The 55984-nt window shown below is 72.8% G+C and carries 54 protein-coding genes, 1 tRNA gene and 1 pseudogene (1 of these 56 cut by a window edge); 36 read left to right on the top strand and 20 right to left on the bottom strand.

Annotated features, from left to right (window positions below):
• The first annotated feature begins 48 nt into the window (after window positions 1-48).
• Entirely contained in the window at window positions 49-690 is a 642-nt protein-coding gene (locus tag ACIPYQ_RS15865) for a vitamin K epoxide reductase family protein (RefSeq protein WP_401251105.1), read from the top strand.
• A 116-nt stretch (window positions 691-806) separates the two neighbouring features.
• Here ACIPYQ_RS15865 and ACIPYQ_RS15860 read toward each other — a convergent pair whose 3' ends face one another.
• Window positions 807-1217, bottom strand: coding sequence for a rodlin (locus ACIPYQ_RS15860; RefSeq protein WP_401251102.1), 411 nt, complete (start codon window positions 1215-1217; stop codon window positions 807-809).
• Between the two features lie 271 nt (window positions 1218-1488).
• On the opposite strand from ACIPYQ_RS15860, the gene ACIPYQ_RS15855 reads away from it, so the two are divergent.
• Together ACIPYQ_RS15855 and ACIPYQ_RS15850 are read left to right on the top strand one after the other, a co-directional pair.
• The gene (locus ACIPYQ_RS15855) at window positions 1489-2037 is read left to right on the top strand and encodes a hypothetical protein (protein ID WP_401251100.1); all 549 of its coding nucleotides are present in this window, start codon (window positions 1489-1491) and stop codon (window positions 2035-2037) included.
• A gap of 155 nt (window positions 2038-2192) precedes the next feature.
• Window positions 2193-2432, top strand: coding sequence for a chaplin (locus ACIPYQ_RS15850; RefSeq protein ID WP_401251098.1), 240 nt, complete (start codon window positions 2193-2195; stop codon window positions 2430-2432).
• Between the two features lie 85 nt (window positions 2433-2517).
• Here the strand turns inward: ACIPYQ_RS15850 and ACIPYQ_RS15845 are convergent, their stop codons facing one another.
• From ACIPYQ_RS15845 to ACIPYQ_RS15825, 5 genes are all read right to left on the bottom strand, one after another.
• Complete coding sequence (locus ACIPYQ_RS15845) at window positions 2518-2865, bottom strand: hypothetical protein (protein WP_401251095.1); 348 nt, start codon at window positions 2863-2865, stop codon at window positions 2518-2520.
• Window positions 2866-3060: 195 nt separating this feature from the next.
• Complete coding sequence (locus tag ACIPYQ_RS15840) at window positions 3061-4221, bottom strand: chaplin (protein WP_401251093.1); 1161 nt, start codon at window positions 4219-4221, stop codon at window positions 3061-3063.
• 131 nt (window positions 4222-4352) lie between these two features.
• The gene (locus tag ACIPYQ_RS15835; RefSeq protein ID WP_401251090.1) at window positions 4353-4586 is read right to left on the bottom strand and encodes a chaplin; all 234 of its coding nucleotides are present in this window, start codon (window positions 4584-4586) and stop codon (window positions 4353-4355) included.
• Window positions 4587-4821: 235 nt separating this feature from the next.
• Window positions 4822-5232: a rodlin gene (locus ACIPYQ_RS15830; protein WP_401251087.1), complete on the bottom strand. Its 411-nt coding sequence runs from the start codon at window positions 5230-5232 to the stop codon at window positions 4822-4824.
• Between the two features lie 118 nt (window positions 5233-5350).
• Window positions 5351-5605, bottom strand: a complete 255-nt coding sequence (locus tag ACIPYQ_RS15825; RefSeq protein WP_401251084.1) for a chaplin — start codon at window positions 5603-5605, stop codon at window positions 5351-5353.
• A 174-nt stretch (window positions 5606-5779) separates the two neighbouring features.
• On the opposite strand from ACIPYQ_RS15825, the gene ACIPYQ_RS15820 reads away from it, so the two are divergent.
• The 9 genes from ACIPYQ_RS15820 (at window position 5780) to ACIPYQ_RS15780 (ending at window position 17460) form a co-directional block, all read left to right on the top strand.
• Window positions 5780-6868 carry a DUF3344 domain-containing protein gene (locus ACIPYQ_RS15820; RefSeq protein WP_401251081.1) on the top strand — a complete coding sequence of 363 codons (1089 nt, stop codon included), beginning with the start codon at window positions 5780-5782 and terminating at the stop codon, window positions 6866-6868.
• A 19-nt stretch (window positions 6869-6887) separates the two neighbouring features.
• Window positions 6888-8096 (top strand): glycosyltransferase, encoded by a 1209-nt coding sequence (locus ACIPYQ_RS15815; protein WP_401251078.1) that lies wholly within the window; start codon window positions 6888-6890, stop codon window positions 8094-8096.
• On the top strand, window positions 8093-9631 hold the full coding sequence (locus ACIPYQ_RS15810; RefSeq protein ID WP_401251075.1) for an exopolysaccharide biosynthesis polyprenyl glycosylphosphotransferase: 1539 nt from the start codon (window positions 8093-8095) through the stop codon (window positions 9629-9631). Before ACIPYQ_RS15815 ends, ACIPYQ_RS15810 begins: the two co-directional genes overlap by 4 nt.
• Window positions 9631-11058 carry an O-antigen ligase family protein gene (locus ACIPYQ_RS15805; protein ID WP_401251072.1) on the top strand — a complete coding sequence of 476 codons (1428 nt, stop codon included), beginning with the start codon at window positions 9631-9633 and terminating at the stop codon, window positions 11056-11058. Before ACIPYQ_RS15810 ends, ACIPYQ_RS15805 begins: the two co-directional genes overlap by 1 nt.
• Window positions 11059-11531: 473 nt before the next feature.
• Window positions 11532-13301 (top strand): lipid II flippase MurJ, encoded by a 1770-nt coding sequence (locus ACIPYQ_RS15800; protein ID WP_401251843.1) that lies wholly within the window; start codon window positions 11532-11534, stop codon window positions 13299-13301.
• Window positions 13291-14070, top strand: a complete 780-nt coding sequence (locus tag ACIPYQ_RS15795; protein ID WP_361759860.1) for a polysaccharide deacetylase family protein — start codon at window positions 13291-13293, stop codon at window positions 14068-14070. The genes ACIPYQ_RS15800 and ACIPYQ_RS15795 overlap by 11 nt, the downstream gene beginning before the upstream one ends.
• Window positions 14067-15410 (top strand): glycosyltransferase, encoded by a 1344-nt coding sequence (locus tag ACIPYQ_RS15790; protein WP_401251069.1) that lies wholly within the window; start codon window positions 14067-14069, stop codon window positions 15408-15410. Before ACIPYQ_RS15795 ends, ACIPYQ_RS15790 begins: the two co-directional genes overlap by 4 nt.
• Before the next feature lie 47 nt (window positions 15411-15457).
• Entirely contained in the window at window positions 15458-16321 is an 864-nt protein-coding gene (locus ACIPYQ_RS15785) for a lipopolysaccharide biosynthesis protein (RefSeq protein WP_401251066.1), read from the top strand.
• Entirely contained in the window at window positions 16318-17460 is a 1143-nt protein-coding gene (locus tag ACIPYQ_RS15780; protein ID WP_401251063.1) for a GNAT family N-acetyltransferase, read from the top strand. The genes ACIPYQ_RS15785 and ACIPYQ_RS15780 overlap by 4 nt, the downstream gene beginning before the upstream one ends.
• Before the next feature lie 5 nt (window positions 17461-17465).
• Here ACIPYQ_RS15780 and ACIPYQ_RS15775 read toward each other — a convergent pair whose 3' ends face one another.
• Window positions 17466-19190: a glycosyl hydrolase gene (locus tag ACIPYQ_RS15775; RefSeq protein WP_401251060.1), complete on the bottom strand. Its 1725-nt coding sequence runs from the start codon at window positions 19188-19190 to the stop codon at window positions 17466-17468.
• Between the two features lie 294 nt (window positions 19191-19484).
• Here ACIPYQ_RS15775 and ACIPYQ_RS15770 point away from each other — a divergent pair, with 294 nt between their 5' ends.
• From ACIPYQ_RS15770 to ACIPYQ_RS15750, 5 genes are all read left to right on the top strand, one after another.
• Window positions 19485-20927 carry an ATP-grasp domain-containing protein gene (locus ACIPYQ_RS15770; RefSeq protein WP_401251057.1) on the top strand — a complete coding sequence of 481 codons (1443 nt, stop codon included), beginning with the start codon at window positions 19485-19487 and terminating at the stop codon, window positions 20925-20927.
• 67 nt (window positions 20928-20994) lie between these two features.
• Entirely contained in the window at window positions 20995-22296 is a 1302-nt protein-coding gene (locus ACIPYQ_RS15765) for an NAD(P)-binding domain-containing protein (protein WP_401251840.1), read from the top strand.
• Between the two features lie 24 nt (window positions 22297-22320).
• On the top strand, window positions 22321-22605 hold the full coding sequence (locus ACIPYQ_RS15760) for a hypothetical protein (RefSeq protein WP_401251054.1): 285 nt from the start codon (window positions 22321-22323) through the stop codon (window positions 22603-22605).
• Between the two features lie 12 nt (window positions 22606-22617).
• On the top strand, window positions 22618-24705 hold the full coding sequence (locus ACIPYQ_RS15755; protein ID WP_401251051.1) for a SpoIIE family protein phosphatase: 2088 nt from the start codon (window positions 22618-22620) through the stop codon (window positions 24703-24705).
• Between the two features lie 71 nt (window positions 24706-24776).
• Entirely contained in the window at window positions 24777-24944 is a 168-nt protein-coding gene (locus ACIPYQ_RS15750) for a hypothetical protein (RefSeq protein ID WP_361759877.1), read from the top strand.
• Window positions 24945-25084: 140 nt separating this feature from the next.
• Here ACIPYQ_RS15750 and ACIPYQ_RS15745 read toward each other — a convergent pair whose 3' ends face one another.
• The gene (locus ACIPYQ_RS15745; protein WP_401251048.1) at window positions 25085-25552 is read right to left on the bottom strand and encodes a DUF6299 family protein; all 468 of its coding nucleotides are present in this window, start codon (window positions 25550-25552) and stop codon (window positions 25085-25087) included.
• 171 nt (window positions 25553-25723) lie between these two features.
• Between ACIPYQ_RS15745 and ACIPYQ_RS15740 the strand changes: the two genes are divergently transcribed.
• Both ACIPYQ_RS15740 and ACIPYQ_RS15735 read left to right on the top strand, forming a co-directional pair.
• On the top strand, window positions 25724-26323 hold the full coding sequence (locus ACIPYQ_RS15740; protein WP_361759883.1) for a hypothetical protein: 600 nt from the start codon (window positions 25724-25726) through the stop codon (window positions 26321-26323).
• Window positions 26324-26380: 57 nt separating this feature from the next.
• The gene (locus ACIPYQ_RS15735) at window positions 26381-26875 is read left to right on the top strand and encodes a DUF5949 family protein (RefSeq protein WP_033223804.1); all 495 of its coding nucleotides are present in this window, start codon (window positions 26381-26383) and stop codon (window positions 26873-26875) included.
• 84 nt (window positions 26876-26959) lie between these two features.
• On the opposite strand, the gene ACIPYQ_RS15730 is transcribed toward ACIPYQ_RS15735, so the two are convergent.
• Both ACIPYQ_RS15730 and ACIPYQ_RS15725 read right to left on the bottom strand, forming a co-directional pair.
• Window positions 26960-28207: a cytochrome P450 gene (locus ACIPYQ_RS15730; RefSeq protein ID WP_401251044.1), complete on the bottom strand. Its 1248-nt coding sequence runs from the start codon at window positions 28205-28207 to the stop codon at window positions 26960-26962.
• A gap of 171 nt (window positions 28208-28378) precedes the next feature.
• The gene (locus tag ACIPYQ_RS15725; RefSeq protein WP_401251041.1) at window positions 28379-29527 is read right to left on the bottom strand and encodes a low temperature requirement protein A; all 1149 of its coding nucleotides are present in this window, start codon (window positions 29525-29527) and stop codon (window positions 28379-28381) included.
• Window positions 29528-29649: 122 nt separating this feature from the next.
• Between ACIPYQ_RS15725 and ACIPYQ_RS15720 the strand changes: the two are divergent.
• The 8 genes and pseudogenes from ACIPYQ_RS15720 to ACIPYQ_RS15685 all read left to right on the top strand — a co-directional run.
• Window positions 29650-29778 (top strand): annotated as a pseudogene (locus tag ACIPYQ_RS15720) (glycine radical domain-containing protein); the annotation flags it as partial.
• A 151-nt stretch (window positions 29779-29929) separates the two neighbouring features.
• Window positions 29930-30178, top strand: a complete 249-nt coding sequence (locus tag ACIPYQ_RS15715) for a hypothetical protein (protein ID WP_401251038.1) — start codon at window positions 29930-29932, stop codon at window positions 30176-30178.
• A 78-nt stretch (window positions 30179-30256) separates the two neighbouring features.
• A complete protein-coding gene (locus ACIPYQ_RS15710) occupies window positions 30257-31399 on the top strand; it encodes an MFS transporter (RefSeq protein WP_401251035.1) in 1143 nt (380 codons plus the stop codon).
• On the top strand, window positions 31396-33726 hold the full coding sequence (locus ACIPYQ_RS15705; RefSeq protein ID WP_401251032.1) for a molybdopterin oxidoreductase family protein: 2331 nt from the start codon (window positions 31396-31398) through the stop codon (window positions 33724-33726). The genes ACIPYQ_RS15710 and ACIPYQ_RS15705 overlap by 4 nt, the downstream gene beginning before the upstream one ends.
• A gap of 6 nt (window positions 33727-33732) precedes the next feature.
• Window positions 33733-34332 carry a 4Fe-4S dicluster domain-containing protein gene (locus ACIPYQ_RS15700; protein WP_361759899.1) on the top strand — a complete coding sequence of 200 codons (600 nt, stop codon included), beginning with the start codon at window positions 33733-33735 and terminating at the stop codon, window positions 34330-34332.
• Complete coding sequence (locus ACIPYQ_RS15695; RefSeq protein ID WP_401251029.1) at window positions 34329-35003, top strand: ubiquinol-cytochrome c reductase iron-sulfur subunit; 675 nt, start codon at window positions 34329-34331, stop codon at window positions 35001-35003. Before ACIPYQ_RS15700 ends, ACIPYQ_RS15695 begins: the two co-directional genes overlap by 4 nt.
• The gene (locus ACIPYQ_RS15690; protein WP_401251026.1) at window positions 35000-35368 is read left to right on the top strand and encodes a hypothetical protein; all 369 of its coding nucleotides are present in this window, start codon (window positions 35000-35002) and stop codon (window positions 35366-35368) included. Before ACIPYQ_RS15695 ends, ACIPYQ_RS15690 begins: the two co-directional genes overlap by 4 nt.
• 270 nt (window positions 35369-35638) lie before the next feature.
• Window positions 35639-35851: a hypothetical protein gene (locus ACIPYQ_RS15685; RefSeq protein ID WP_361759907.1), complete on the top strand. Its 213-nt coding sequence runs from the start codon at window positions 35639-35641 to the stop codon at window positions 35849-35851.
• A 49-nt stretch (window positions 35852-35900) separates the two neighbouring features.
• On the opposite strand, the gene mscL is transcribed toward ACIPYQ_RS15685, so the two are convergent.
• From mscL to ACIPYQ_RS15640, 9 genes are all read right to left on the bottom strand, one after another.
• Window positions 35901-36398, bottom strand: a complete 498-nt coding sequence (gene mscL, locus ACIPYQ_RS15680; RefSeq protein ID WP_401251023.1) for a large conductance mechanosensitive channel protein MscL — start codon at window positions 36396-36398, stop codon at window positions 35901-35903.
• Window positions 36399-36521: 123 nt separating this feature from the next.
• Window positions 36522-37076: a hypothetical protein gene (locus ACIPYQ_RS15675; protein ID WP_401251020.1), complete on the bottom strand. Its 555-nt coding sequence runs from the start codon at window positions 37074-37076 to the stop codon at window positions 36522-36524.
• Window positions 37077-37215: 139 nt separating this feature from the next.
• The gene (gene pyrF / locus ACIPYQ_RS15670) at window positions 37216-37989 is read right to left on the bottom strand and encodes an orotidine-5'-phosphate decarboxylase (protein ID WP_401251017.1); all 774 of its coding nucleotides are present in this window, start codon (window positions 37987-37989) and stop codon (window positions 37216-37218) included.
• 16 nt (window positions 37990-38005) lie between these two features.
• Window positions 38006-38563, bottom strand: a complete 558-nt coding sequence (locus ACIPYQ_RS15665) for a carboxymuconolactone decarboxylase family protein (protein ID WP_401251014.1) — start codon at window positions 38561-38563, stop codon at window positions 38006-38008.
• 82 nt (window positions 38564-38645) lie between these two features.
• A complete protein-coding gene (locus ACIPYQ_RS15660; RefSeq protein WP_401251012.1) occupies window positions 38646-39140 on the bottom strand; it encodes a hypothetical protein in 495 nt (164 codons plus the stop codon).
• A 57-nt stretch (window positions 39141-39197) separates the two neighbouring features.
• Window positions 39198-40031, bottom strand: coding sequence for an S-methyl-5'-thioadenosine phosphorylase (locus tag ACIPYQ_RS15655; RefSeq protein ID WP_401251009.1), 834 nt, complete (start codon window positions 40029-40031; stop codon window positions 39198-39200).
• 74 nt (window positions 40032-40105) lie between these two features.
• Window positions 40106-40417 (bottom strand): FmdB family zinc ribbon protein, encoded by a 312-nt coding sequence (locus tag ACIPYQ_RS15650; RefSeq protein ID WP_319727952.1) that lies wholly within the window; start codon window positions 40415-40417, stop codon window positions 40106-40108.
• A gap of 67 nt (window positions 40418-40484) precedes the next feature.
• Window positions 40485-41831, bottom strand: a complete 1347-nt coding sequence (locus tag ACIPYQ_RS15645) for an MFS transporter (RefSeq protein ID WP_401251838.1) — start codon at window positions 41829-41831, stop codon at window positions 40485-40487.
• Between the two features lie 417 nt (window positions 41832-42248).
• On the bottom strand, window positions 42249-43757 hold the full coding sequence (locus ACIPYQ_RS15640; protein ID WP_401251006.1) for a potassium/proton antiporter: 1509 nt from the start codon (window positions 43755-43757) through the stop codon (window positions 42249-42251).
• A 257-nt stretch (window positions 43758-44014) separates the two neighbouring features.
• Between ACIPYQ_RS15640 and ACIPYQ_RS15635 the strand changes: the two genes are divergently transcribed.
• Window positions 44015-46876 carry a penicillin acylase family protein gene (locus ACIPYQ_RS15635; protein ID WP_401251003.1) on the top strand — a complete coding sequence of 954 codons (2862 nt, stop codon included), beginning with the start codon at window positions 44015-44017 and terminating at the stop codon, window positions 46874-46876.
• Here the strand turns inward: ACIPYQ_RS15635 and ACIPYQ_RS15630 are convergent.
• Complete coding sequence (locus ACIPYQ_RS15630) at window positions 46871-47485, bottom strand: 5-formyltetrahydrofolate cyclo-ligase (RefSeq protein WP_401251000.1); 615 nt, start codon at window positions 47483-47485, stop codon at window positions 46871-46873. The genes ACIPYQ_RS15635 and ACIPYQ_RS15630 overlap by 6 nt on opposite strands.
• Window positions 47486-47579: 94 nt before the next feature.
• Here ACIPYQ_RS15630 and galU point away from each other — a divergent pair, with 94 nt between their 5' ends.
• From galU to ACIPYQ_RS15590, 8 genes are all read left to right on the top strand, one after another.
• The gene (galU, locus tag ACIPYQ_RS15625; protein ID WP_361759933.1) at window positions 47580-48482 is read left to right on the top strand and encodes a UTP--glucose-1-phosphate uridylyltransferase GalU; all 903 of its coding nucleotides are present in this window, start codon (window positions 47580-47582) and stop codon (window positions 48480-48482) included.
• Window positions 48483-48486: 4 nt separating this feature from the next.
• On the top strand, window positions 48487-49824 hold the full coding sequence (glp, locus tag ACIPYQ_RS15620) for a gephyrin-like molybdotransferase Glp (protein WP_361759936.1): 1338 nt from the start codon (window positions 48487-48489) through the stop codon (window positions 49822-49824).
• Window positions 49825-49898: 74 nt separating this feature from the next.
• Window positions 49899-50378 (top strand): cyclic pyranopterin monophosphate synthase MoaC, encoded by a 480-nt coding sequence (moaC, locus tag ACIPYQ_RS15615; protein WP_215015680.1) that lies wholly within the window; start codon window positions 49899-49901, stop codon window positions 50376-50378.
• 32 nt (window positions 50379-50410) lie between these two features.
• Window positions 50411-50962: a MogA/MoaB family molybdenum cofactor biosynthesis protein gene (locus ACIPYQ_RS15610; RefSeq protein ID WP_361760023.1), complete on the top strand. Its 552-nt coding sequence runs from the start codon at window positions 50411-50413 to the stop codon at window positions 50960-50962.
• The gene (locus tag ACIPYQ_RS15605; protein WP_361760026.1) at window positions 50959-51588 is read left to right on the top strand and encodes a GNAT family protein; all 630 of its coding nucleotides are present in this window, start codon (window positions 50959-50961) and stop codon (window positions 51586-51588) included. The genes ACIPYQ_RS15610 and ACIPYQ_RS15605 overlap by 4 nt, the downstream gene beginning before the upstream one ends.
• A gap of 168 nt (window positions 51589-51756) precedes the next feature.
• Window positions 51757-52791, top strand: a complete 1035-nt coding sequence (locus tag ACIPYQ_RS15600) for a hypothetical protein (RefSeq protein ID WP_401250996.1) — start codon at window positions 51757-51759, stop codon at window positions 52789-52791.
• A gap of 78 nt (window positions 52792-52869) precedes the next feature.
• Window positions 52870-52943: transfer RNA gene (locus tag ACIPYQ_RS15595), tRNA-Ala, on the top strand.
• 336 nt (window positions 52944-53279) lie between these two features.
• Window positions 53280-55984 carry the 5' portion of a hypothetical protein gene (locus tag ACIPYQ_RS15590; protein WP_401250993.1) on the top strand. It continues 1210 nt past the right edge of the window, so only the first 2705 of its 3915 coding nucleotides appear in the window; the start codon lies at window positions 53280-53282; its stop codon lies beyond the right edge, outside the window.

Genomic DNA, 55984 nt, shown 5'->3' with positions numbered 1-55984 from the left:
GGGCACGGTTAGGCCCGCTCTGTGCGGGAGCGCGGGAATATGGGCCACATGGCAACGAATACAGTGGGCGTCCCGCGCCAGCAGGAACGGCCCCGCAGTGGACACGAGGGCGAACTCGGCACCCCGCCCAAGGGGTTGGCCTGGCTGCTGGCCCTCACCGGGGCGGCCGGGCTGCTGGCCTCCTGGGTGATCACCCTCGACAAGTTCCTCCTGCTGGAGGACCCGGACTTCAAGCCCGCCTGCAGTCTGAACCCGGTCGTCTCGTGCGGCAGCGTGATGCAGAGCGAGCAGGCGGCGGCCTTCGGCTTCCCCAACCCGATGCTGGGTCTCGTCGGCTACGCCGTCGTGGTCTGCGTCGGCGCGGGCCTGCTGGCCGGCGCCCGCTACCGCGGCTGGTTCTGGCTGGGACTGAACGTCGGGACGTTCTTCGGCGTCGGCTTCTGCACCTGGCTGATGGTCCAGTCGCTCTACGAGATCAACGCGCTCTGCCTGTGGTGCTGCCTGGCCTGGGTGGCGACCCTGCTGATGTTCTGGGCGGTCACCGCGCACAACGTCCGTACGCGGGCCCTCCCCGCCCCCGGCCCGGTGCGGGGCTTCTTCACCGAGTTCGGCTGGGCCCCGCCCGCCCTGCACATCGGAGTGATCGGCATGCTGGTCCTCACCCGGTGGTGGGACTTCTGGACCGGCTGACCGCGGGCGCGAGCCACGGCACGGCACGTGCGAGGGCCCCGGCGGCTGGACGCCGCCGGGGCCCTCGTCACTTCGTCACCTCGGCACTTCGCCCCGAAGGGCGCGGGGAGCGGAAATCAGCTGCCGACGGAGGCGTTGCCCGAGAGGATCGGGATGTTGTCCAGGATGTGGGAGAGCGGCTCGTCGCCCTTGGCCTGGGTGGAGTTCTCGGTGCACTGCTGGTTCTGCGGGTTCGACAGGACGTTGACGTCCTGGACGTTGACTTGGGCGGCGGCAAGGAGCCCCTGGAGGTTCAGCTTCGCCGGCAGGCCGATGCAGGGCTTGTTCAGGGTGCCCTGGACCAGGCCGAGCTGCGGGCTCAGGTCGCCGTGGGTCTTCTGGTTGCCGTAGATCTGCTGGGAACCGTTGCCGTTGACGGTGGTGACCCCGCCGTCGTTGCCGATCGCCATGGCCGGGGCCGCAGCAGCAGCGCCCGCGCCGAGGGCAACGGCGGATACCGCGGCGGCGGTCATGAACTTCTTGAACATCTTGATCCTTCTGTCGCACGAGTGCCCGCTGATGGAGCGCCCTGGTCAACTGCCCTGTCAGGGGGTTGGTTCCGGTCCTTCACTCAAACGGCGTGCGCGCGCCGAGTTTTTCCCCGGCCCGGGTGAGTGGCCTGCGGACGCATGCGAGAAGCCCGTACGCAGCCCACAGGCGCCCAGGTTCCGGTTGCGCTCCGTGCGAGGTGTTCGCACGGTGGGTGAGGAAGCGGATCACTCAGGTCCGTTTGTGTGCCACCACCCAGAAGGAACGCTCATGCGTCGCACGAAGCCGTCCCGCGCCCGCCTCCTCGTCCCGTCGGCCCTCGCCGTCGTCATACTGTCCGGCGCGGCCGCTCCCGCGGGCGCCGCGGACGGTGACGGCTCCGCCGCGCTCAACGGCCGAGTGGCCTCCGTCCAGCAGCAGGTCGACAAGATCGAGCGGCGCGCGGCGGCGGCCGGTCCGATCGACGACCTGCTCGCGGGCCTCACCAAAACCCTCCAGGACCTGCTCGCGTCCGTCGGGGGCCTGCTGCCGGACGGGGTGACACTGCCGCCGATCGAGCTGCCGAAGCTCCCGGACCTGCAGCTCCCCGACCTCCCCGACCTCCCCGACCTCCCCGGCCTCCCCGACCTCTCCGATCTGATCCCGGCGGTGCCCGCGGTTCCTGCCGTGCCCGCGGTGCCTGCGGTTCCCGCGGTGCCTGCGGTTCCTGCCGTGCCCGCGGCGCCCGCGGTCCCGGAGCTTCCCGCGGTCCCCGTGGTCCCTGTGGTCCCCGCGATTCCGGAGATTCCGGATATCCCCGACCTTCCCGCCCTGCCGTAGGGCGCGGGACGACCGGGAACCCGCCGCATGGTTACGACAATTGAGCCGAACAGGTCTGATCGTGCGCGTGGCCGTGTCGTCATGGGAGGCTGGACCGTTTCGCTCGGTGTGAGCCCCGGATCGGGGCAGAACATCGAACAGAAGGTGCACTTCCCATGAACTCTGCCAAGAAGGCCGCCCTGGTCCTGGCCACCGCTGGTCTCGCCGCGGCCGGTGCCGCCGGCTCCGCCGTCGCCGACTCGCAGGCCGAGGGCGCAGCCGTGGGTTCCCCCGGCGTCCTGTCCGGCAACCTGCTGCAGGTGCCGGTGCACATCCCGATCAACCTCTGCGGCAACACCGTGAACCTCGCCGGTGCGCTGAACCCCGCGTTCGGCAACCACTGCTTCAACGACTGACGTTCACCGCGCGACCCACTGTGGGCGCCCCGGCCTCGCCGGTGGCGCCCACAGTCGTGTCGCTACGCGTTTCAGGCGGGGCGGTTCAGCCCTGGCCGCCGTTGAGCTTCACTCCGCCGAGCAGCGGGGAGGCCTGGGTGGCGCCGTTCGCGAGGCCGAGTACGGTGCCGGGCAGTTCGTTGCGGACATGGTTGACCCGCTGGACCGTGTCCACGGCCTTGTTGACGCCCTGGCCCTGCTCGGCCAGCGCGTTGCCCACCGTCTGCGGGGCCGACTCGGTGAACGGCCCGACGGCGTTGAGTGTCTCCGTCGCCCCGCTGGTCAGGCTCATGGGGGGCATCGAGGCCGGGGGCTCGGCGGCGAACGCGGTGCCGGAGGCGCCGAGGGCGGCGACAGAGCCGGCGACGACAGCGGCGACCTTCGTGAGCTTCATTATCGAAATCCTCTTCTTTTTTCGTGGGCAGAGGCGTCGGCGGCGACCGTTGCGCCGCTTTCACCCTGGGTAACGATTCCCCGCCGCTGCGGAAACGCGAACGAGTGCGCGGTGAAGAACGCGGTCATGACAGCGGCCGGAGAATCCGACGAGGATTCTCCGGCCGATATTTCTTCTGATTACCGTTATTGCCCGTCAGGAGATACGGGACCGCCGGTACAGAATGGCGCCGCCCAGGATGAGAGCCGTGGCGAGGGCCGCCGCGGCCGCGGGCTGACCCGCGCCGGTCTCCGCCAGCACGGGCGCGGTCACCTGCGCCGGAGCGGGGACCGGAGCCTGCGCCGGGACCGGGGCGGGAGCCGGAGCAGGGACGGCCGGGACCGGTGCCGGGGACAGGTGGACGGGGGTGTCACCGCCGGGAGCGGCCGGGGGCTGGTCCGCGGGCGGTACGACCTCGGGCGCCGGCGCGGGGACGGGCGCCGGGTGCTCCACGGGCTGGCTCCCGTGCGGCGGCCGGGGCGCGGGACCCTCGTCCACGACCGGGGCCGGGGCCTGCGGTACCGGGCCGGGCGCCGGAGCCGGAAGCGTGTGCGGCGGCTCCTCGGCCGGCGCCGGGACGGGCTCCGGTGCAGGGAGCGGGGCCGGAGCCTCCTCGGCGGGCGGCGCGGGCACCTCCTGGACCGGCTCCTGGACCGGCTCCGGGGTGGGCAGCGGGGCGGGCTGCTCCTCCACGGGCTGCGGCATCGGGTGCGGCTCGTCGGGCGCGGGTGCGGGCGCGTGGTGCTCGGGCGGCGGCGGCGCGGACCCGGGGTGGTCGTCGCACTCCTCGTCCTTGCCCTCCTCCCCGCCCCGCTCCTCGCCGTAGCCGCCCTCGTGGCGCGGCTCCTCGTGGCGCGGCTTCGCGTGCCGGGGTCCCCCGGGGCGGGGCCCGTCGTTCCGGGTCGCCTCGTGCCGCGGTGCCTCGTGGGGCCGCGACTCCTGGCGCTGTTCCGGTACCGCGTGCCGGCCCGGGCGCTCTTCGAGGTAGCGCTCGAAGGCCTCGGCGTTCTCGGGGCTGAGGTAGCGCCCGTAGTCGTAGCCGTCGTCGGTGTGCGAGCCGGTGGAGGTGGCGCAGGTGTTCCCCATCGCAGGGTTGAGCGCCGCACCGCCGTCCACGCTGTTGCCGCACACGTTCGGCGCGAAGGTGATCGGTACCGAGACGCTGTTGCCGGCCAGCACACCCGGCGAATGCGAGACCTCGGCCGTCGCCCCGGGGTGCGCGTACGCCGCGCCGGTCGCGATCGACAGCAGGCTCGACGCGGCCGCCGCCGTGAGCATCCCCTTGCCCAGTACCTGTCGGCTCAGTACCTGTCGCATGGGTCCTTCCCTGTCTACCGGCGCTGCGGCCGGTGCTGAATCGAAGGTGGCCTCGGAGTGCACCGCCGTGCACTCCGAGGCCACCCCGAGGAGGTTTGCCCTTGCGGGCAGGCGCTTCGTCAGGCGCTTCGTCAGGCGTTGACGCAGACGTTGCCGAACGTGGGGTTCAGCAGCGCGATGATGTTCACGGTGTTGCCGCAGACGTTGACCGGGACGTGCACCGGAACCTGGAGCAGGTTGCCGGACAGAACGCCGGGGGAGCCCACGGCCTTGCCCGCGGCGTCCGCGTCGGCCATGGCGGGGGAGGCTGCACCGACTGCCATCAGGGCGCCGGCGGCCAGCACCACTGCCTTCTTGTACGTCATTTTGATTTCGATCCTTCCCGCAGAGGCGTATCCACTGCAGAATTAACAACGAGCGGCCCGGGAAAAAGAAACCGCACATTTTCGGCGGGTGGCCGGCAATTCACTCCGATGCCCGGCTTGAATTCGGGGCGGCCGGCGGATTTTTGCGTGGATTTCCCGGGCGGAGCGGCCCGGCTCCACACGCGGCGAGGCCGCCGCGACCCGAAGGTGCGACGGCCTCGCCGGCGGGGTCGGGTCAGCTGCCCTGGGACACGTTGCCGGACAGGATCGGGATGTTGTCCAGGATGTGCGAGAGGGCCTCGTCGCCCTTGGCCTGGGTGGAGTTCTCGGTGCACTGCTGGTTCTGCGGGCTGGACAGGACGTTGAGGTCCTGGAGGCCGATGTTGGCCGCGCCCAGGAGGGACTGCACGTTGGCCTTCGCGGGGAGGGCGATGCAGGGCTTGTTGAAGGAGCCCTGGATCAGCGCCATCTGCGGGCTCATGTTGCCGTAGGTGGCCTGGTTGCCGTAGATCTGCGCGGCGCCGTTCCCCTGGACGGTGGTGACGCCGCCGTCGTTGCCGATGGCCATCGCCTGGGGCGCCATGGCGGCACCCATGCCCACGACCGAGGCGGCAACCGCGGCCGAGGCCATCATCTTCTTGATCATTGTCGTCCCTTTTTTGCAGGATTGCCCGGTAGTGGAGCATCCGGATCAACGGCCCGGCCCCCGCTCGGGTTGCGTGTATTCACCCGGATGCAGCCGTTTCGGCCGAAGGGGTTGACGGTCAGGCGTTCACGCAGGTGTTGCCGAACGAGGGGTTCAGCAGGGCGATCACGTTCACGGTGTTGCCGCAGACGTTCACCGGGACGTCGAGGGGGACCTGGAGGAGGTTGCCGCTCAGGACGCCGGGGGACCCGCCGGTGAAGCCCTTGGCGGTGGCTCCGTCCCCACCGTGGGCGGAGGCGAGGCCCGCGCCGCCCATCAGCACGGCGGCGCCCGCGACGGCGATGGTGGTGCCGCGCACCAGCCTCTTCTTCATCTCCGTATTTCCTTTCGGTTCGAACGATGGTGCACCGCATAACGACTCGCCCGTTCCCAGGGTGCGTGCCATCGCCCAAAAGGCCGTACGAGCGAGTCCGGCGTGATTTCCCGCCCGATTTCTGCCAAAGTTCACTCCTGTTTTGTCCCCTTGATCGAAAATGGAGACAGGGTCATGGGTTCCTCCCGCAGAATCCTCGGCACGTTCGGTCTGCTGTCCTGCCTGACCCTTTCCGTGAACGCCCCGGCGGCGTGGGCGGCGCCCGCTCCCAAGGAGCTGCCGCGGGTACCGTTCACCCAGCGTTACCAGGCCGTGCAGCACGGCGGGCTGGTACGGGCCTCCAACTCCGGCATCAGCTGCCGCAAGGAGGAGTCCCCGCAGGCCGAGCCGTGCGCCGAAGTCAAGCGCGGTGCGGCCGGCGTCAACAGCGACTTCGAGATGTTCTACAGCGAGGTCGACAAGGATCCGGACACCTACAACTCCACCCGCGCCGAGCTCAAGGTCCCCGAGGGCGCGAAGGTCTCGTACGCCCGTCTCTACTGGGGCGGGAACCTGCGGGTGGGCGAGCAGAAACCGCCGGAGGACAACGGCCGGGTGCTGGTCGCCGAGCCCAGCGGCGAGTACAAGGAGGTCCTCGCCGACACGGTGATGGGCCACCGCACGGACGCGGGCAGCGATGCCTACCAGGCCTCCGCCGACGTGACCCCGCTGGTCCGCAAGGGCGGCGCCGGCATGTGGACGGTGGCCCAGCTCAACATCGCCATGGGCCACTCCGAGGTGGGGGCCTGGGGCGGCTGGACGCTGGTCGTCGCCTACGAGCACCCGCAGGAGCCGGTCCGCCGGATCTCGCTGTGGGACGGCTTCGAGGGGATCGCCGCCCGAGCGGGCGACGGAACGGTCGAGATCGAGGGCCTGGACGCGCCGGCCGGGTCCTCGGGCCGGGTCGGGGTGGTCGCGTACGACGGAGACCGGGGCACCCTCGGGGATTCACTCACCGTGACGGCCGACAGCGGGCGCCGGGTGAGCCTCAGTGACGGAGAAAATCCTTTTAATGATGTTATGAATTCCACGATCTCGGAATTCGGAGACCGACCGTTCGTGCGACAGCCCGAACATATGAATAATCTCGGCTATGACGCGGACGTGTTCGACCTGAGTCCCGCACTGTCCGGTGGCGCCCGCAGTCTGAACTTCAGGTTCACGGGTGAAAGTCAGGGTCATTTCCTCGGTGTGCTCTTCGTTCAGACAGACGCGCGCCGCTGAACGTAGGAGACCACTCCACGTGCCCACACAACCTCGGGCGGCACAGCCCACGACCGTCCTCCATCTCGTACAGCCCGTCGACGGCGGCGTGGCCAGGGTCGTCACCGACCTCGTCCGCGCACAGACCGCCGACGGCCTCCGCACCGTCGTCGGCTGCCCGCCCGGCGGCACCCTCGGCGACGCCGCCCGCGCCGCCGGGGCCCAAGTGCTCACCTGGCGGGCCGGGCGGGCCCCCGGGCCCGGGCTGCCCGCCGAACTGATCGGCGCCCGGCGGCTGCTCCGTCAGGTGCGGCCCGACCTGCTGCACGCCCACAGCGCCAAGGCCGGACTCGCCGGGCGGCTCGCCGTGCGCGGCGCCGTGCCCACCGTCTTCCAGCCCCACGCATGGTCCTTCGACGCGGTCGGCGGGGCCACCGCCGCGCTCGCGCTGCGCTGGGAGCGGTACGGGGCCCGCTGGGCCGACCGGGTGCTCTGTGTCAGCGAGGCCGAACGCCGCGCCGGCGAGACCGAGGGCATCACCGCCCGGTGGTCGGTGATCCGCAACGGCGTGGACCTGGACCACTTCCGCCCCGGCGGGCCGGACCCCGGACAGGACAGGGCCCGGGCCCGCGCCGAACTGCCGCTGCCCACCGCCTTCCGGCGCGGCCTGGCAGGCGGCGGACCGCTCGCCGTCTGCGTCGGCCGGATCTGCCACCAGAAGGGGCAGGACATCCTGCTGCGGGCCTGGCCGGAGCTGCTGGGCACCGTCCCCGGAGCCCACCTCGCCCTCGTCGGCGACGGCCCCGACACCGAACGACTGCGCCGCACGGCGGCGCTGTCCGGCACCAGCGTGCACTTCGCGGGCGCCGCCGACGACATCCGACCGTGGCTTCGGGCCGCCGATCTCGTTGTACTGCCGTCGCGGTGGGAAGGCATGGCGCTCGCCCCGCTCGAAGCCATGGCCTGCGGTCGCCCGGTCCTGGTCTCCGACGTCAGCGGCGCCCGGGAGAGCCTGCCGCCCGGCCAGGGACGCCTGTGCCTGGTGCCGCCGGAGGACCCGACGGCGCTGGCCAAGGCCCTGGGGCGGCTGCTTGCCGAGCCGCGGCTCCTCGCCGAACTGGGAGAGCAGGCCCGTCAGCACGCCCGGACCGACTTCGACGTGCGGCGAACCACGGAAGCGGTCACCGGCCTGTACCACGAACTGCTGGGCAGGCCCCGGCCCTTGAACCAGGAGCGCATCAGCCGATGACGATGGACAGCGCACCCGCCCGGCACACCGGGCAGGGCGGCACGGGGCCCGCCGGCGGCAGCGCCTTCGCGCCCGCGCCACACGCGGCGGCCCGCCGTTCCGCGACCGCCATCCACCCCCCGCGCGGGCCCAGGACGGACCAGGCCAGGTCCGCCGTACGCCCGCAGCGGGTCCGTCGCCGCGGCCGGGTACTGCCGCTGCTCACCGCCGACGCGCTGGCCGCCGTACTCACCGCGACGACCCTGCCCGGACCGGCACTGCAGGCTCCCTACGCGGTGCCGGTCGTCGCCGCCCTCCCGGTGCTGCTCGCCGCGCTGCACGCGCAGGCCGGGCTGTACCGGCCGCGGCTCGCCCCCTCCGCACTCCTCGAACTGCCCGCGCTGGCCGCCCGGTCCGCCGTCCTGTGGTGCGGGGCGGCCGCCGTACTGGCCGCCGTCGACCCCGTGCGGTCCCTGGGCTGGAACGCCCTGTTCACCGCCGTCTGCCTGCAGGTCGTCCTGGTCTGCGCGGGACGCGGCCTCGTCAACCAGCTCCAGCGCCGCGCGGCCGTACGCCGGCCCGCCTCCGCCCTCATCGTCGGACCCGGCGCCGGGGCGGGCGCGGTGGCCGCCGCCCTGCACGGCCGCCCCGAGTTCGGGCTGCGCCCGGTCGGGCTCGCCGACACGGAGGCCGCCTCCGAGGCCGACAGCGGCGCCCTGCCGTACCTCGCCACCCACGAGGACATCCGGCGCGCGGTCATCCAGAACTCCGTGCGGCACGCGGTGTTCACCCGCCCGCCCGAGGCGGACGAGCGCACCGCCTCCCTGGTCCGGCTCTTCCACGACCACGGCTGCCGGCTGTGGCTCGCCGACCCGGCCGGCACCGCGAAGGTCACCGGGATGCGCCTCGCGCACCCCGCCGACCAGCTGTGGGGGTACGCCGTGCAGCCGCTGCTGCCGCGCCCGGCCCGGCCGCTGGAGCGCTGGGCCAAGCGGGGCATCGACTCCGTGCTGGCCCTGGTCGCACTGATCGCCGCCGCCCCCGTGATGGGTCTGTGCGCGCTGGCCGTACGGCTCTGGGACGGGCCGGGGGTGATCTTCCGGCAGGAGCGGGTCGGCCTGTACGGGCGCCCCTTCACCCTGCTGAAGTTCCGTACCCTGCGCGCCGACGAGCACGAGGCCGCCACCCGCTGGACCGTCGCGGGCGACCGCGGGATGAGCCCGGTGGGCTCCTTCCTGCGCAAGTCCTCGCTCGACGAGCTGCCGCAGCTGTGGAACGTCGTACGGGGTGACATGAGCCTGGTCGGCCCGCGCCCCGAACGGCCCTTCTTCGTCGCCAAGTTCTCCACCGTCCACCCCGGCTACGAGGCCCGCCACCGGATGCCCGTCGGCATCACCGGCCTCGCCCAGATCAACGGCCTGCGCGGGGACACCTCCATCGAGGACCGGGCCCGCTTCGACAACCACTACATCGACACCTGGTCGCTGTGGCAGGACCTGTGGATCCTCGCCCGCACCGCGGCCTCCTTCTTCCGCTTCCGGCTGGGGGGCAGCTGATGAGCCTCGCCCTCTCCGCTCCCCGGGCCCGGCCCGGCCTGCCGGGGCTGCTGCGCCGGCACTGGCCGTTGCTGCCGCTGGCCGCGACCGTGCTGTTCCTGCTCGCCCCGCTCCCGGCGGGGGACGCGACCGCCTCCGGGAAGGTCGGCCCGGCCGACGCCGCCTCGCTGCTGCTGGCGTTCGTCTGCGCGGTGCAGGCGCTGCGCGGCCGGGTGCGGACGCTGACCCCGCTGGGCGTGCTCGTGCTCGGCACGCCGGCCGTGGGCCTCGCCATCGCGACGATGACCGCGGGGGATCCGTACGCGGCCCTGCCCGGGTTCGTGCGCTACCTCCAGGTCTTCGTGCTCGTCCCGGCGGCCGTGGTGCTGCTGGTGCGCGACGCCGCGGAGTTCCGGCTGGCCGCCGGGTGCTTCGTGGTCCTCGGGCTGGTGCAGGGCGCGGTGGGGGTCGTGCAGTACGTGACCCACACCGGGGCCTCCTACCAGGGCCAGAACGTCCGGGCCGTGGGCACCTTCGGCCCCGGTGACGTCATGGGCATGGCCACCGTGGTGGCGTACGGGCTGGTCGTGGCGACCGCGGCCGCGCTGGCGCCGGGGCTGCCGCGGCGGGTCCGGCGCATCGCCGGGGGTGCGGCGCTGGTGCTGGTGCTGCCGCTGGTGCTGTCGTTCAGCCGGGGCGTGTGGATCGCCACCGCCGGCGCGGCGGTGCTGGTGATGCTGCTGGCCGGGATCCGGCGGGCGCTGAAGGTGCTCCTCGCGCTTGCCGCGGCGGGCGTGGTCCTGGTGGGCGGGCTCGGCGTCGGCTCCGCCATGGTCGCCGAGCGGCTGACCTCCATCACCCAGGTCTCCAGCGCCCCCGACCAGTCGGTGACCGACCGCTACACGATGTGGGCCGCGGCCGGGTCGATGTGGCGCGAGCGGCCGGCGGTGGGGGTGGGCCTGAAGGGCTTCCCCGCCCACCGCGACGGCCACGCCTCGCTGGGGCTCTCCTCCGGCAGTGACACCGCGGGCGCCGGGCAGGCGTACCTCCGCCAGCCGCTGCTCTCGCCGCACAACATGTACCTGCTGATCCTCAGCGAGCAGGGCCTGATCGGGCTGATCGCGCTGGCGGGCGGCTGGGCCGCGCTGCTGGTCGCGGGGGTGCGCAGGCTCGCCGCCGGCGAGGCGATCCGGGACTGCGGGCTGATCGCGACGGGGCTGTTCGTGTGGCAGCTGACCGACTTCCTCTACGCCGACATCGGGGGGCCGTCCACCGTGCTGACCGGAGTGATCATCGGCCTGGCGGCCTGGTGGGCGCTGCCCTCCCCGGAGCTCGCGGGCCGGCCCGGCCCCGCCGTCGCCGGCGTGGGCCGGCAGCGAGGCGCCCCCGCCCCGGCCCCCGGCGCGGGCTCACGGGGCAGCGCCCCCGAAGCCCTGGCCCGCCCGTGACGGACACCACGCCCTGGCGGCCCGCCTCCGGCCCTCCGGCCGGGGCGGGCCCCGCCCGTGTCCCGGGTGCCCCCGTACACCCCGGCGCGACGGATGCCCGCTCCGCCGCGTACTCCAGGAACGCACCCGTGACCGGCCGCCCCGGCGGAGGACCGGACCCGGCGGGAGTTCCCACCGCGCCCCTCCCGGCCGACCCGGGGTTCGTCGCAGGGGCGCTGCCGGGCCGCAACGGCGCCGCAGCGGCGTCCCGTCCGGCCGGAGCCCCCGTGGCGTCGGGTGGGCGGGCGCGGGGTCCGGTGGATCCCGGGTTCGTCGCCGGGGCCGTGCCCGGCGGTGAGCCGGCCGTGCGGCAGCCCGTGTTCGGCTCCGCCGGCTATCCGGGCGGCGCCTCGGGAAGGAGCAGCGTACGGGTGGCGGCGCGAGCCACGGGCGCCCCGGCCGACGCGCCCGAAGCCCCGGCGCCGGCGGGTGGCATGCCCGGCCACGTCCGTCGCGCGGGCGAGTCCTCCACACCCGCCGCACCCATCAGGGGCCGGTCCGGCCGGGCCCGCGGCGCGGGCGGGCCTTCCGTACCCGGCACCCCCCGCGGCAGCCGGACGGGCGGGTCCGCCGAGTTGCCCGATCCCGCCACCCCCGGCGGGAGTCCGCCGCTCGGGCGGTTCCTGGCGAAGGCCGCCGCCGTCACCGCCGGGCTGACCGCCGCCGGGGCGGTGTTCGGGCTGGTGCGCGACCAGACCATCGCGCACCTCTTCGGGGCCGGGCACGACAGCGACGCCTTCCTGATCGCCTGGACCGTTCCCGAAATGGCCTCGACGCTCCTCATCGAGGACGCCATGGCGCTGCTGATGGTGCCCGCCTTCAGCCACGCCCTGGCCCGGCGGGCCGCCAGCCGGGCGGGCCTCACCCGTCAGGAGGCCCGCGCGCAGGACCCCGTACGGCTGCTCGTGGGGGCGACCCTGCCCCGGCTGGCCGTGTTCGTGGCCGCCGTCGCCTCCGTGCTCATCGTGGCCGCGCCGGCGGTCGTCGCCGTGCTCGCGCCCGGCCTGCCCGACCCCGGACTGGCCGTCCAGTGCACCCGGATGACGGCCCTGACCGTCATCTCCTTCGGCATCGCCGGGTACTTCAGCGCCGCGCTGCGGGCGCACCGCTCCTTCGTACCGCCCGCAGCGATCTACGTCTCGTACAACGTCGGGATCATCGGCACCATGCTCGCCCTGCACGCCCTGTGGGGCGTGCGGGCGGCCGCCGCGGGCGTCGCCGTCGGCGGACTGCTCATGGTCCTCGTCCAGCTGCCCGCCTTCATCCGCAACGTGGGCTTCGGCCCGCGCCGCGCCAAGCGGGCCCCGCGCAGCCAGCGCGACCGCGACCGCCCCACCCTCATCGCCTTCGGGGTCATCGCCCCCGTGATCTTCTTCGCCGTCTTCCGGCAGTCGCAGGTGCTCGTCGAGCGGTTCCTGGCCGCCTCGCTCCCGCCCGGGGCGATCTCGCACCTCAACTACGCGCAGAAGGTCGCGCAGATGCCGATGGTGCTCTCCCTGATGATCTGCACCGTCACCTTCCCCGTCGTCGCCCAGGCCATGGCCGGCGGGGAGCTGGAGAAGGCCCGGCGCCGGGTGGAGCAGGACCTCGCCCTGGCCTCGCTCGCCGTCCTCATGGGCACCGCCCTCGTCATCGGATACGCGCCCCAGATCATCCAGGTCCTCTTCGAACGCGGCGCCTTCACCCACCAGGACACCCTCGCCACCGCCTCCGTCATGCGGGTCTACGGATTCGGACTGCTCGGCCACTGCCTCGTCGGGGCACTGTCCCGGCCCTTCTTCTCGACCGCCCGGCCCACCTGGTTCCCGGCGTTCGCGATGGGTGCCGGACTGCTCGTCAACATCGTGGCCGGAGCCTTCGCCGTCGGCTGGTGGGGCACCTACGGGATCGCCGCCGCCAACGCCGCCGGCATCTCCACCACCGCCGCCCTGCTGCTCACCGGACTCGGCTCGCGGATCATCGCCATCCAGGTCCGCCGCGTCGCCGTCAGCATCGGACGGCTCGCCGTGGCCGCCGTCGCGGCCTGCGTCACCGGCTGGATCGCCGGACCCATGATCCCCGACCCGATGCTCAGCGCAGCCCTCGGCTGCCTGCTCGTCCCGGCCATGTTCGGAGCCACCGGCATGGCCATACGCGCCCTCGAAGTCACCGCCCTGCCCGGTCAGATCTCCCAGTTCACGCAGAGGTTCCGCAATGTCCGCTGACACCGACACGGCCCCCGCCGCCGTGCTGGTCCCCGCCCGCCGGACCGCTTCGCCGTGGGTCCTGATGTACCACTCGGTCGCCGAGTTCACCGACCCCGCCGAGGACCCGTACGGGATCACCGTCACCCCGCAGGTCCTGGAGGCCCAGCTGGTGTGGCTGCGCTCCCGCGGCCTGCGCGGGGTCTCGGTCGGCGAACTGCTCCGGGCCCGCGCGGCCGGCCACGGCGCCGGTCTGGTCGGGCTGACCTTCGACGACGGCTACACCGACTTCCTGACCCACGCGCTGCCGCTGCTGCGCCGCTACGACTGCACCTCCACCCTCTTCGTCCTGCCCGGCCGGCTCGGCGTGGACAACGTGTGGGACCCGCTGGGGCCGCGCAAGTCCCTGCTCACCGCCGAGGGCATCCGGGAAGTCGCCGACGCGGGACAGGAGATCGGCTCGCACGGGCTGCTCCACCAGGACCTCACCGCGGCCACCGACGACGTCCTCCAACAGGAGCTCCGCGGCAGCCGCGACCTGCTGCGCGAGCTGACCGGAGCCCTGCCCGAAGGGTTCTGCTACCCGTACGGGCACCTCGACGCCCGGGTCGTCGACGCCACCCGCGCCGCCGGCTACGGCTACGCCTGCGCCATCGACCCCGGGCGGCTCGCCGGCCCGCACGCCCTGCCGCGCACCCACGTCAGCCAGGCCGACGGCGGCGCCCGGCTGCGCATCAAGCAGCTGCGCCACCAGGCGCAGGAGCTGCGTCGCCGGGCGGTGCGCCGGTGAAGGCCCTGCACATCATCACCGGCCTCGGCGTCGGCGGCGCCGAGCAGCAACTGCGGCTGCTGCTGCGGCACATGCCGATGCAGTGCGACGTGCTGACGCTCACCAACCCCGGGCCGGTGGCCGAGGGGCTGCGCGCCGACGGGGTCCGGGTCGTGCACCTGGGGATGCGGGGCAACCGGGACCTGGGGGCGCTGCCGCGGCTGGTGCGGTTCATCCGGCGCGGCCAGTACGACCTCGTGCACACGCACCTGTACCGGGCCTGCGTGTACGGGCGCCTCGCGGCCCGGCTCGCGGGCGCCAAGGCGACCGTGGCCACCGAACACTCCCTCGGCGAGGGCGAGATCGAGGGCCGGCCGCTGTCCGGCGGGGTACGGGCGCTGTACCTGGCCAGCGAACGCCTCGGCGCGGCGACGGTGGCCGTGTCCGACACCGTCGCCGCCCGGCTGGAGGGGTGGGGGGTGCCGGCCGCGCGGGTACACGTCGTACCCAACGGGATCGAGGCCGTCCGCTTCCGCTTCGAGGAGGGCGTCCGGCGGGCCACCCGGGCCCGCACCGGCCTGCCCGAACGCGCCTTCGTCGTCGGCGGGGTCGGCCGGCTGGTCCCGGGCAAGCGGTTCGACGTCCTCGTACGGGCCGTGGCCGCGCTGCCCGGGGCGCACCTGCTGCTGGCCGGGGACGGGCCGGAGCGGGCGGGGCTGCGCCGGCTGGCCGCCGAGCTCGGCGCGCAGAGCCGGATCCACCTGCTCGGGGAGCGGGACCCGCTGGGCGACAGCGCGGACGGCCGCACCCCCGGCATCCCGGCGCTGCTGGCCGCCATGGACGTCTTCGTCTCCCCGTCCCGGGAGGAGGCCTTCGGGCTCGCGGTCGTGGAGGCGCTGGCCGCCGGACTCCCCGTCCTGCACGTGACCTGCCCGGCCATCGACGACCTGCCGGCCGCCCAGGCCCCCGGAGCCCGCCGCATCGGCACCGGCACGGAGGAACTGGTCGCGGCGCTGCGCGGGCACATGGAGGCGGGAGCGCGCCGGCTGCCCCCGCCGCCGGTGGTCCGCCGCTACGACATCGCCCGCAGCGCGCGGCAGCTGCTGGACGTGTACGACCTCGCCCTCTCGGCCGCGCCCGGCACCGCCGGGGTCGCCCGGGGCCCGGGCGCTCCGGGCCCGGCCGGCCCCTCGGACCCGGACCCGTCGGTCCCGGACCCGTCGGCCTCGGACCCGTCGGTCCCGGGCGCGCCGGTGCCCGGGCGGGTGCCCGGCGCCGGAGCCGCGACCGCCACCGTCGTCGGCGCCCGGCGCAAGCCGGTCGGACCCGGACCGGCGGAGAACCCGACCGGAACCGGCTGATCCGCCCCCTCCACGAACCACCCTCCACCCAGGAAGCGAGCACGCTCATGGCCGATACCGCCGACCAGAAGAAGTCCGACAAGAAGTCCGAGCAGAGGCCCGAGCCGAGGTCCGAGCAGTCCGAGCCCAAGCCCGAGCGGAAGTCCCCGAGGAGGTCCGCCGAGAGGAAGCCGGACCACCGCTCCGAGAAGAAGTCCCGGCGGCGGCTGCCGGCGGCGCCCGCGTGGTGGCCGCTGCCCGTGTGCGCCGTGCTGGGGCTGGCCGCGGGCGGGGCGTACGGGGTGCTCAAGGCCCCCGAGTACGCCGCCACCAGCTATGTCGTCGCCGTGCCCGACGAAACCACCGAGCCGGCCACCGCCCTCGGCTTCGCGCAGGCCTACGCCCGGATCGCCACCAGCAGCCCCACCCTCGCCTACGCCCAGCCCCGCGCGGGCATCACCGCCCGGCAGCTGCGGACCCAGGTGCGGGCCGAGACCTCGCCCGAGTCCCCGATGATCGCCATCACGGGCACCTCGAAGAGCCCGTCCGAGGCCGCCGACGTCGCGAACGCGGTGGCCGACGCCCTGTCGCTGAGCAGCAATCAGGCCGCCAAGAACACCGGGGTCCAGCTGCTCCTCTTCAACCAGGCCGTGGCCCCGGTGGAGCCCGCCTCCCCGTCCGCCGCCATCAGCGGCGCCGTCGGGATGTGCGCCGGCGGGCTGCTCGGCGGACTGTGGCTGCTCGCCCGGCCGGGCCGGACGCGGCGCCCCGAGGAGCACGCGGACGGGCCCGTGGCCCAGGTCCAGGCCCCGGTCCAGGCCGTGGCCGCGTCCCCGGCCGAGCCCGCGGTGACGGCCCCGGTCGAGGAGTACGCCTCGCTCCCCGCCCAGGGTGAGCCCACCTCGGCCAAGGAGAAGGAGTCCGTGCGATGAGTTCGGGCTCCGCCGGGGCCCTGTCGGTGACGCTGTGCCGCGACCCCCGGCAGTTCGCCGCGCTGGAGGAGCCGTGGAACCGGCTCTTCCGAGGCTGTCCCACCGCCACCCCCTTCCAGAGCCACGCCTGGCTGCACTCCTGGTGGCTGTCGTACGGGAAGGACGGCCGGCTCCGGATCGTCCTCGTCCGGCGCGGCGAGGAACTGGTCGGCGCGGCCGCGCTGATGCTCGTACACCGGCCGATGCCGCTGCTGGTGCCGCTCGGCGGCCCCATCACCGACTACTCCGACGTGCTCGTGGCCGCGGAGTACGCCGACCAGGTCGTCCCGGCGCTGGCCCGCGGGCTGCACCGGGCCGCCCGCGGGGCCGTGGTCGACCTGCGGGAAGTGCGTCCCGGGGCCGCGGCCGAGGAGCTGTACCGGCAGTGGCCCGGGGTCTCCAGCCGGCTCGCCGACTCCACCTGCATGGAGCTGCCCACGCTGCCGTTCGACGAACTGGTCAAACGGATGCCGGCGTCGGGCGCCCAGCGGGTGCGGGCCAAGCTGCGCAAGACCGACGCGGCCGGGATCGAGGAGCACGAGGTCACCGAGCAGGAAGTGCCGCGCGCCGTACGGAGCCTGCTGCGGCTCCACGAGAAGCAGTGGCGCGGCCGCGGGGTGACCCCCGAGCACCTGAGGCCCCGCTTCGCCGAGCACCTGACCCGGGCCACCCGGCGGATGGTGCGGGCGGGGGAGGGCCGCCTGACGGAGTTCCGGCTGGACGGGAAGGTGGTGGCGGCCAACGTCACGCTGCTGTCGTCCGGGCTCAGCGGCGGCTACCTCTACGGGGCCGACCCCGACCTGCGGACGCGGAAGGTGGACGTGGCGACGCTGCTGCTGCGCTACGAGGCCGGGCGGGCGCTCGCCGAGGGCCGGCCGGTGGTGAGCTTCCTGCGCGGCAACGAGCCGTACAAGAACCACTGGCGGCCCGAAACGGTCGTGAACCAGCGGTTCCTGCTGGCCACGACCGCGCTCGCGCCCCTGCTGCGGCTGCACGAGTCGCAGGTGACGGGGCGCGAGCGGGCGGTGGGCGCGCTGCGGGAGGCGTTGCCGGCCGCCAGGGACTGGCGGGCGCGGCTCAACGAACTGCGGGTGCGATGACCCGTCTAGAAGGGCCAGAAGAAGCCGGAGTCCTTGCCCCAGTCGATCTTGACGCAGACCGACTGCCTGCCGACCAGCTTGGAGAGCCACTCGCCGAAGTTGAGCGGCACGCACCACTGCGAGCTGTTGAGCGGCGGCAGCTGCGGCTCCGGCTGCGGCAGGGGCTTCGGCGGAGTGGGCTCGGGCTTCGGCACGACCGGCGAGGGCGCCACGGGCGTGGCCGGGGGCGTGGGCGACTGGACCGGGACCTCGGGGCTCGGGGCCACGGGCGAGGGCTCGGGGACCTCGGGAGTGGGGACCTCCGGCGTCGGGACGAGCGGGCTGGGCGTGACCGGCGCCGGGACCTCGGGCTTCGGGGTGACGGGTGCCGGGACTTCGGGCTTCGGGGTGACGGGTGCCGGGACTTCGGGCTTCGGAGTGACGGGCGCCGGGACCTCGGGGCTCGGGACGGCCGGCGTGGGGACGAGCGGGCTCGGGGTCACCGGGCGCGGGACCTCGGGGCTCGGCGTCACCGGGCCCGGCGTCACGGGGCTCGGGGCCACGGGGCTCGGGGTCACGGGCGAGGGCTTGGGGATCTCGGGCGCGGGGACCTGGGGCGTCGGGATCCCGGGCACGGGAACCGAGGGCGTCGGGATCTGCGGGGTCGGGACCGCCGGCGTGGGCACGACCGGCGTGGGCACCAAGGGGGTCGGGACCACCGGGGTCGGGACCACGGGCGTGGGCACCACCGGGGTCGGGATCACCGGGCCGGGCCGCTCGGGCATCAGCGCGTCGCGGAAGACCTTCGCGGACTCAGGGTTCTGCTTGCACTGCCACACGCCGTGCGGGCAGTAGTCGGTGATGGTGTGGTAGAGCGGCTTGTGCTGCCCGATCCACTTCAGCATGCGCCGTACGTACTCCGGGTTGTCCCCGCGCCGGAACAGCCCCCACTCCGGGTACGAGATCTTCTTTCCGTGTGCCTTCGCGAAGTCGACGTGGTGCTGGAGCCCGTACGGCTGGGTGATCTGGTCGTCGAAGGTCTTGCCGGGGGCCTGGTCGTACGAATCCATGCCGATGACGTCGACCACGTCGTCGCCGGGGTAGCACCTCGTCCAGCCGATCGCGTCCGTACCTCTGTTCGGAGCGAAGTCGAAGGTGAACTCCTGCCCGGGCACCGAGCGCATCGTGGTGACGATGCGCCTCCAGTACGCCTTCCAGTTCTCCGGGTCCGGCGCGCAGCGGTGGGTGTAGGTGACGCCGTTCATCTCCCAGCCGAGCACGATGACCGTGTCCGGGACGCCCAGCGACACCAGCCGCTCGGCGAGCCTCTTGAAGTGCCGGTCGTACTGACCCTCGGCGCCCGCCGCGATCAGCCGGGCCACCTCGTAGTCGGGCACGCGGCCCTCGTTCCGTTCCTGCATGGGCACGTTGAGGACGAACATCCGGTCGTCCTCGGCCCGGCGCCATTCGGCCCAGTCCGCCAGGAAGGGGACCCTGCCCTCGATGCCGGCCCACTGGTCACCGGGGAGATAGGTGTGTCCGACCCGGATCTCCTTGCCACCCAGCCAGTCCGACAGGTGAGGGATCCGGGCCACTCCGGGCGGCCCGTAGTCGAGATAGGCGCCCATGGCGATGTCCGCGCCCTCGGACCGGTCCTCGCCGGGGGCCGCGAGCGCGGCTCCGGTGGCGAGCAGTCCGGCCGTGACCGTACCGATGCAGGTGCTCGCCAGTCGGCGGCGTGGTCTGGGCATGGCGTCTCCCGAGCTTTCCTGAATCGGTGTGCTTACCAAAGACGTTAGGCATCAGATCTGACGAATGGCCTGTTCGGTGACTACCGCGTAGGCCATTAGCAGGTGCACACCACCCCCGCTTGGTCCGACTAGGTGAAAGACACCGTTGCCATGCACGCGTATCTCAACCATGTGCCCGCCGTTGTGCTCAGACTCGATCGGAATCCGTTCCACCACGGAACCCTCGGCGCCGTCAGATCCCTTGGCCGCAAGGGCGTGGAGGTCCATGCCGTCGTCGAGGCCGGGGGAGGTCCCATGGGGCGTTCGCGGTACCTGCGCGCCGTGCACGCGGGGCCGGCCGGCGGGTTGGACCCGGAGGCGCCCGAGGCGCTGCTGGAGTGCCTGACCGGGGTGTCGGAGCGGATCGGCCGTCAGGCCGTGCTCATCGCCATGGACGACCTGAGCGCCATCGCCGTGTCCCGGGTCGCGCCGATGCTCCGCGACCGGTTCCGGATTCCCCATCAGCCCGACAACCTGCCCGCGCGGGTGGCCGACAAGGCCGAGCTGTCGCGGCTCTGTTCGCGCTGGGACGTCCCGCACCCGGAGACCGTGATCCCGGCGAGCGGGGCGGAGGCGGCCGAGGCGGCCTGGCGGCTCGGCCTGCCGGTGGTCGCCAAGTGGAGCCGGCCCTGGCTGCTGCCCACCGGGGCCGACGGGCTGCGGAGCACCACGCTGGTGCACACCGCCGCCGACGCGCGCCGGCTGTATGAACGCTCCGCCGAGGCCGGCAGCCGGCTGCTCCTGCAGCGGTTCCTGCCGGCCGGTCCGGACACCGACTGGTTCTTCCACGGCGCCTTCACCCGGGGCGGTCTTCCGCTGCTCGCGGGATCGGGCCGCAAGGAGCTGTCGTGGCCGGTGCGGACGGGGCTGACGGCGGTGGGGCGCTGGCTGCCGGATCCGGCGGTCGAGGAGGCGGCGCTGCGGCTCGCCGAACGGCTGGGCTACCAGGGGATCCTGGACCTGGACTTCCGCCGGGACGAGGAGGGGTGCTTCCGGCTGGTGGACTTCAACCCCCGTCCGGGAGCGCAGTTCAGGCTGTTCACGGACGCGGCCGGACTCGACGTGGTCCAGGCGATGTACCTGGATCTGACGGGCCAACGGGTCCCGCAGCCCTCGGGCGGTCCGGGCCGGGTGTTCGTCGCCGAGAACTACGCGCTGCTGGCGGCGGTCCGGGGCGGCTCGCTGCCGCGCCGCCGGGCGCCGGAGCAGGTGGTGGGTTCCGTGGCTCCGGCAGCGGCGGCCGGCCGGGGCGACGGCGCCGCGGAGCAGGTCCCGCCGGTGGTCGCCGGCCAGCGGACCGGCCCGGGGCGGGCGGCGGAGCCGGAGCCTGGCCCGGATCACCACGGCGCGGACCACCACGGCGCGGCGGCCGGTGCGCAGCCGGTGCCGGCGGGCCGGCCCGTGCGGCCGGGGCGGGGCGGGGGTGTCGAGACGGCCTGGTTCGCCGCCGACGACCTGAGGCCGTTCCTGGCGATGCTCGCCGCCTTCCTGGGGCGCGGTGCGGGCAAGGGGGTGCGGGTCCTGCGCGGGGTCCCGGCGCAGGGCCGCCGCACGGCGCGCGCGGTCGTCCGTACGCCCCGCCAGCGCGGCGGGGAGCAGGCGGCGACCGCGCCGGCCGCCGGGCCCGCCAACGCGCCCGCCTCCCGCCCCGTACCGCCGGAGGCGTCGGCCGAGCCGGACGAGCTGGTGACGCGTTGACCACGGCCGGCGCGGCGGACCGGGCCGGGCCGGTGACCATCGAGCTGGAGGAGCGGCCGTGACGCGGATCGACGATCTCGTGGTGATCGGCGCGGGCCCGTACGGGTTGTCCATCGCCGCGCACGCGGCGGGCGCGGGGCTCGGCGTACGGCTGCTGGGCCGGCCCATGGCCTCGTGGCGCGACCACATGCCCGACGGCATGTACCTGAAGTCGGAGCCATGGTCCTCCAATCTGTCCGCGCCGGACGGGCGGCACACCCTGGCCGATTACTGCGCCACGCGCGGACTGGTCGCGGAACACGGCACTCCGCTGCCGATCGACACGTTCAGTGCGTACGGGATGTGGTTCGCCCGGCAGTCCGCGCCGGAGGTGGAGGAGGTGACCGTCACGGAGGTGACCCCGCAGGGCGACGGCTTCCGCGTCCGCACCGCCGAGGGACCGCCCCTGCTCGCCCGTACGGTCGCCCTCGCGGTCGGGGTGATGCCCTTCGTCCACCACCCCGAGGGGCTGGCCGGGCTCCCGCCCGACCACTACTCGCACAGCAGCGGCCACCGCGACCTGACCCGCTTCGCCGGCCGCGAGGTCGCCGTGCTCGGGGCCGGGCAGGCGGCCCTGGAGACCGCCGCCCTGCTGGCCGAGCAGGGCGCCCGGCCGTGCCTGGTCGCCCGGCGTTCCCGGCTGAACTGGAACTCCGTCCCCCAGCCCCTGGACCGGCCCGCGCTGCGCGCCCTGCGCGATCCCCACAGCGGCCTCGGCACCGGCTGGCGCAGCTGGGTGTGGTCGGAGCTGCCCGGGGCGGTGCACAGGCTGCCCGCGTCGACCCGGGAGCGGATCGCGGCCACCGCGCTGGGCCCGGCCGGCGCCTGGTGGCTGCGGGACCGCTTCGAGCGGCGCGTTCCCGTCATGCTCGGGCACCGGCTGCAGCGGGCGGTCGCGGTGGGCGGGCGGACCCGGCTCGGGCTGACCAGCCGGGCGGGGGAATCCGTGGTCCTGGACGTCGCCCACGTCATCGCGGCCACCGGCTTCGTCCCGGACCTGGCCCGGCTGGAGCTGCTCGACGCGGGGCTGCGGGCGGGACTGGAGACCGTGGGGAACACCAGGGCGCCGGAGCTGAGTCCCGGCTTCGAGTCCTCGTGGCCCGGACTGTTCTTCGCGGGGCTGCTGGCGGCTCCCTCATTCGGCCCTTCCATGCGATTCGTGCACGGTGCGGGCTTCACGGCGGGGAGACTGGTGGGAGGAGTCCGCAAGCGCCTCGGTGCCCGGGGCCCGCGGCCGGGCTCCACCGGTGTCGCCCGGTTCGACCGGGCTGCTTCCCCCGGGCCTCCACCGGGGGTACCCCCAGGGCATCCGACGACGTATCTGCGGTGAGATCCGCGGTGAGAGGGGTCCGTGATGAGCGCGGAGCGAGCACAGGGCCGCGGCTGGGTACGCATTCCCGCCAGCCGCGCGGAACAGCCCGCCACGACGGCGAGGTCCGGCGGGTTCGAACGTGCCCCGCACGCGAGCCCGTACGGGGGTCCGTACGCGGGCCCGTACGTGACGGCCCCGTCGGCCGACCAGCCCACCATCTACCTTTCGGTCGTCAAGCGCTGGCGGGAGGCCGGGCGCACCCTTCCGGGGCATCCTGACGAGGAGTGGGAGCGGCTGATCTCGCAGCCGTGCTGGCCCGGCCGTTAGGTGGTGTCGAAGGTGGCAGCGGCGGAGCGCGAGGGACCCGAGCCGGTCCGGCGTCCCCCCGTGACCGCGCCCGGCGACCGGCTCGCGCTGAACGGCATGGGCAGCTTCGAGTGGGACCTGGGTGCCGGGACGGTGGCGCTGGACGAGGCCGCGATGTCCGTCTTCGACCTGGGGGCGGAGGAGTTCGACGGCACTCCGGAGGGGGTCGGGCTGCACATCCGCCCCGAGGACGGGGTCCGGCTGACCGAGACCATCGCGGGGGTCCTGGAGAGCGGCGGGGACACGTACGGCGCGTACTTCACGGTGCAGCGGCGCGACGGCCTCGACCAGTGGACGCACACCTCGGGCCGGGTCATGCGCGACGGCGAGGGACAGCCGCAGCGCATCGTGGGGATCGTCCGCGACGCGACGGCCGAGCTGGCCCATGCGACGCTGCTGCGCAAGCTGGAGGCGGCGCGCGCCCAGCAGACGACGATCGTGCAGCGGACCACGGAGGCCCTGTCGCGGGCGGTGACGGTGGACGACGTCACGGCCACGCTGACCGGGGCGGGCGCGCTGGAGCGGCTCGGTGCGGACGGGCTGGCCCTGGGGCTGGTCGAGGGCGGCACCATCAAGATCATCGCGCTGAGCGGGGAGTCGCTGGAGATCCTCAGCGAGCGGCGGTTCACCCGGCTGGACGGTTCGCTGCCGCTGTCGCACGCGGTGCTCACCCGGCAGGCACGTTTCGTCACCTCGCTCGCCGAGCTCGGTGGCGAGTTCCCGCTCCTCGCGGACTACCTGAACCGGATCCGGTTCGACGCGGCCGCCTACCTGCCGCTGATCGCGCAGGCCAAGGCGATCGGCGGGCTGGTCCTCTTCTACCGGCGGCGCAGCGAGTTCAGCCCGGAGGAGCGGAACCTGTGCCTGGGCCTGGCCGGCATCGTGGCCCAGTCCCTGCAGCGGGCGCTCCTCTTCGACCAGGAGCGGGAGTTCGCGACGGGTCTGCAGGCCGCCATGCTGCCGCGCCGGATCCCGGAGATCACCGGCGGCGAGATCGCGGTCCGCTACCACGCCGCCTGGAGCGGGCGGGAGGTCGGCGGGGACTGGTACGACGTGATCGCGCTGCCCCGGGACCGCGTCGGCATCGTGGTGGGCGACGTACAGGGCCACGACACCCACGCGGCGGCCATCATGGGCCAGCTGCGGATCGCGCTGCGGGCGTACGCGGGGGAGGGCCATCCGCCGTCCACCGTGCTGGCCCGGGCCTCGCGCTTCCTCGCCGAACTGGACACCGAGCGCTTCGCCACCTGCATGTACGCGCAGGTGGACCTGGAGACCGGAGGCGTACGGGCGGTCCGCGCGGGCCACCTCGGCCCGCTGATCCGGCACACGGACGGGCGTACGGGCTGGCCCAACGTGCGCGGCGGCCTGCCGCTGGGGCTGGCCTCGGCCTTCGAACACGAGGAGTTCCCCGAGACCCGGCTCGACCTGGTCCCCGGGGAGACCCTCGTGCTGTGCACGGACGGCCTGGTGGAGGAGCCGGGCACGACCATCACCCAGGGCATGGCGGCCCTGGCGCAGGCCGTGCGCAGCGGCCCGCAAGCGCCCGAGGCGCTCGCCGACCACCTCTCGGACCGGCTCTGGGAACGCTGGGGCTCCGGCGACGACGTGGCCCTGCTGGTGCTGCGCCGGGCCCCCGACCCGGGCACCCACCGGGCGCCGCGCATCCACCAGTACGTCCACCAGGCCGACCCGGAGGGCCTCTCGGAGGCCCGCTACGCCCTGCGCCAGGCCCTGCGCGACTGGGGCATGCCGGAACTGGCCGACGACGTCGAGCTGGCGGCCGGGGAGCTGCTGGTCAACGCCCTCCTGCACACCGACGGCGGGGCGGTGCTGACCATGGAGGTGCTGCCGGAGCCGGTCCGGCGGATCCGGCTGTGGGTCAAGGACCGCTCCAGCGTGTGGCCGCGCCGGCGCAGCCCGGGCGAGGCGGCCACCACGGGGCGCGGGCTGCTGCTGGTGGACGCGCTGGCCACGCACTGGGGAGTGGAGTCCCGGGGCGACGGCAAGGCGGTGTGGTGCGAGTTCACCGTCGGCGGCAGCCCCCGGAGCACCGGGTGACCGGGTGGTCACCCCGGGTTGTGGGGCGCCGGAGGCGGGGTGATGATGCGGTCCATGGAACGGATCGTGTTGTGCGCGGGCTGAGCAGGGCCGCCGTGACGGGAGTCCTGGCCGTGGTCCTGCTGGCGGCCGGGGCGCCGACCGTCGTGGACTGGACGACGGGGCGTCCGCACGCGGACGCCGAGTGCCGGTCGGTGGCCTTCATGTCGATGACGGACGTGGCCCCCGAGTGCCGCTGACGGCGGTCGGGGTGCGGGTGCGGCCGTAGGCCGCTGTGCCGGGCGGACCGGGTCTGCCGGGCGGGCCTGGCCCCGAGCGCCCGGTCCCGGTAGCGGCGGCTACCGGACGGGACGGGCGCTTGCCACGGGCCCGCCGCCGTTCAGTGCCCGGCGCGGACCTCGACGTCCTGCGTGTCCTGGGCGACCGTGGCGACCGATCGCGGCATCAGGCCCGAGAGGTGGATCTCCTGGAGCTCCGCGGTGACCTGCGCGTGGCCCGCGTGCAGGCGCTCGCCGAGGCCCAGCGCGCCGACCGGCAGGCCCTCGACGCGGCCCGGGGCGTGCGCCACCCACCTGCGCTCGGTGCCGTCGCAGACGGGCTGCTCCGCGTTGATGCTCAGCTGGGTGCCGTCCTGCTCGACGGTCGCCTTGATCTGCATCGCCCCTGAGGGTGACGCCTGCTCGCAGTGGTAGGTGCCGGAAAGGATGACGCCGCCGTCCCCTTCGATGTGAGCGTCATGATGTACGGAAATACCTTGGTTGAAAACGGTGGCCCCGGCCGGGACGGTGAATACCGTGGTGGCGGCCAGTGCGGAGAGAGCTGCCAGCGCCATTCGGCGGCCGGACATGAGCATTCTTCCTCCAGTGGGATCCGTGTGGCGGGAATCCGCCGGAACGCATTGTGCTGGCAGTTGGCCGCAACCGGTCGCACGCACTCCCCGGGCGAACTCGTGTCGGTGAGTGCAATTGCCCGCTCGGGCGCGTGAGACTGACCGAAATACATCCCGAAGGGACCGCGCATGCGTCAGTCCGCCGCCCGCCGCCACACCCCCGTCCTCGCCGCCGCCCTCCTCCCGTTCCTCCTCTTCGGTGCCACGGCCTGCCAGAGCGCCCCCGAGGAGGCCGCGCTCGCCCCGGCCGTGGCGCCCGCCGTCCCGGTGGACGACGGGGCGCCGGGCGCGGAGGCCCCCGTACGGACCGCCGTGAAGGCCGCCCATGTGGGTGACTCCGTCCGGGTGGACGGCACCCAGGTCGGCCGGCACCTCCAGGCCGTGCTGGCCTCGTACGTGGACCCCGCGATCAGCGTCGAGAAGAACTACGCCCCGCCCGCCGGCAAGCGCTGGGTCGCCGCCCAGATGTCCTTCGTCAACGTGGGCGGGACCTCGTACGGGGCCCTCGGACGCATGTGGGCGCACGACAGCGCGGGGCGGCGCCACCCGGTGGTGTCCACCGGTGAGCTGACCACCGGCAAACCGCTCGTCTTCGATTCCCTGGAGGTGGGTGAGCGGGCCGAAGGATGGGTGGTGTTCGAAATCCCGGAAAACACGCGCATTGTGCGCCTCCAGTACCAGGACGCGAACATGCGGGCGAATTCCGGAGAGGGATTCTGGGCGGTCTAGCCCGCCCGGGTGAAAGGCCGTGAAAGGCCCGGGGGCGGGACCACTAGGGTGCGGCGCATGACTTCTACTCAAGCCGAAATCGACCGGTCCCAGCTCGGCACCCTTTCGGTGCTCGCCTGGATCGGCGACCCCGAAGAGGCGCACGACATCCCGTACCTCCTCGCCTACACCCTCGGCGACGGCCCGAAGGGCCGGGAGGCCGGCGAGGCGGCCGCCCGCGGGCTGCTGGAGGAGATCGGCCTGCCCATCGGCGACGTGGTCATGGACGGCACCCTCAAGGCGGCCACCTTCCCCGTGCAGATCCTGCTGGAGGGCAACCAGATCGCGCTCACCCTGCCCGGGATGAACGCGCGCTGCACCGCCCCCGACGAGTGGGTCGCCGCGGCCGACGAGAGCGGGCAGGCGTACTTCCTCTTCGCCACCCGCGCCTGGCCGGAGGCCGTCCCGGGCCAGCCGGTCGCGCCGGAGACCCTGCAGGCGTTCGCGGGCGACGAATCGGTGCTCACCAGCAGCGCCCACTGCGTCCTCGCCGTGCGGCGCGTGCAGCGCTAGCCGTCCCGGGGGCGCCGTCCCACCGCTCCGGCCGCCGGGCTCCCAGCCTGCCCGGTGGCCGGTCCCTCTCCTTGCCGGGCCCCGTCAGGGGCGCTCGAAGGCGAACTTGAGCGAGCGGACCCGGTTGTCGAAGTTCGACCCCGCCAGATCCGGCAGCCCCACCGCGCGCAGCCCGACCGGCCGGGTGAGCAACTCGCGGAAGAGCGCCTTCATCTCCACCCGGGCCAGGTGCGCGCCCAGGCAGAAGTGCGGGCCGCCGCCGCCGAACCCCAGGTGCGGATTGGGCGAGCGGGTGATGTCGAAGGCGTCGGGGTCGGGGAAGACGGCCTCGTCGCGGTTGGCGGAGGCGTAGTACAGCACCACCTTGTCGCCCGGCCGGAACACGTGCCCGTCCATGGTGTGCTCGGCGGCCACCGTCCGGCGGAACTGGATGATCGGCGTCGAGTGGCGGATCATCTCGTCCACCGCGCCGTCCGCGTACTTCTCGAAGTCCGAGAGCAGCAGGTCCCGCTGGTCCGGGTGGTTGGTGAGCAGGGTCAGCCCGTGGGTGATCGCATTGCGGGTGGTCTCCACCCCGGCGACCATCAAGAGGGAGAAGAAGGCGCCGAGTTGGCGGGCCCCGAGGGCCTGGCCGTCCACGTTCGCGCAGACCAGCGCCGAGATCAGGTCGTCGGTGGGGTTCTTGCGCCGCTCCCGCCCGATGCCCGCCACCATCCGCTGCATGCGGGCGAGCGCGCGCAGCCCGCGCCCGGGCATCCGCAGCCGGGCCGTCAGGCCCCGTTCCACGCCGATGTTCTCGGAGGCGTGGTTGACGCGGTCGGCGATCTCGGCGCGGTAGTGCTCGGGGATCCCCATCATGTTGCAGATGACGTCCAGCGGCAGCCGGGAGGCCACCGCCGAGACGAACTCGTCCGGCTCGTCGGCGAGTACGTCGTCCACGATGCGGGCCGCCACCGCGTGGATGTCCTCCTCCGCGGCCGCCAGCAGGCGGGGCGTGAACGCCCGCTGCACGATCTTGCGGAGCTGGGCGTGGTCGGCGCCGTCCAGATTGACCATCGAGTCGCCGAACAGCGCACGGACCCAGCGGGCCGGTTCGGGGGTGGTCACACCGGGGGCGCTGGCGAAGACCTTGGGGAGCCGGCTGGCCTCCTGCACCTGGGCGTGCCGGACGAGGGCCCAGTGCCCGGGCCCTTCGGGGACGAAGACGGGGGAGCCGACGGCCCGCAGGCGGGCGAAGGCGGCGAGACGGTGGGCGGGGGGCTGCTGCCAGAAGCCGGCCTCGGCCAATTCCCTGCCGGGGTCTTCGCCGGGACGTTGTGGGGGGAGTGTCATGGCCTGGAAACGGCGGCGGGGGTTCGGGGGTTGCGGGGGCTCCGCCCCCGAACCCTCCCCAGACTTCGTCCGGGGGGACCCCCAGCGCCTCAAACGCCGGCGGGGCTGAACTTCAGCCCCGCCGGCGTTTGAGGCGCGGGTCCGGGCAGAGCCCGGCAACGGCGCCGCAGGTCAATCGAGCGTCCGGGACGACAGGGCTACGCCGACCGCCACGGTCGCGGTCGACACCAGGCCCGCCCAGAGCACCGCGTACGGCCCCGTCCACGCGCACGCGAGCGTCACCACGGCGGCGACCGGCAGCACCAGCTGCTCGGCGAGCCCGCGCTTGAAGTGGCGGGAGTGCAGGAGCCACACCATCACGAGGAACAGCGCGGCCGGAACCGTCACGGCCGCATTGGCGGCGAGCTGGGAGACGTGCGCCTTGTGGACCGCGTGCTCCACCGCCACCTCGATGCCGGCGCCGATCGCCGCACCCGAGGCGAAGATCAGTAGGTGGCCGTACCCCCATGGGATCGCCTCGCGGTTGGAGGTCAGGTGCTCGTGCATCGGTACGGCGAAGTAGATCCACCAGGCGGCGAAGACGATCAGCAGCCCGCCCGCCGCGATGGGCAGGAGCAGGTCGAGGGCCTCGTGCTCGTCGAGCGCCGACTTGACCGCGACCGTGCTCGCGGCGATCGTCTCGCCGAGCACGATGATGGTGAACAGGCCGTACCGCTCCACGATGTGGTGGGCGTGCCAGGGCGTCTGGTGCCCGTACTCGGCGATCACCGGAACGAGCAGCTCGCAGGCGGCCACGACCAGGAACAGCCACCGCTTCCAGTCGTCCGGGGCGAACAGCAGCGCTACCCAGCCGAGCTGGCAGAGCACCAGGCCGGCCGCGTACTTCAGCGCCGACGTGCGGGCCGTGCCGGTCTCCCCGGAGGCCGCCCGCAGCCACTGCGCCGTCAGTGCGACGCGCATGATGATGTAGCCGACGACGGCGACCTTCCAGTCGTTCTCGTCGAAGGCGCGGCTCACCCCCGCCGCGTAGACGAGCACACCGGCGATCTGCACCAGGGTCGCGATCCGGTACGGCACGTCGTCGCAGTCGTAGGCGGAGGCGAACCACGTGAAGTTCATCCACGCCCACCACACCCCGAAGAAGACGAAGAAGTACCCGATCACCCCGGTGACGGGATGGCCCTCCGCCAGCGAGTGCACCAGCCGCTGCCCGCACTGCGCGATCGCGACGACGAAGCAGAGGTCGAAGAACAGCTCCAGCGGGGTGGCCGCGCGGTGGTCCTCGTCGGGGCTGCGGGCGGTCATGGGGGAGTAGGCCATACCGGCCAGGAGAGCAGAGGGACCGGCCTCCGGCAGGCCGGACGCGCTGCCGGCGGCGCCCCTGTGCCCCGGGCGGCGGCTGCCCCGGGCGCGACCAACGCACTGCGGGTGACGGGACCTTGGCCATGGCACACCCCGAGAAGTACCCGCAGCTGACCATCCGGGTCAGCGGCTACGCGGTGAACTTCGTCCGGCTCACCCGGGACCAGCAGCTCGACGTGCTGAACCGCACCTTCCACGGATCGCTCTAGGGGTGCCCGCCATGACCGTCCTCCTCGGCCCGAACACCGCCCGCGCCGCCACCCCGGCGGCCCAGCGAGGGCTCGGTGCACTCCTGGGACCGGCCGTCCGCTGCGGCCGACCCTGGACTTCGCGCAGCGCCTCGCGGACCTCGGCAAGGACGTGCACCTGCGGTTCGTGTTCGTGCCGGGCCTCACCGACGCGCGCGAGAACATCGAGGGCGTCGCCGCCTTCGCGGGCTCCCTCGGCAACGTCTCGCGGGTCGACGTGCTGCCCTTCCACAAGCTCGGCGAGGGCAAGTGGCAGGCGCTGGACATGAACTTCACCCTGCACGACACCCCGTCGCCGACGGCGGAGCAGATGGCCGCGGCGAGGGCGGTTTTCGCGGCGCGGGGACTGACGGCGGTCTGACCCCGGTCGACCTCGTTCGGCCTAATGATCAGTACGATATAACGGGCTGAATTGGTATAAATCACCTAGCGTGGGGCTGTGTCCGAGCCATCAGAAGCCCTTGCCGCCCCGCCCCCGCCCCCCGGGGCCGGGGGCGCCGCCGAGGCCACGGAGCCCCCGCCGGACCCGACCCGGACCTTGCCCGGACCGGGCGCACGGCTGTCGGTCACCGCGCGGGCCACCCTGGCCGGCACCGTCGTCTCGCTCCTGCTCGTCGCCGCCATCGTGCTGGGCAGCCGGCTGCTGCGCGACTTCGACTCGGCGCTGCTGCCGTACGCCGTCGCCACCGTCTTCCTGGCCTTCGGCGTGGCCTACCGGTACACGGTCTGGGTCTCCGCCCCCGGCGCGCGCCGGCTCTTCAAGAAGGGCTTCGGCAGCTTCTTCTCGGCCGACAACTTCCGCAAGGCGCCCAGCGCCCTGCCGAAGATGATCGCCACCTACCTCGGCTTCCAGAAGTTCCTCGGCGCCCGCTCGCGCGGCCGCTGGATCGCCCACCAGCTCATCTTCTGGGGCTGCCTGCTGGCCGCGGCCATCACCTTCCCGCTGACCTGGGGCTGGTTCACCTTCACCTCCGACAGCGGCTCCGGCCCCGGCTACGAGATGCGGATCTGGGGCTACAAGGTGATCGGCTTCAACGCCCTGAACGTCCTGGGCTGGCTGATGTTCCACGGCCTGGACCTCGCCGCAGTGCTCGTCATCCCCGGGGCCTCGTACTTCCTGTGGCGCAGGATGAAGGACCGCGGCGCCATCACCGGGCAGCGCTTCGCCTACGACCTGCTGCCGCTGATCTGCCTGATCGTGATCTCCGTGACCGGTCTGCTGCTGACCTTCTCGTCGATCTTCCTGCACGGCGGCGGCTACGAGTTCCTGGCCATCCTGCACATGGTGTCGGTGGTGTTCACCCTCATCTACATCCCGTTCGGGAAGTTCTTCCACATCGTCCAGCGCCCGGCTGCCGTCGGCATGCAGCTGTTCAAGTACACGGCCCGCCAGGACGAACAGGTCTTCGCCTGCAAGCGCTGCGGGGAGCCCATCGACACCACCCCGTACGTGGAGAACCTGCGCGGCACGATGCAGGACCTCAAGCTCGACTTCAACGCCTTCGTCGAATACTGCCCGCGCTGCAAGCGGGTCCTGCGCGGCAACGCCTATCTGACCCAAGTCAAGAAGGGCTTCAAGTGACCGCGACCGACCCCGCCAAGGCCGGGTCCCGGCCCGTGCCGACCCCCCTCGACCCCTCCATCGCCCCGCCCGGCACGCGCAACTTCCGCGACGCGGGCGGCATCCCCGCCGACCAGTGGCACGCCGATCAGAACGGCGAGACCCTCGTCCCCACCCACTGCTGCTTCTGTGGAGTGCAGTGCGGGATGTACCTGCGCGTGGACAAGGGCGGCAAGGTCTTCGGCGTGGAGCCCCGCAACCACGACATCAACCGGATGCGGCTGTGCCCCAAGGGGATCAACGCCTACCAGCAGGTCAACCACCCCGACCGGCTGACCGTGCCGCTGATGCGCCGCTCCCGGGACGAGGAGTTCCGCGAGGCCTCCTGGGACGAGGCCCTGGACTTCACCGTCTCCGAGATCCGCCGGATCCAGGGCGCCCACGGCAACGACGCCTTCGGCCTGCTCGGCGGCGCCAGCCTCTACTCCGAGAAGACCTACCTGGTCGGCAAGTTCGGCCGGGTCGCCCTCAAGACCCGGCACGTCGACTACAACGGCCGCCTGTGCATGGTCAGCGCCGCGGGCGCCAACAAGCTGTCCTTCGGCATCGACCGGGCCGCCAACCCCTTCTCCGACATCCTCCTCACCGACTGCCTGCTCATCGCCGGGTCGAACGTGGGGGAGTGCTTCCCGGTGATGACCCAGTACGTCTGGGGAGCCCGCGACCGGGGCGCCGCCCTGATCGTCGTCGACCCGCGGGAGACGGCCATCGCCCGCACCGCCGACGTCCACGTCGCCCTCAAGCCCGGCACCGACTCGGCCTTCTTCAACGCCGTGCTCCACGTGATCGTCGCCGAGGGCCTGACCGACGAGCCGTACCTCGCCGCCCACACCACCGGCTGGGACGAGGTCAGGAAGACCGTCCAGGACTACCCGCCCGCCCGCTCCGCCGGGATCTGCGGGATCCCCGAAGCGCAGATCGTCCAGGTGGCCCGGATGTTCGGCGGCGCCGGCAAGGCCATGGCCTTCCACGCACGCGGCGTCGAACACCACTCGCAGGGCGTCGAGAACTGCCTGTCCATCATCAACATGTGCGTGGCCACCGGGAACCTCGGCCGACCCGGCGCCGGCTACGGCACCATCACCGGCCAGGGCAACGGTCAGGGCGGCCGCGAGCACGGCCAGAAGGCCGACCTCCTCCCCGGCGGCCGCTCCATCCTGAACGAGGAGCACCGCCGCCAGATCTGCCGGATCTGGGGCATCGAGGAGTCCGAACTCCCCACCGCCGGCACCTCCATGATGGAGATGGTCTGGCAGATGCGGCGCCAGGAGATCCGCGGTCTGATCGGCATCTGCAACAACCCCTTCGTCTCGCTCCCCCACTACGCGACGGTCAAGCAGGGCTACGACACCCTCGAATTCCACGCCCAGTTCGACTTCTTCCTCTCCGAGACCGCGACCAACGCACACGTGGTCTTCCCCGTCACCGTCTGGGCCGAGGACGAGGGAGTCATGGCCAACACCGAGGCCCGCGTCGTCAAGCACAACAAGGCGCAGGAGCCCCCCGCCGGGGTGCGCACCGACACCTGGGTGATGTGCGAACTCGCCAAGCGCCTGGGCGCGGGCGACAAGTTCGCCTTCACCGGCTCCCGTGAGGTGTTCGACGAACTGCGCATCGCCTCCGCCGGCACGGTCAACGACTACTACGGCATCACCTACGAGCGCCTGGAGGAGACCGGCGGCATCATGTGGCCCTGTCCCTCCACCGATCACCCGGGCACCCCCCGGCTGTTCGAGGGCGGCAGGACCTACCACCCCGACGGCAAGATCCACCTGCAGGTCGTCGAGTGGCACGCGCCGATGGACCCCTACACCGAGGAGTACCCCCTCTCCCTCACCACCGGCCGCACCGTCGCGCACTTCCTCTCCGGCAACCAGACCCGCCGCCTGGGCGCCCTCGTCGAACAGACCCCGCGCCCCTGGGTGGAGGTCCACCCCTCGCACGGCTACCGGAACGGCGATCCGGTCCGCGTGGTCACCCGCCGCGGCAGCGAGGTCTTCCCGGCCCTGGTCACCGAGGCCATTCGCCCGGACACGGTCTTCATCCCGTACCACTGGCCGGTGCCGACGGCCGCGAACGCCCTGACCATCGACGCCCTCGACCCCCGCTCGAAGATCCCCGAGTACAAGGTCTGCGCCGCCCGGATCGAGCCCGCCGAGCGGATCGACGAGGTCCCCGCGCCCCCCACGGCCCCGGGCCACGAGGCCTATCCGGAGACCCAGGTCTCGCGCACCGATCCCCTGCCCCCCACGTCCTCGCAGGGCCGTGGCACGGCGGAGAGGAGCTGACCCGCCATGATGGGCCGCACGATCTTCATCGATCCCGGCCGCTGCATCGGCTGCCAGGCCTGCGTCTCCGCCTGCCGCGAATGCGACTCCCACCGCGGCAAGTCGATGATCCACCTGGACTACACCGACGCCGGTCACACCGTCGCCTCCCTCCCGACCGTCTGCATGCACTGCGAGGACCCGGTCGCGCCCTGCGCCGAGGTCTGCCCCGCCGACGCGATCCTGGTGACCGCCGACGGCGTGGTCCAGCAGGCCGACACCACCCGCTGCATCGGCTGCGCCAACTGCGTCAACGCCTGCCCCTTCGGCGTCCCGAAGATCGACCTCCAGGCGAAGCTGCAGATGAAGTGCAACCTCTGCTACGACCGCACCGCCTACGGCCTGGCCCCCATGTGTGCCACCGTCTGCCCCACCGGCGCCCTCTTCTACGGAACCCTCGAGGAGCTCCAGGCCGAGCGCCCCGGCGTCCAGGTCGCCGACTCCTTCGTCTTCGGCGACGTGATGGTCAGCACCGGAGTGGCGATGGTCGTCCCCGCCGACAAGGTCCAATGGCCGGTTCCCGGAGGCCTGCCCGTGGTCGAGGTGAACGGAGTCGATGTCCGATGAGCGTGACCGAACAGCCCCCTCCGTCTCCCGTCCCGGGCCCCGAACCCGACGGGGACGGGGCCGCCGACCGGTTGCGCGACCGGATCAGCGCCGACTCCCTCACCACCCGCCGCGACTACCTGCGGATCGTCGCCACCGTCTCCGGCGGCCTCGCCGTCGGCGGTGTCGGTGTCGCCGCCGGCATCCTGCACCGGCACGGCGACAGCGAGGCGCTGCCCGAGCCCAAGAAGGTCACCGACCGGCTGGCGCCGGGCCAGTCCGTGGCCTTCCGCTTCCCCGGCGACGAGGACCGGGCCCTCGCCGTACGGCTGAGCGACGGCTCCCTCGTCGGCTACTCCGCCGTCTGCACCCACCTGGCCTGCGCCGTGCTGTGGCGCGAGGACCGCGGCGCCGACGGGGAGCTGTACTGCCCCTGCCACGAGGGCGTCTTCGACGCCCGCACCGGCGAGGTCACCGCGGGCCCGCCACCACGGCCGCTCCCCAAGGTCTTCCTGACCGAACAGGCGGACGGCAGCGTCTGGGCCCTCGCCACCTCCCGGTCGGGAGAGCCGGCCAAGGAGGCCCTCTGCCGGCAGTTCGGCGATTCCCACCCCGAGGCCGCCCAGCAGCTGGGCTGCCCCGGCGCGGGCCGGGGCGGCGCGAGCGCCCCGTCCGAGAAGGGGCGGACATGAGCGACGCGCCGGTGCCACCGCGCCCGGAGTACCACCCCGGCAGTGCCCGGCCCCGGCTGAACCGGCCGGTGCGGGAGCGGTATCCGCAGATCCGCTCCACCAGCGGGTACGGAGACCCGCGGATCCGGCACACCGGCCCCGGCCCCGGGGCCGGCACCGAGCAGGAGCCGGAGCGGTCCTCGAAGCTGAACGCGCGTCTGGCCCTGGCCCTCACCGTGGTCATCGGACAGCTCTGGGCGCTCACCGTCACCGTCAACGAGTGGATGAAGGGCAACACCGGTACGGCCTGGTGGGGCGCGGGATTCCTGATCCTGTCCTTCCTCGTCGTGATCGGACTGTGGCTCCTCGACCCGAAAGACCGATGACCACGTCCATACCCACGCCCACGCCCAGCCCGCGCCCGGTGCGCTCGCATCGCGTGGAGACCTGCAAGCCCGGCGTGACCATCGGCGACTGGCGGCCCGAGGACGACGGCTTCTGGGCCGCGGCCCTGAAGCAGTCGGAGATGGAGGCGGGCGCCGTCACCGGCTTCCACGCCAGCTGCCTCGCGGTCTGCTGGTGGTTCTACGCCCGCAGGGGAGCCGAGGCCCCCGGCTGGGCCGGGCCGCGGGCGGGGGCGGCCGTACCCTGGAGGCATGAGCAGCGCCCCCGCCTCCGACCCGCAGTCCTCGCGTCCCGCCCCCGAGGCCGACCGGCCCCGGCCGAAGCCGAAGCTGGTCTTCGACGACCCGCTGGACCAGCAGTCCTCGGACGACACCGACCGCGGCTGGGGCGAGCGGCCGCCCGCCGGCGGAAGCGCGGGCGACCTGGCCCGCTTCCTCGACGAGAAGCCCCCGCACCACATCTGATCCGCCGAGGCGGCCACGACGGCCGGATCGGCCGTATGGGCCGGACCGGTCAGAGCCCGCCGCGCGAACCCGGGTGGCCGCTGCCGCCGCCGTTGGCGCGCTGCGCGACCAGCTCGTCCCGGATCTCCTTGAGGACCTCCAGCTCGGTGATCTCGACGAGCTCCTGGACGCCCTCCCGGGCCTTGCGGCGGGCCTCCTGCTTGGCCAGGTACTTCGCCATCGGCAGCACCATGAGGAAGTACACGACCGCCGCGGTGATCAGGAAGGTCAGCGTGGCGTTCAGCACGGAGCCCCAGAGGATCTCCACGCCCGTCGGCTGGCCGTTCGGGCCGATTTCGCAAGGGCTCTTGATGCAGGACTTGTAGCCGTCCAGGCTCTGTGTGCCCACCGCGCCGATCACCGGGCTGATGATCCCCTTGACCACCGAGTTCACGATGTTCGTGAACGCGGCGCCGATCACCACGGCCACCGCCAGGTCGACCACGTTGCCGCGCATCAGGAAGGCCTTGAAGCCCGCCAGTACGCTCTCCTTCTTCTTCTCGCTCACCACTGAGCCTTTCTTCACATGTGCCGAACACGGAGCCAACGGTTCCGAAAGTTACGGCAGTCCAGGCGCGGCGTGTCCAATCGAGCCGCATCTCCCGGTGAATTGACCGACCGCGCGTGCGAATCAACACAACGTCACCGCCAGTCGCGTCACGGCGCCCGCTCCCACGAGATCCCGCGCGGTGTCCCGGGGCACGGACAGGACCACCAGCGCCCCACCGTCCCCCACCCCCTGCTCGGGACGGGGCACTTCGGCCACCCGGGCCCCCGCGGCCACCACCTTGGGCGGCCCGGCGCGCTCCGCCGCGACCACGTCGACCCGGTCCCCGGGCCGCAGCAGCCGCACCGTCGCGGCGTCCGCGATGCGCACCGGGGCCGACACCATCCGCACCGCCGCGGGCGGAGCGGCACCGTGCGAGGCCCGTACCGGCGGTGGCGCGGCGCCCCGCGAGGCCTGTGCCTCCGTCCCGCCCACCGCCAGGGCCGCCGCCAGGACGGCCAGCCCGGCCGAGACCGCCCGCCGCCTGCGCCGCACCGCTCGCCGCAGCCGGTCCCCGCCCCGCCCCACACGGAGCGGCGGGAACGGCGGAACCGGGCGCGCGGGGGGACACGCGGGGAGACACGCCGAGGAAGTCGAAGAAGTCGAAGAAGTCGAAGAAGCCGTGGAGCAAAGGGACATGACGAACACCACCAGACCGAGTGAGTTGCCGTGCCCGGACCCGTCGCCCGGACACCTCCCACGATCCGGCCTCCCCGGGCATCCCGCCCGAGCCTGTGGACGGTCCCCAGCCTGTGGACAACCCCGTCACCCGCAGGAGTTAACAGGCGGCCCGCGCCCGCCGCAGCGCCGCCACCGGGTCCGCGGCCCGCGCGATCGACCGGCCCACCACGACGTGCGAGGCCCCGGCCGCGAAGGCGGCCTGCGGTGTCCCCGCCCGCGCGTGCCCGCCTGCCGCGCCGCTTGCCGAGCCATCCGCCGCGCCGCCTGCCGCTCCGCCCGTCGACCCGTCCGGTCCCAGCGTCACCCCCGGCGTCACGATCAGCCGGTCCGGTCCCAGCATCCGGCGCAGCGGCCCGGCCTCCCGCGGCGAGGCGATGACCCCGTCGCATCCCGCGCCCACCGCCAGCCGGGCCAGCCGCAGCACCTGCTTCTCGGCGTCCGCCTCGATGCCGACGTCGGCGAGGTCGCCGGCCGTCATGCTGGTGACCACGGTCAGCGCGAGCACCCGCAGCCGCGGGAACTCCCGCGCCGCCTCGACCGCCGCGGCCATGATCCCCGTACCGCCCATGCTGTGCACGGTCACCATGGACGCGCCGAGCGCGCCGGCGGCCCGGACGGCGCCGGCGACCGAGTTCGGGATCTCGAAGAGCTTCAGGTCGAGGAAGACCTCGTGTCCCCGCTCGGCCAGGTCCCGTGCGAGCCCGGGGCCTGCGGCGGTCAGGAGCTCCAGGCCGATCTTGTAGGAGCCGCACGCGTCGCCGAGGCGCTCGACGAGCTCCTCGGCGGCCCGGCGGTCGGCGAAGTCGAGGGCAACGATGACCTCGCGGTCGGCGATGACCTCGCGGCCGGAGAAGGGGAAGTCCGTGTTCACGCCGTCATTGTCGGGGTCACGGTCGGGCCGGGATCCGGCAGGCCTCCGCGAAGCCCTGGCTGGTCAGGCCGAAGGCGCTGTTGACGCGCGAGCGCCAGTTCTCCAGGGCGACCATCGCGGTGAGCTCGACGAACGCCGCCTCGCCGAGCCGCGCGATCAGTTCCGCCGCGAGCTCGTCCGTGACCGCCGGCTCGGTCTCGGTCATGGCCTCGGCGTACTCCATGACCAGCAGTTCCAGGTCGGTGAACACCTCGGGGGCCTCCCGCCACCGCGGCACCTGCTCGATCTTCTCGGCCGGCATGCCCTGCTCGTGGCCCTCCCAGTAGCCGAAGTCCATGCACCACGAGCAGTTGATGCGGGCCGCCGCCGCCATCACGGCGAGGTGCTTGAGGCCGGCGTCGAGCGCGTTCCACTTCGCCGCCTGCTGTTCCAGGCGGACGTACGAGAACAGCACGCGCGAGTGGTGCCCGTAGGCCTGGCCGGGGTCGAGCACCTTGCCGTACGTACGGCGCGAGTACCAGGAGCCGATGCGCATGAGGAGGGTGCGGGGCGGGTTGAGCGAGATACGCGGCATGACGGTCATCTCCCGGGCAGGGGCGGTCTTGTTTCCGCCTTCACCAAGGAGGACCGGACAGCCGCGGCGTATGTGACAGTCGCTACGCGCTCTCCCCGCCGAGCCCGGCGCGGTCCATCCCGAGCGCGCCGAGGAGCCGGGCCGTGAGCTCCTCAGCGAAGGCCTCGGAGCCGGTGAGAGCGGCCCGGATCCCGTCCGGGTCGGCGGTCAGCCCGGCTGCGGCCGCCCAGTCGAGCGCGCCCGCCAGGGCCGCCTCCACGGGGAACCGGTCGACGGGTATCTCGTAGTCCTCGGCGGTGTCCCGGTTCAGCAGTGCCTTCCAGCGGCCCCCGGCGAAGGTGGCGGCCTCGACGAAGCCCACGTCGCTGTCGAGGTAGGCCACCGTGAGCACCGGCGCCCCGGTCCGCCGCGCCAGCACCGCCGTGGCGCCGTCCGGCTGGTCCGGGTAGTACACGGCCGACCAGCCGCCGCCCAGGTCCGCGTCGCCGTCGACGTCCGCGCACCCGGCCTCGGCCGCGAACTCCCGCAGCTCCGCCACCGTGGCATGCGCCACGGCCATCCCGCCCCGATTTCCCATGCGCGCAGGCTAGGGGAGGCCACTGACAACGCTGCCGCGAAGCCTGCGGCAGGGGGACTACGGCAGCTCGATGCCCAGGTCCCAGCCGTCGTGCGCGTGCGTGCACAGGCAGGCGCGGGACTCCGTCGGCGGCAGGGCCGCCACCGCGTCGAAGAGGACCTCGCGCAGCCGCCCGACGTTCTCGCCGAACACCTTCAGGACCTCGGTGTGGGAGACGCCCTCGCCCGTCTCGGCGCCCGCGTCCAGGTCCGTGACCAGGGCCATCGAGGTGTAGCAGAGCCCCAGCTCGCGCGCGAGGATCGCCTCGGGGTGCCCGGTCATGCCGACGACCGACCAGCCCGCCGCGGCGTGCCACTGCGACTCCGCGCGCGTCGAGAAGCGGGGCCCCTCGATGACGACCATGGTTCCGCCGTCGACCGGCTCCCAGTCCCGGCCGCGAGCCGCCGCTATCGCCACCGACCGGCCCACCGGGCAGTACGGGTCGGCGAAGGTGGTGTGCACGACGTTCGGAACGGAACCGTCCGGCAGCGGCTCCCCGTCGAAGAAGGTCTGCACGCGCGACTTCGTACGGTCGACCAGCTGGTCGGGAACGAGCAGCGTGCCCGGCCCGTACTCGGCCCGCAGGCCGCCGACCGCGCACGGGCCCAGCACCTGGCGGACGCCGACCGAGCGCAGGGCCCACAGGTTGGCCCGGTAATTGATCTTGTGCGGCGGGACGGTGTGGCTGCGTCCGTGCCGGGGGAGGAAGGCCACCTGGCGGCCGGCCAGCTCACCCACGTACAGGGAGTCGCTGGGGGCCCCGTACGGGGTCTCCACCTGGATCTCGGAGACGTCCTCCAGGAAGGAGTAGAAGCCCGAGCCGCCGATGACACCGATCTCTGCGTTCACCATGCGGCCCACCCTAACCGGGCATGCCGAAGGCCCCGCTGCCCGGTCAGGGGCGGGCGGGGCCTTCGGCGAAGCGATCAGGCGGCCGACGTGGAGCTGCTGCTGCTCGACGACGTCGAGGAGGACGAAGCGGCAGGCGCGGCGGCGGTCGACGTCGTGGACGAGGACGAGCTCGAGGCCGGCTTCGAGGCAGGTGTGCTGCTCGACGAGGCGCCACGGCTGTCGTTCCGGTAGAAACCGGAGCCCTTGAAGACGATGCCGACCGCGGAGAACACCTTCTTCAGGCGTCCGTCGCAGCTCGGGCACACGGTCAGTGCGTCATCGGTGAACTTCTGCACGGCCTCAAGGCCCTCACCGCACTCGGTGCACTGGTACTGGTAGGTCGGCACGAATTTCCTCCTGGCACTCTGACTCAATGAGTGCTAACGACGCTCCATGGTGACGTATTCCGGCCGATCAGTCCACCGTCACCGGTACGCGGTGACCCATCCCACGCTCGTTCACCCGGTTACGGGCGGCCGGCGCGGGGGCGGCCGGAGCCGCCGGGACGGCCGCGGCGGCGGTCGCAGCGGCCGTCGTGTCGGCGGTCGCGTCGGTGGTCGCGCCGGCCGGGCCGGACGCGTTCACGATCCGGCTCGGGGCCTTCGGGGCCAGCTTCGCGCGCAGCGCCAGCAGGGTGGCCAGCGCGAGCGCGGTGGCGCCCATGGGCACCAGGAAGCCGTACGAGGATCCGTGCGCGTCCGTCAGGCGGCCGGCCAGGATGACGGCGATGGCCTGACCGAAGGCGATCGAACCGGTCAGCCAGGTGAAGGCCTCGGTCCGGGCGTTCGCCGGGACCAACTGCTCGACCATCGTGTAGCCGGTGATCAGCGCCGGGGCGATGAACAGGCCGACGACCAGGCCGAGCGCGCCCAGCAGGATCATCGAGTGGGCGGCCCACAGGACGGACGCGGCGGCGGTGAGGCCGATGTAGCCCAGGATCAGCCGGCGGCGCGGGCCGATCTTCCAGGCGACGGCGCCCATGGCGATGCCGGCGATCATGTTGCCCGCGGCGAAGACGCCGTAGAGCAGGCCGTTGGCACCCGGGTTGCCGATCTCGTTGGAGAAGGCGGCGAGCGACACCTGCATGCCGCCGAAGACGGCGCCGATCCCGAGGAAGGCGAAGATCAGGACGCGCAGGCCCGGGTAGGACAGGGCGAAGGCGCGCTTCTCACCGGCGAGCGTCGGGGCGTGCGGCTTGGGCTGGGTGGCGCGCCGGGCGGCGAAGAGCAGGCCGCCGAGCAGCGTCAGCGTGGCCTCGGTGACCAGGCCGGCCGCCGGGTGGACGCCGGTGCACAGGGCGGTCGCCAGGACCGGGCCGACGACGAAGGTGAACTCGTCGGTGACGGACTCGAAGGCGGCGGCCGTGGGCAGCAGCGGCGAGCCCTCCAGCTTGGCGGCCCAGCGGGCCCGGACCATCGGGCCGACCTGCGGCACCGAGGCGCCGGCGGGGACGGCGGCCAGGGCCAGCGCCCAGACCGGAGCGCCCGCGAGGGCGAGCGCGGCCAGGCCGCTGACGGCGGCGGCGTGCGTGAGGACCACGGGGAGCAGGACGGCGCTCTGGCCGAAGCGGTCGGTGAAGATGCCCATCACGGGGGCGGAGAGCGCCATCGAGATGCCGGTGACGGCGGCGACGATGCCGGCGCTGCCGTAGGAACCGGTGGTGTGCTGGACCAGCAGCAGGATGCTGATGGTCAGCATGCCGAAGGGGAGTCGCGCTGCGAAGCCGGGGAGTACGAAGCCGAGGGCGCCGGGCGTGCGCATGAGCTGCCCATAGCCGGGGCGGGCGGAGTTGTCGGTCGTGACCGCGGATGTCACGGCCTTGCCTTTCCGCTGCCTGGTAGAACTCCCCGTCTGCGGACGGTGCCGTGCTTTGTGAGCGGTCGCACCCGTACGTGTTGGGAGCCCCGAGAGCTGTCCTCTTGCGCAGAACCGAGTGATACCTGGGCGCCCAATGCGGGGGTGCCACGGCCGCTTTGCGGTCGCGCCAGCTCTGCGTCAGGCAGAGTTGGTTCGATCTGTTGTGCCTTCATCGTACAGGGGAACCCACTACCACGCCCTGTGATTGCGCCGACAACCCGTGTCTTCACCTGCGATTAACGACAGCTTCGCCGGTGAGGTCTTGGAAATAGGGATGAAAGCGGGCAGATCGGAGCGAAATTGCCGAATTAGAACGTTGCTCTAACGCGAGCCGTTCCTGTTTCCGTTCCTGTTTCCGTTCCCGTTCCCCGTGCCCAGCCACCCCGCCAGCTTGCCGCCCCGCGCCACCGCACGCAGCCGCGCCTCGGCCGCGTCCCGTACCGGGTCCGTGGCCACCACCAGCAGCTCGTCCCCGCGCCGCAGCACGGTCGACGGCAGCGGTACGAAGCTCTTCGCCTCCCGGACCACCAGCGTGACGGAGGCTCCCGGCGGCAGGCGCAGCTCGCTCACCTCCACGCCGTGCATCCGCGAGGCCGGCGGGATCTCGAAGGAGAGCAGGTGTCCGCGCAGCTTCTCCAGCGGCGCCGACTCGATGCCGAGGTCGGACGCGGTCTCCTCGCCCTTGCCGAGGTTCAGCTTGCGCGCCACCCAGGGCAGGGTCGGCCCCTGCACCAGGGTGTAGACGACGACCAGCACGAAGACGATGTTGAAGACGCGGTCGCTGCCCTCGATCCCGGACACCATCGGGATGGTCGCCAGGATGATGGGCACGGCGCCGCGCAGGCCCGCCCACGACATGAGGGCCTGCTCCTGCCACGGGATCCGGAAGGGCAGCAGGCTGATGAAGACCTCCAGGGGCCGCGCCACCATCGTGAGCACCAGCCCGATGACGACGGCGGGCCAGAAGTCGTGGACCAGCTCGTGCGGGGTGACCAGCAGGCCGAGCAGCACGAACATGCCGATCTGGGCGATCCAGCCGAGCCCGTCGGCGAAGCCCCGGGTGGCCGGCCAGTGCGGAAGCTTCGCGTTGCCGAGCACCATCGCCGCCAGGTACACCGCGAGGAAGCCGGAGCCGTGCGCGATGGCGCCGGCCGCGTACGCCACGATGGCGATGGCCATGACGGCGATCGGGTAGAGGCCGGAGGCGGGCAGCGCGACGTGCCGCAGCCCGTACGCGCCCAGGAAGCCCACGGCCAGGCCGATCGTGGCGCCGATCGCCAGCTCCAGGGCGATCTTGCCGATCAGGACGTACCACTCGTCCACCGGGCCGACGGTCGAGAAGGCCACGACCAGGATGACGACGGGTGCGTCGTTGAAACCGGACTCGGCCTCCAGGACGCCGGTGATCCGGGCGGGCAGCGGCACCTTGCGCAGCACCGAGAAGACGGCCGCCGCGTCGGTCGAGGAGACGACCGCGCCGATCAGGAGGGCCTGCCGCCATTCCAGTCCGACCAGGTAGTGCGCTCCTGCCGCCGTCACGCCCACGCTGATCGCCACGCCCACCAGGGACAGCATGACCGCGGCCGGCAGGGCCGGCTTGATCTCTTTCCACTTCGTGCCCAGACCGCCCTCGGCGAGGATCACCACGAGCGCGGCATAACCGATGACCTGGGTCAGCTCGGCGTTGTCGAATACGACGTTGCCTATGCCGTCCTGGCCGATCGCGATGCCTATGCCGAGGTAGATGAGCAGGCTGGGGAGGCCGCTGCGTGAAGAGAGGCGCACCGCCGCGACGGCGACGAGCAGTACGAGCGAGCAGACCAGCAGCAACTCATTGAGCGTGTGGACAGTCAGCGGGCGGCCCTCCTCAATGCACCCGGCGGATCGATCCTCCCGGCGACGGCTTCGGCAAGTAGTTCGTTACCTTACCTAATCTTTGACGCACCCTTTACGCGATAACCACATTGTGAAACGCGCGTTCGCCCCTGTCGTTCGGACCTCCCCCCCTGGAGGATCAACGAAGTCGGTCCTGCGCCTATGGTTGCTCCCAGTACTCCCAGGACCACCCTGCCCCTCTAAGGACAGCGATGCCCGCCAACGAAACCGCTCCTCCCGCCAAGAAGAAGGGACGACGCGCCCGTCTGATCGTGCTCGTACTGGTCCTGGCGCTCTTCGCGGGCCTCGGCTACGGGGCGTACTGGGGCGTCGACGGCGTGCGCGCCTCGTTCCCCCAGACGACCGGCTCCCTCAAGGTGCCGGGCCTCACCGGGACCGTCGAGGTCAAGCGCGACGCCCACGGCATTCCGCAGCTCTACGCGGACAACGACGACGACCTCTTCCGCGCGCAGGGCTTCGTGCACGCGCAGGACCGGTTCTGGGAGATGGACGTACGCCGCCACATGACCTCCGGGCGGCTCTCGGAGATGTTCGGCGCCGGCCAGGTCGAGACCGACGCCTTCCTGCGCACGCTCGGCTGGCGCCAGGTCGCGGAGGCCGAGTACGAGAACAAGCTGTCGCCCGAGACGAAGAAGTATCTGCAGGCCTACGCCGACGGGGTCAACGCGTACCTGAAGGGCAAGTCCGGCAAGGACCTCTCCGTCGAGCACGCGGCGCTCAAGCTGAGCGACGGCTACCAGCCCGAGCAGTGGTCGCCGGTGGACTCGGTGGCCTGGCTCAAGGCGATGGCCTGGGACCTGCGCGGCAACATGCAGGACGAGATCGACCGCGCGCTGATGTCGAGCAAGCTCTCGACGGCGCAGATCGACGAGCTCTACCCGCCGTACCCCTTCGACCGGAACAAGCCGATCGTCGAGGGCGGCAAGGTCGAGGGCGGCAAGTACGCGCCCCAGGCCTCCGGCGCCACGGGCTCCGGGTCCGGCTCCAACGGCACCGGCTCGGGCAGCGGCAGCGCCCTGGGCTCCCAGGCCTCCACGGGAACCGGCACGGGAACGGCGACGGGAACCGGCCTCGCCGACAACGTCACCGCCCAGGGCGCGACCGTGGGCCTGCGCAACCAGCTGACCGCCCTCGCCGCCACCCTCGACAAGGTCCCCGCGATCCTCGGCCCCAACGGCAGCGGCATCGGCTCGAACTCCTGGGTCGTCTCGGGCAAGTACACGACCACCGGCAAGCCGCTGCTCGCGAACGACCCGCACCTGTCCCCGCAGCTGCCCTCGGTCTGGTACCAGATGGGCCTGCACTGCCGCACCGTCTCGGCCCAGTGCCAGTACGACGTGGCCGGCTACACCTTCTCCGGCATGCCGGGTGTCGTCATCGGCCACAACGCCGACATCGCCTGGGGCATGACCAACCTCGGCGCCGACGTCACCGACCTTTTCCTGGAGCAGGTCAGGCCCGAGGGCTACGTCTACGACGGCAGGGTGCTCCCCTTCGCCACCCGCGAAGAGGTCATCAAGGTCGCGGGCGGCGACAGCAAGAAGATCACCGTCCGCACCACCAACAACGGTCCGCTCGTCTCCGACCGCAGCGAGGAGCTCGCCACGGTCGGCACCCGCGCCCCCGTCGCCAGCTCCGCCCCCGACCGCGGCGACGGCTACGCCGTCGCCCTGCGCTGGACCGCGCTGGACCCGGGCAAGACCATGGACTCGGTCTTCAAGCTCAACCGCGCCAAGACCTTCGACGACTTCCGCAAGGCCGCCGCAGACTTCGACGTGCCCTCGCAGAACCTGATCTACGCCGACAACAAGAACCAGAACGGCAACATCGGCTACCAGGCCCCGGGCCGCATCCCGATGCGCGGCCAGGGCGACGGCCGGATGCCCACCCCGGGCTGGGACTCCAAGTACGCCTGGAAGGGCGGCAAGGACAGCAACGCCGGCTACATCCCGCAGAGCGAGATGCCCTGGGACTCCAACCCGTCGCGCGGCTACATCGTCACCGCCAACCAGGCCGTCGTGGAGAGCGGGACCGGCGCGGGCAAGTACCCGTACCTGCTGACCACCGACTGGGGCTACGGCGCCCGCAGCCAGCGGATCAACGACCTCATCGAGGCGAAGATCAAGGACGGCGGGAAGATCTCGACCGATGACATGCGCACCATGCAGATGGACAACAGCAGCGAGATCGCCGCGCTGCTGACCCCGATGCTGGCGAAGATCCAGGTCTCCGACCCGGGCGTGCGCGCCGCGCAGAAGCTGCTGGACGGCTGGAACTACACCCAGGAGTCCGACTCGGCGGCCGCGGCCTACTTCAACGCGGTCTGGCGCAACATCCTCAAGCTGTCCTTCGGCGACAAGATGCCCAAGGAGCTGCGGATCGAGGGCAGCTGCATGAACGTCCTCGGCAACGGCACCGGCCCCGCCGACGACCTCGCCAAGACCGTCCGCGAATGCGGCACCCGCGGCCCCGACTCGGCGCAGCCGGACGGCGGCGACCGCTGGTTCGAGGTGGTCCGCCGCCTGGTCAAGGACGAGAAGTCGCCGTGGTGGAGCTCGCCCAGGACCCTCACCCAGCCGGAGACCACCACCCGCGACGAGCTGTTCGCCCGGGCCATGAAGGACGCCCGCTGGGAGCTCACCGCCAAGCTCGGCAAGGACCAGTCCACCTGGAGCTGGGGCCGGCTGCACCAGCTGAACCTGAAGAACCAGACGATCGGCACCGAGGGCCCCGGCTTCATGCAGTGGCTCCTCAACCGCGGCCCGTGGAACCTGGGCGGCGGCGAGGCCACCGTCAACGCGACCGGCTGGAACGCCTCCAGCGGGTACGGGGTCACGTGGGTGCCGTCGATGCGCATGGTGGTCAACCTGAACGACCTCGACAAGTCCCGCTGGATCAACCTGACGGGTGCCTCGGGGCACGCGTACAACGCGCACTACACGGACCAGACGACGCTGTGGGCCAAGGGCGAGCTGCTGGAGTGGCCCTTCGGCAAGGACGCCGTCGAGAAGGCCACCGTCGACACCCTGACCCTCAAGCCGGAGGGTTCATGAGCTGAAGCGGCGCACCCCCGACGGGGTCGCCACCGCTTGTACGGGGTGGTCGTGCGGTTCCTCCGGGACCCGCGCGACCACCTCGTCGTCGTAGAGGAGCACCACCAGCGCGGGATGGACCCCGGCACGCTCCAGCCGCTGCAGCACGCGGTCGTACGAGCCCCCGCCGCGGCCGAGCCGCATGCCGCGCCCGTCGACCGCGAGGCCGGGCAGCAGTACGGCGTCGGCCCCGGTCACCGCCTCCGGCCCGAGCGCCGGCCCGGTGGGCTCCAGCAGCCGCATCTTCCCGGGGTGGGCGGCCTCGGCGAGGCTCTGCGGGCCTTCGTACGCCGCCCAGTCGAGGTCGTTGTCGGGCAGCAGCAGGGGCAGCAGCACGCGCTTGCCGGCCGCGCGCAGGGCGTCGAGGAGGGCGCGGGTGCCCGGTTCGGTGCCGACGGAGACGTACGCCGCCACCGTGCGGGCGCCGGCCAGTTCGGGCAGTTCGAGGGCCCTGACGGCGAGTGCGGCGGCCGCCGTGCGGCAGGCTTCGGGGGACAAGGCGCGGCGCGTGGCGAGGAGTTCTCGGCGCAGCCCGGCCTTGGCGGAGGCGGTGGGCGGGTTCTCGGTCACGAGGAAATCAAATATCCTTGCGAATCGGGTCATACGTGGATCTACCTACTGGGATCTCGTCTGACGTTCGGCAGGACCCACTATCGTTCGGGGCATGACTATGTTGCACCCCGTGATCAAGAAGGCCGTGATTCCGGCCGCTGGCCTCGGTACTCGCTTCCTTCCGGCGACCAAGGCGACCCCGAAGGAAATGCTCCCGGTTGTGGACAAGCCGGCCATCCAGTACGTGGTCGAGGAGGCCGTCGGGGCCGGGCTCGACGACGTGCTCATGATCACTGGGCGTAACAAGCGTGCTCTGGAAGACCACTTCGACCGGAACTACGAGCTGGAGTCGGCCCTCATCGCCAAGGGCGACGACGACCGGCTGAAGAAGGTCCAGGAATCCAGCGACCTCGCGACGATGCACTACGTCCGCCAGGGCGACCCGCGGGGCCTCGGCCACGCCGTGCTCTGCGCCGAGCCGCACGTCGGCCGCGAGCCCTTCGCCGTCCTCCTCGGTGACGACCTCATCGACCCGCGCGACCCGCTGCTGCGTCAGATGGCCGACATCTACGCCCGCACCGGCGGCACCGTCATCGCCCTCATGGAGGTCGACCCGGCCAGCGTCCACCTCTACGGCTGCGCCGCCGTCGAGGCCACCGACGAGCAGGACGTGGTCCGCATCACCGGCCTCGTCGAGAAGCCGGAGCCCGAGGACGCGCCCAGCAATTTCGCGGTGATCGGACGCTACGTCCTCAACCCCGCGATCTTCGACATACTGCGGGAGACCGAGCCGGGCCGCGGCGGGGAGATCCAGCTCACCGACGCCCTGCAGAAGCTTGCCGCCGACGAGAGCGTCGGCGGTCCGGTGCACGGCGTGGTCTTCCGGGGCCGTCGCTACGACACCGGGGACCGCGGCGACTACCTGCGGGCCATCGTCCGCCTCGCGTGCGAGCGCGAGGACCTCGGCCCGGAGTTCCGCACCTGGCTTCACCGTTACGTCACGGAGGAGATGTAGCACCTTGAGCAGTTCCGCACCGCAGGACACAGGCCACCGTCTGTGGTCCGTGGACGAGCACCTCGCGGACGTCCTCGCGGCCGTCCGGCCGCTGGAGCCGATCGAGCTCCAGCTGCTGGACGCCCAGGGCTGTGTCCTGGTCGAGGACGTCACCGTGCCCGTCGCCCTCCCGCCCTTCGACAACAGCTCCATGGACGGCTACGCCGTCCGCACGGCCGACGTCCAGGGCGCGAGCGAGGAGTTCCCCGCGGTGCTGACGGTCATCGGGGACGTCGCGGCGGGCAGCGGTGAGCTGCCCACCGTGGGCCCCGGCGAGGCCGCCCGGATCATGACCGGCGCCCCGCTGCCGCCCGGCGCGGAAGCCGTCGTACCGGTCGAGTGGACCGACGGCGGCACGGGCGGGGGCGCGGCCGCCGGGATGACCCCGGCCAGCGCCGCCCCCGAGCAGGCGGGCGGCGAGGTACGGGTGCACCGCTCCGCCGAGGCGCGGGCGCACGTCCGCGCGCGCGGCAGCGACGTACAGGCCGGCGACCTGGCCCTGGCGGCCGGCACGGTCCTCGGGCCGCCGCAGATCGCCCTGCTGGCCGCCATCGGCCGCGGCACCGTCCGGGTACGGCCGCGCCCGCGCGTGGTGGTCCTGTCCACCGGCAGCGAGCTGGTCCAGCCCGGCGAGGCGCTCACCTCGGGCACGATCTACGACTCCAACAGCTTCGCGCTCGCCGCGGCAGCCCGGGACGCCGGGGCCATCGCGTACCGCGTCGGCGCCGTCGCCGACGACGCCGACACCCTGCGCGCCACCATCGAGGACCAGCTGATCCGCGCCGACCTGCTCGTCACCACGGGCGGGGTCAGCGTCGGCGCGTACGACGTGGTCAAGGAGGCGCTGTCCTCGGTGGCCTCCGGTGACGACGAGGTCGACGGCGGCGGGATCGACTTCCGCAAGCTCGCCATGCAGCCCGGCAAGCCCCAGGGCTTCGGCACGATCGGCCCGGACCACACCCCGCTGCTGGCCCTGCCCGGCAACCCGGTGTCCTCGTACGTCTCTTTCGAGCTGTTCGTGCGCCCCGCGATCCGCACCCTGATGGGCCTGCCGGAGCCCGAGGTCCGGCGGCCGAGCGTACGGGCGGTGCTGACGGCAGACAAGGCGCTCGGCTCCCCGGCCGGCCGCCGCCAGTTCCTGCGCGGCAAGTACGACGCCGAGAGCGGCACGGTCAGCCCGGTCGGCGGATCGGGGTCCCACCTGATCGCCGCGCTGGCGCACGCCGACTCGCTGATGGTCGTACCGGAGGACGTCACCTCGGTGGAGCCCGGGACCGAGCTGGAAGTGGTCCTGCTCGGCTGAAGGGGGGCCGGTGCGGGTAGCGTGTTGCACCACACAGGCCCCTCGGGGGCCCGGACGGAAGCGACGCGCAGAGTATGAGTACGCAGAGCAGGCTGACCCACATCGACGAGGCCGGCGCGGCCCGGATGGTCGACGTCTCGGAGAAGGACGTCACCACCCGGACGGCCCGGGCCAGTGGACGGGTGCTCGTCTCCCCCCGGGTGATCGAGCTGCTGCGCGGCGAGGGCGTCCCCAAGGGCGATGCCCTCGCCACCGCGCGGATCGCCGGGATCATGGGGGCGAAGAAGACCCCCGACCTGATCCCGCTCTGCCACCCGCTGGCGGTCTCGGGCGTGAAGGTCGACCTGTCGGTCGCCGACGACGCCGTCGAGATCCTCGCCACCGTGAAGACGACCGACCGCACGGGCGTCGAGATGGAGGCGCTGACCGCCGTCGCCGTCGCCGGCCTCACCGTGATCGACATGGTGAAGGCGGTCGACAAGGGCGCCGTCATCACGGACGTCCGGGTGGAGGAGAAGACCGGCGGCAAGTCCGGCGACTGGGCGCGCTCGTGAACGCCCCGCGCGGCGGTGAGGTGCACAGCCACGTGGGCCACGTCCCGCAGACCCCCGAGAGCGTGTCCCCGCCCGCCGCGACGGGCCGGGCGCTCGTCGTCACGGCCTCGAACCGGGCCTCGCAGGGCGTGTACGCCGACAAGGGCGGCCCGCTGCTGGCGCAGGCGCTGGAGAAGCTCGGCTTCACGGTGGACGGCCCGCGGGTGGTCCCGGACGGCGATCCCGTCGAGCAGGCGCTGCGCGAGGGCGTGGCCGGCGGCTACGACGTCATCCTGACCACCGGCGGGACCGGCATCTCGCCGACGGACCGCACCCCGGACGCCACCGCGCGGGTGCTGGACTACGAGATTCCGGGGATCCCGCAGGCCATCCGCGCCGAAGGCCTGGCGCAGGTGCCGACCGCGGCCCTGTCCCGGGGCCTGGCGGGGGTCGCCGGGCACACCCTGATCGTCAACCTCCCGGGCTCGACGGGCGGGGTGCGCGACGGCCTCGCCGTCCTCTCCCGGATCCTTCCGCACGCCGTCGACCAGATCCGGGGCGGCGACCACCCCAGACCGGCGGGACCCTCCGGGAGCGCGAGCTGAACGGCCCCTCCTGGCCGGTCGTCCTGACGGACGGCGACGTGACCCTCCGGCCGATAAGACTGCGGGACCAGAAGGCCTGGCGCGAGGTCAACCGGCGCAACCGGGACTGGCTCCGGCCGTGGGAGGCGACGATTCCGCCGCCCGCCCCGTGGGGGCCGGTGATACAGCGGCCCACGTACCGCCAGATGGTCCGCCACCTGCGGGCGGAGGCGAACGCGGGCCGGATGCTGCCCTTCGTCATCGAGTACCAGGGCCGCCTGGTGGGCCAGCTGACGGTCGCCGGGATCACCTGGGGCTCGATGTGCGCGGCGCACGTCGGCTACTGGGTGGACCGCGAGGTGGCGGGCCGCGGCGTGATGCCGACGGCGGTCGCGCTGGCCGTGGACCACTGCTTCGGCAAGGTCGGCCTGCACCGGATCGAGGTGTGCATCCGCCCCGAGAACGGGCCGAGCCGGCGGGTCGTGGAGAAGCTGGGCCTGCGCGAGGAGGGGCTGCGGCCGCGCTATCTGCACATCGACGGCGCCTGGCGCGACCACCTCGTCTACGCGGTCACGGTGGAGGAGGTGCCGGAGGGGCTGCTGCGCCGCTGGCACCGGGCACGTCACCCGCAGACGCCGCCCAAATAGATTCCGAATATCTGTTCGAATTAATGGGGGTGGCAAGGAGTCGGGGACCGATTCGCCCATAACCTGATCCGAAGAATCACAAAAAAAGTCCGTGATATCAGCGAGATCGCGCGACACACCGGCCCAATTGGCCGATCCCCCCGGCCGCGTCCCTCTACGGTGTGAGGTGTGAGCAGCAGCGGCCTCATCTACGCAGTCATTGTCGGGGCCTGGGCCGCCTACTTGGTGCCCATGTGGCTCCGGAGGCAGGACGAGCTGAACGAGGCCCGTCCGACGGAACGCTTCTCCACTGCCATTCGGCTGCTTTCCGGCCGGGCGGGAATGGAGCGCCGTTACGCCAAGGGGCTGCGTGAGCGCGGTGACGAGGAGGCGGGGCCCCAGCCCCACGCGGACCCGGACGCCGCGACGGAAAAGGTGAATTCCGTCGACGCCGACGCCCGGGCCGTTGTCGTGCCCCCGACCAGGGCGGAGCCGCGACCGGCCGCCGCCGAACGGGAGCAGCGCGCGGAGCGGGCCCGGCGCGAACAGCGCCTCCAGGTCCTCGCGCGCCGCCGGCGCACCACCGCGCTCCTCTTCCTGGTCTTCACCCTCGGCGCGGTCGTCGCGGCGGTGGGCGGACTGCGCTTCCTGTGGGCCCCCGCGGTGCCCGCCCTCCTGCTGAGCACGTACATCGTGCACCTGCGGGTCCAGGAGCGGCGGCGCTACGAGTTCACGATGGACCGGCGGCGCGCCGAGGCGGCCGCGCGGCAGCTGCGGGAGAACCGCCCGCGCCGCCGCGACTCCGGGGAGACCGCCCCGGCGGGCGCCGAGCCGGACCCCGCGCCACCGGTCTCCCCGCAGGAGGCCGGGCGCCGCGCGCTCGTCGAGCAGACCGACCACGCCGAGTGGGTGGACCAGCAGCGCGAGCGCGAACGCGGGCCCGCCCGCGGTGACAGCTGGGAGCCGGTCCCGGTCCCGCTGCCGACGTACGTGACGGCCCCGGTCGCCCCCCGCGCCACCGGCCCGGCGTCCCCGGACGCCTGGAGCGCGACCCGCTCCAGCACGGCCGAGCCGACGGAACCCCGCCTGCGCGCACAGCCCGCGGCCCCCAAGCCGGACCCGAAGCCGCAGACCACCCCGCGGCCCCGCGGCCAGGGCGGCGCCCGCACCCCGCTGTTCGACCAGTACGAGAGCGACGACCGCCCGCGCGCCGCCAACGAGTGATCGGTGACCTGCGCGGACGCTCCGGAATACGCGTTTTGGAGCAGCCGCGCGGGGATGCTAATGTTTCACACGTCGCAAGGGCCTGTGGCGCAGTCTGGTAGCGCACCTCGTTCGCATCGAGGGGGTCTGGGGTTCAAATCCCCACAGGTCCACAGACGACAGTTCGCGAGTAGCTCTCGTGAACGTCACGAGATCCCGTCCGGTCGAAAGACCGGGCGGGATCTCGGCGTTTCCAGAGGGTGTTCGCGGTGGGCCGCATCAGCCGCATCACCGGTGCCCGCAACCGGGCCTTCCGGCGAGGCTCCCGGTGTGACCGTACCCGCCGGTAAACCCACTGTGTCCTGCCAGTTGGCGGTGGATAAACTCCGCCTGCCCGTAACTCCCGTGATGGTCACCGGGGTGGGGCTGCTTTGACTGGGGGGTTCATGAGCTTGCTGCCGATCGGCAGAAGACCGCGGGACAGACGGGGGAGAAGCGTCCGAGGGGGCGTGGTCTCCGGGGCGTTGCTGCTGGCCGTCCTGACCGCTTTCACCGGCCAGACCGGATCCGCCTTCGCGGCGGCGGTGCCGCCCGAGGCCACCGCCTCGCCGCAGGCCGGGTCCGCCGCGCCGGCCGGGCCCAAGGCGCCGCCGAAGGCGGACCCGAAGGCCGACCACGAGGCCGCCGTGCGCGCGCTCGGGAAGAGCGACGCCGCCGAGGCCTGCCCGGCGGCCCTCGCGCCGCACACGACCGTCACCTGCACGGTCGACCCGTACAAGACCGCCTCCTTCACGCTCGCACTGCCGCAGCAGAAGGACGTCGTCCTCTACCAGGTCGTCACCCAGCGCTGGGCCAACTACAAGCTGGTGGCCCCGGACGGCGCCACGGTCGCCTGTGAGAACGTCCTCGGTTCCGGCAGCGCCGGTGGGGCGCAGCGCTGCGCCACGGGCGCGGCCGGCACGTACAAGCTGGAAGTCACGGACTCCTACGGCGCGGAGAACGCCATCTCCGTGTCGTACGTCCCGCTGCTCTCCTCCACCGCCTGCAAGGCGGTCGGCGCCGCCGACCGCAAGCTCGGTGCACCGACCGTGTTCCACGGCTCGACGACCGCCGGCTCGGCGGGCGACTGCTACACGCTGGACCTGGCCGCGAACGACGTGCTGCGCACCTTCGCGTCCACGTACCGGGTGGGTCAGGACGTCTTCGACGCCACCGGCAAGCTGGTCTGCAGCACCGAGACCCGCCGCGGCGAGACCCTCGACTGCAAGCTCACCGGTACCGCGCCGTACCGGATGTCGGTGCTCCAGGGCTCCGGTACCGCCGAGACCTACGACGTCACCGTGGCCCGGCTCTCCCAGCCCGAGGGCTGCGCGGTGGTGGAACCGCAGGCGTTCGGGGCTGCCCCGGACCTGAGCTCCACGGCCCTGTGCCGCACCCTGCGGGTGCCGCAGGCCGCGTCCCACACGTTCGCTCCGGTCGCCTCCGCAGGCGTCCCGTACGGCGCGCTGTTCGACGCCCAGGGCACCGCGATCACCGCCTGCGGGCAGGGTACGTGCGACCTGGCCCCCGGTGACCACACCTGGGCCGTCGACCCCCGGAACACCGGGGTCGGCGCGTTCGGCATGGCGTTCCACTCCGCCAAGGAGACCCGCGGCTGCACCGCGACCCACGACAACGGTCTGGTGGCCGGTCCGGCCACCGGCACCTTCGGCGGGCCCGGGCAGCAGCTCTGCCTGACCCTGCCGACCGCCAGCGGTCAGGGCCTCTACCTGCTCAACCGGCCGGCAGAGGAGGGCACCACCGCCGCCTCCACGGTCTACGACGCCGCCGGCGTCAAGCAGTGCGAGCAGGACGGCTACGCGTACTCCGTCTGCAAGCTGACCGGCACCGCTCCGTTCCGTGCGGTGCTGAGCGGCACGCAGTCCCAGGCGTTCCGGCTGGTGATCCACCGGACCGGCAATGCCGCGGGCTGCGCAGCCTGGCCGCAGACCGGTTTCGACGGCTCCTGGGGTGCCGAGGTCCCGCTCGGCGGGGAGGCGCGGCAGCAGTGCCTGAGCCTGCCGGCCGACAAGCACTCCACGGCCGAGATGCTCGACTACACCAACGAGCAGAACAAGGTGAACGGCTCGATCCAGGTCGTCGACCCCACGGGCACCACGGTGTGCTCGACCAGCGGCGGTTCGACCACCACCTGCGCTCTCGGCGCCGGTGTGCCGTACACCGCGATGGTCGTCTTCACCGGCTGGGGAACGGACACCTACAAGGTGGTCCGCCGTGACATCTCGCCGACCGCGAAGTGCACCACGCCCGCTTCGACCGCGGTCGGCGGCCAGTCCGTCCCCTTCGACCTGACCTCGCCCCTGGACGCCCGCTGCGTCCGGGTCACCGGCGCGGCCACGGACAAGTTCTGGCTGAGCTCGCGGACCCTCGAGGACCCGCGGTACGGACCGTCGACGCAGCTGATGGCGGTCGACGCCAACGGCAAGTTCGTCTGCCGGCAGTGGGGCATCTCCTGCCAGCTCACCGGCTCGACCTCGTACGTCGCGATCGTGCTCGCCTCCGGGTACAAGGACAAGCCGATCCACACCAACGTGGACACCTGGAAGGTCGCCACGGCGACCGGGTGGGCGCCCGAGTGCACGGCCAACCGCGTCTCGGTCGACGGCTTCGCGGCACGGAGCGGGGTGCTCACCGAGTCCTCCACCGCCTACTGCGCCGTGATCGACGTGAAGCCCGCACAGGGCTTCAAGGTCGTCGGAACCACCAGCGCCACGAGCTTCTTCAAGCCGGGCGTGAACCTGTTGAGCCGCACCAACTGGGACAGCTCGTACCTCGGGTACCAGTGTTCCGGCGAGTGGGGACGGTTCGGTGCCGGCTGCTCGACCGACAGCCAGTCCGAGGCGGCCGAAGCCCTGCTGCTGCTGAGTGCGGCCAGGAGCGAGACCCCGGTCGAGTACAGCATCCAGGGCATCTGCGACCGCGGGTGCACCCGCCCGCCGAACCAGCTGCCGACCTCGATCAGCCCCGCCACCGGTGCCGCCGGGACGCAGACCCAGGCCGTCGTCAGCGGTACGGGACTCAACCTGGGCACCAAGGTGAAGCTGAAGTCCGACACCACGGACGGGGTCTTCATGAAGCCGGTCTCGGTGAACGCCGACGGCACCGCGCTGACCGTCCTGGTCGACACCAACGGGCTGGCGCCCGGCAAGTACGA

This window comes from Streptomyces sp. NPDC090045 (genome assembly GCF_044747975.1).
In the GTDB taxonomy this organism is placed as follows: Bacteria; Actinomycetota; Actinomycetes; order Streptomycetales; family Streptomycetaceae; genus Streptomyces.
Note: the sequence above shows the minus strand (reverse complement) of the source record. Positions and strands in the feature narration are given on the sequence as shown.

What these genes read in the sequence shown, in the direction of transcription:
- ACIPYQ_RS15850 (WP_401251098.1), top strand. Translation starts at nt 2,193, where the DNA reads ATGAACTCTGCCAAGAAGGCCGCCCTGGTCCTGGCCACCGCTGGTCTC.
- ACIPYQ_RS15730 (WP_401251044.1), bottom strand. Translation starts at nt 28,207, where the DNA reads ATGACACTCCCCCCACAACGTCCCGGCGAAGACCCCGGCAGGGAATTG.
- ACIPYQ_RS15795 (WP_361759860.1), top strand. Translation starts at nt 13,291, where the DNA reads ATGTCCGCTGACACCGACACGGCCCCCGCCGCCGTGCTGGTCCCCGCC.
- ACIPYQ_RS15675 (WP_401251020.1), bottom strand. Translation starts at nt 37,076, where the DNA reads ATGTCCCTTTGCTCCACGGCTTCTTCGACTTCTTCGACTTCTTCGACT.
- ACIPYQ_RS15690 (WP_401251026.1), top strand. Translation starts at nt 35,000, where the DNA reads ATGAGCGACGCGCCGGTGCCACCGCGCCCGGAGTACCACCCCGGCAGT.
- ACIPYQ_RS15865 (WP_401251105.1), top strand. Translation starts at nt 49, where the DNA reads ATGGCAACGAATACAGTGGGCGTCCCGCGCCAGCAGGAACGGCCCCGC.
- ACIPYQ_RS15655 (WP_401251009.1), bottom strand. Translation starts at nt 40,031, where the DNA reads ATGGTGAACGCAGAGATCGGTGTCATCGGCGGCTCGGGCTTCTACTCC.
- ACIPYQ_RS15760 (WP_401251054.1), top strand. Translation starts at nt 22,321, where the DNA reads ATGAGCGCGGAGCGAGCACAGGGCCGCGGCTGGGTACGCATTCCCGCC.
- ACIPYQ_RS15770 (WP_401251057.1), top strand. Translation starts at nt 19,485, where the DNA reads ATGGGGCGTTCGCGGTACCTGCGCGCCGTGCACGCGGGGCCGGCCGGC.
- ACIPYQ_RS15685 (WP_361759907.1), top strand. Translation starts at nt 35,639, where the DNA reads ATGAGCAGCGCCCCCGCCTCCGACCCGCAGTCCTCGCGTCCCGCCCCC.
- ACIPYQ_RS15805 (WP_401251072.1), top strand. Translation starts at nt 9,631, where the DNA reads ATGAGCCTCGCCCTCTCCGCTCCCCGGGCCCGGCCCGGCCTGCCGGGG.
- ACIPYQ_RS15660 (WP_401251012.1), bottom strand. Translation starts at nt 39,140, where the DNA reads ATGGGAAATCGGGGCGGGATGGCCGTGGCGCATGCCACGGTGGCGGAG.
- ACIPYQ_RS15745 (WP_401251048.1), bottom strand. Translation starts at nt 25,552, where the DNA reads ATGTCCGGCCGCCGAATGGCGCTGGCAGCTCTCTCCGCACTGGCCGCC.
- ACIPYQ_RS15855 (WP_401251100.1), top strand. Translation starts at nt 1,489, where the DNA reads ATGCGTCGCACGAAGCCGTCCCGCGCCCGCCTCCTCGTCCCGTCGGCC.
- ACIPYQ_RS15810 (WP_401251075.1), top strand. Translation starts at nt 8,093, where the DNA reads ATGACGATGGACAGCGCACCCGCCCGGCACACCGGGCAGGGCGGCACG.
- ACIPYQ_RS15825 (WP_401251084.1), bottom strand. Translation starts at nt 5,605, where the DNA reads ATGAAGAAGAGGCTGGTGCGCGGCACCACCATCGCCGTCGCGGGCGCC.
- ACIPYQ_RS15785 (WP_401251066.1), top strand. Translation starts at nt 15,458, where the DNA reads ATGGCCGATACCGCCGACCAGAAGAAGTCCGACAAGAAGTCCGAGCAG.
- moaC (WP_215015680.1), top strand. Translation starts at nt 49,899, where the DNA reads ATGAGTACGCAGAGCAGGCTGACCCACATCGACGAGGCCGGCGCGGCC.
- ACIPYQ_RS15800 (WP_401251843.1), top strand. Translation starts at nt 11,532, where the DNA reads ATGCCCGGCCACGTCCGTCGCGCGGGCGAGTCCTCCACACCCGCCGCA.
- ACIPYQ_RS15820 (WP_401251081.1), top strand. Translation starts at nt 5,780, where the DNA reads ATGGGTTCCTCCCGCAGAATCCTCGGCACGTTCGGTCTGCTGTCCTGC.
- ACIPYQ_RS15700 (WP_361759899.1), top strand. Translation starts at nt 33,733, where the DNA reads ATGATGGGCCGCACGATCTTCATCGATCCCGGCCGCTGCATCGGCTGC.
- ACIPYQ_RS15780 (WP_401251063.1), top strand. Translation starts at nt 16,318, where the DNA reads ATGAGTTCGGGCTCCGCCGGGGCCCTGTCGGTGACGCTGTGCCGCGAC.
- ACIPYQ_RS15835 (WP_401251090.1), bottom strand. Translation starts at nt 4,586, where the DNA reads ATGACGTACAAGAAGGCAGTGGTGCTGGCCGCCGGCGCCCTGATGGCA.
- ACIPYQ_RS15830 (WP_401251087.1), bottom strand. Translation starts at nt 5,232, where the DNA reads ATGATCAAGAAGATGATGGCCTCGGCCGCGGTTGCCGCCTCGGTCGTG.
- ACIPYQ_RS15775 (WP_401251060.1), bottom strand. Translation starts at nt 19,190, where the DNA reads ATGCCCAGACCACGCCGCCGACTGGCGAGCACCTGCATCGGTACGGTC.
- ACIPYQ_RS15740 (WP_361759883.1), top strand. Translation starts at nt 25,724, where the DNA reads ATGCGTCAGTCCGCCGCCCGCCGCCACACCCCCGTCCTCGCCGCCGCC.
- ACIPYQ_RS15635 (WP_401251003.1), top strand. Translation starts at nt 44,015, where the DNA reads ATGCCCGCCAACGAAACCGCTCCTCCCGCCAAGAAGAAGGGACGACGC.
- ACIPYQ_RS15860 (WP_401251102.1), bottom strand. Translation starts at nt 1,217, where the DNA reads ATGTTCAAGAAGTTCATGACCGCCGCCGCGGTATCCGCCGTTGCCCTC.
- ACIPYQ_RS15695 (WP_401251029.1), top strand. Translation starts at nt 34,329, where the DNA reads ATGAGCGTGACCGAACAGCCCCCTCCGTCTCCCGTCCCGGGCCCCGAA.
- galU (WP_361759933.1), top strand. Translation starts at nt 47,580, where the DNA reads ATGACTATGTTGCACCCCGTGATCAAGAAGGCCGTGATTCCGGCCGCT.
- ACIPYQ_RS15840 (WP_401251093.1), bottom strand. Translation starts at nt 4,221, where the DNA reads ATGCGACAGGTACTGAGCCGACAGGTACTGGGCAAGGGGATGCTCACG.
- ACIPYQ_RS15735 (WP_033223804.1), top strand. Translation starts at nt 26,381, where the DNA reads ATGACTTCTACTCAAGCCGAAATCGACCGGTCCCAGCTCGGCACCCTT.
- ACIPYQ_RS15665 (WP_401251014.1), bottom strand. Translation starts at nt 38,563, where the DNA reads ATGCCGCGTATCTCGCTCAACCCGCCCCGCACCCTCCTCATGCGCATC.
- ACIPYQ_RS15845 (WP_401251095.1), bottom strand. Translation starts at nt 2,865, where the DNA reads ATGAAGCTCACGAAGGTCGCCGCTGTCGTCGCCGGCTCTGTCGCCGCC.
- ACIPYQ_RS15645 (WP_401251838.1), bottom strand. Translation starts at nt 41,831, where the DNA reads ATGCGCACGCCCGGCGCCCTCGGCTTCGTACTCCCCGGCTTCGCAGCG.
- ACIPYQ_RS15725 (WP_401251041.1), bottom strand. Translation starts at nt 29,527, where the DNA reads ATGGCCTACTCCCCCATGACCGCCCGCAGCCCCGACGAGGACCACCGC.